The organism is Ruegeria meonggei (assembly GCF_042768335.1).
Lineage (GTDB): Bacteria > Pseudomonadota > Alphaproteobacteria > Rhodobacterales > Rhodobacteraceae > Ruegeria > Ruegeria meonggei.
Map to the genome: position 1 here is coordinate 1 of NZ_JAXHBT010000003.1, position 57,671 is coordinate 57,671.

Here is a 57,671-nt window from a genome sequence, read left to right on the forward strand (position 1 = left end):
CAAAAGACACATCCGGCGAGGAAGCAGCCCAGGTAAAGACGAGGCTCTGGCTCAAAGAGTTAGGGCTTACGCTGCTGAAGAGTGTTTTCAGCGTTGTCGTTACGCCGCCCACGATGGGTGTCGAAGCCAGAATGGTGGCGGGGTTATTCGTATCGACCCATTTTACGGTCAGACCCATCGGGAAAGCTGCATTCAGCAGGCGAATGCCTATTGTCGCCTGTGCCGATGCGCCCAGCGGATCGACGGGCGAGGTGAAGTTGACCGTGTAGGATCCTCCGCCACCAACCCCCGAATTAACGGCGCCATAAAAGAGATTATCGGACGTGATGTCATAGGTGCCGCCAGCGGAAACATGTGTCAACGCGCTGGCCGAACCGGTCATAAAAACCGCAGTAACAAGCCCCGCGAACATCACTTTCAAAGTTCTGAACATTAAAGAATCCACCCTAAACATTTTCACACATGTAACGCACGCACACCCCGGGCGTGTCACCTACTTGAATCTTTAATACCTTCTTTCCAATTGATTTCTACAGTTTATTTTTGAGATTGGGGCATTTTTGTGGCCACGCAGCGCGAGCAGCAACACAATACATGTCATGTTCGATAGTTTGTTTCTTAAGTGTGGACACAACAGGCCAGAACGGCGGTCAGAATCAGATTCTGGCGGGTCGCGGCATCGACAGGGCACCCTGAGATTTGAGTACTTGCCGCCCCGGGCAGGTTAAAGAGCTGGCACCGGATGGTCCCTGGCGCGACAAACATATCGTTGCATCCAATAAGCGGGAAACAATCAGGCACAACAGGCCCCACTATTCGTATTCGAAATTTTTCAAACGGCCAGCAGGCCGCGTTTTGCCCAAAATGTGGAGGGAAACCCGAAGCCCACTGTATTTCTTCTTAGACGAACCGGAAGTTTCGTGTAGCGTTAAGCTGTTGTTGTACTAAGTACAGGCACTTATTTTCGATCGGAATTTACATTTTGACCGTATATTTGAAGTGCCTGCCTATGAGCAGGGGGATGATGCGAATGGGTGTTGTGTCAGAAATGGTGAAAGTTGCCGAGACCGCCGATGAACGCATCTGATTTTGATCCCAATGACATGAATCTCAACGCCAAGCGTATCTTGGTTACAGGGGGCGCCGGCTTTCTGGGTTCGCATCTCTGCGCGGCTCTGCTCGAGCAAGGGCACGAAGTTCTGTGCATCGACAATTTCTTTACCGGGCGGCGCGGCAATCTGCGTCACTTTCTGAACAATCCGCGGTTCGAGGTCATGCGCCATGACGTGACCTTCCCGCTCTATGTCGAGGTGGACGAGATTTACAATCTGGCCTGCCCGGCCTCGCCCTTTCATTACCAACACGATCCGGTACAGACGACCAAGACGGCGGTGCATGGCGCGATCAACATGCTGGGTTTGGCCAAACGGGTCGGCGCGCGGATTTTGCAGGCCTCGACCTCCGAAATATATGGCGACCCGCAAATCCATCCGCAGACCGAGGATTATGTCGGCCACGTCAATCCGATCGGGCCGCGCTCGTGCTATGACGAGGGCAAGCGCTGTGCCGAGACGTTGTTTTTTGACTACTATCGTCAGCATAGCCTGCCAATCAAAGTGGCGCGAATTTTCAACACGTATGGTCCGCACATGCATCCCGATGACGGGCGTGTGGTGTCCAACTTCATCATGCAGGCCCTGAACGGAGAACCCATCACCATCTATGGCGATGGCAGTCAGACCCGGTCCTTCTGTTTCGTGTCCGATCTGATCGGTGGGCTGATCAGACTGATGGAGTCGCCCGAGGACGTGACTGGCCCAATCAATCTAGGCAACCCGGTTGAACTGAGTATCCGTGAACTGGCTGAATCCGTCATCCGCCTGACGGGCTCGAAATCCGAACTGGTGCAGCGCCCGCTGCCGCAGGACGATCCAATCCAGCGTCAGCCGGACATCACCCGGGCCCGGGAACAGCTGGACTGGGCACCCAGCGTGCCACTGGAAGAAGGGTTGGAAGCAACAATCGCCTATTTCCGGCGCATAGCTGTGGCGGCGGAGAACGCTGTAGAGCGGATATGAACGTATCGGTTCCCTCTGATAAATCGTCTTGGAGGGTTGGAGTATTCCTGCTGCTTGCCGTGGCCGTTCTTGCCTGTTTATCAGTGCTGCTGATCAATGGCGGACCTCTCTACTACTATGACACCGGCAGTTATATCCGACAGGGCAACGTGGCGCTGAACACCTTTCTGCCGACGGTCAACGAAGTCGGCGGCGGGGGAGGTTACACCGCTGATCAGGACGGTACGGCAACCGGCTCCCGGTCGCTGATCTATGGCCTGGTCATGGCCATCTTCTTTCGCGCCAATGCCCTTACGGCCATTCCGTTCTTCCATTTGGCAGGGGTTGTGCTGACAGTATGGCTGCTGGCGCGGGCCGCCAATCGGGCGCTGGAGGGGACCTGCAACACGACCCTAATGATCACAGTGCCACTGTTGGGGGCGGCCGTCACCTCATTGCCCTTTTACATCGCCTATATGATGCCCGACATATTCGCGCCAATTCTGCTGATCGCGATTGCAGCGCTGACAGCGTTCGGCCGGTCGATGCGGGTTTGGGAACTGCTGCTGATGTCCGGCCTTGCCGCGTTTTCCGTCATTTCGCACCCGTCCCATCTAGCCATCGATGGGCTTATGGTGCCTTTTGTCATTCTGGCCGCCCTGAGTGTGAGGGCACCGGGGCGCTGGCGGGCCGTGACACTGGTTGTGTTGGTCCTTGCGATTGCCGTCGCCGAACGCAAGGCATTTCAGATCACCGTGGAAACCAGAACCGATAAAGAGGTCGTCTACACCCCTCATATCACCGCGCGGCTGATTGTTGACGGGCCGGGCATGGACTATCTGAACGACGTCTGCCCGGATGAAAATGTACCGACCTGCGCCCTGCACGAGGCGCTTTCCTGGTCTGATGATCCTTACAGGATGACGGCATCGCATATCATTTTTGAACGCTCTCCCAGGCTTGGTTCATTCCGGCTCATGTCAGCGGAAGACCAGAAGCACGTTGCGCTTTCTCAACGCGAATTCGCCAAGGCGGTATTTCTCTCTCGCCCTGTCGCTACGTCTCTCGCACTGGCTGAGAATGGCTATCGTCAAATTTTGCGCGACAGCGTCAGAATGACAATCCCGTCGGAACAGGCGCTGGATAATGCCCGTCATCTTGCCAGACTGGACGATTCCCAGCAGGATCTGATTCAGGGCGGCCTGTTGTCGAAGGATCGCGGGTGGATTGCGGCGGCCGACATTCTGCACCGCACCATCTACGCCGGCTCATTTGTAGTCATTGTGGTTCTGCTGCTGATACCGCGCAGCGTATCGCGGGACATCAAGTTGTTTGCCCTGTTCATCCTGATCGGAATTGCGGTCAACGCGCTGGTTTGCGGTGGCGTATCACAGCCGGCAGACCGCTATGGCGCGCGTGTGATGTGGTTATTGCCGTTCACTGCGGCCTTTCTTCTTATCGTAAGGCAGCATGCCGCCAAAAGGGATTTGTGATGTCGGATCATTCTCTGTCCATCAGTGTCGTCATGCCCGCTTACAATGCCGAGCATCTTTTGCCCCGCGTCCTGACGCCCCTGATTGAAATGCTAAACGCTGGTCAGGTACAGCAGGTCCTGGTGGTGGATGACCAGTCCCCCGACGGCACCGCCGCACTTGCGCACGAGATGGGGGCGACAGTTCTAACCACGCCCATCAATGGCGGGCCTGGGGCGGCGCGCAATCTCGCGGCGGAACACGCCACAGGAGATGTCCTGTGGTTTGTCGATTCCGATGTGATTGCCTGGCCCGATGGGCCGGAACATATCCGCCGCGCCATGTCCGAGGACAATGTCGGGGCGGTGTTTGGTTCTTACGATGATGCGCCGGACGGGCAGGCCTGGTTTTCGCGCTACAAGAACCTTCTGCACCGCTATCATCATCAGCGTGCCCGGCGCGAGGCGTGTACCTTCTGGGCCGGTTGCGGTGCCATCCGGCGAGATGTCTTTCGCGAAGTAGGCGGGTTTGACGTGAAAACCTATGAGATCCCATCGATCGAGGATATAGAGCTGGGATACCGTATCGCCGAAACCGGCCGCCGTATCCTGGTCGAGCCGCAATTGCAGGGCAAGCACCTCAAGGTTTGGACTATCCGCAACAGCCTGAGCACGGATATCTATTGCCGCGCCCTGCCCTGGGCCCGGTTGATGATTTCACGCGAAGGGCTGACGGACGACCTCAATACCTCGACAGCCGAACGCGCGCGGGCCGGGATCGCGGGTCTGCTGCTGCTGTCGATTCTGGCTCTGCCGTTCTGGCCCGGAGCATGGCCCCTACCCTTGCTGCTGCTTGCGGCGGCTCTGGTCGCCAATTTCGACCTGGTGCGCACGATGGCGGGGCATGGAGGGCCGTGGTTCGCCTTCAAATGCCTGCTCTATCACCAAGTCTACTATGTCTACTCGGCCACCATCTATGTCTGGTGTCTGTTCGAATATCACGTGTTGGGACAAAAGCAGAAACTCCATGTCACCCGAAACTGAAGCTGCGGATCACGCGGCACGGATGCCGGATTTCCTGATCCTCGGTGCCGCACGGGCCGGTACGACCGCGCTGTACAGCTATCTTCGGCAAAACCCGAGTATCTTCATGCCCTCAGCCAAAGAGCCGAACTTTTTCTCCTTCGAGGGTGAGGCGCTGAACTTTTCCGGCCCGGGCGCGGATTATGTCAACAACTCGGTCACGCAGATCGAGGATTATAACGCCCTGTTTGCCGATGCGCCGGCGGGCACGGTCTGCGGCGAGGCGTCCCCACTTTATCTTTACGCCCACAAAGCGCCGGAGCGCATTTACCGCCGCATCCCACAGGTGCGCATGGTGGTCATTTTGCGCAATCCGATAGATCAGGCCCTGTCCCATTACCTGTATGCGGTGAAGCAACGGATCGAACCGCTGGAAGATTTCTCTGCGGCACTAGATGCCGAAGACGAGCGGCTTGCCGCAGGCTGGCAGCCCCTGTTCGGTTATTCTCGCTTTCCGCTCTATGCGCAGCAATTGTCACGTTATTTCAAACTTTTCGACCGCAACCAGTTCCTGATCCGCACCTACGAAGAGTTTCAGAACCATCCGGAAGATGTCATCAATAGCATCACCGCATTCATCGGGGCCGATACAGATTTCCAGCCCGATCTGTCATCTCGGGTAAATGCAGGCGGCGTGCCGCGCAGCCGTCTGTTTCAGGATTTTTTGATGAAACCCAACCCGATCACCGGCATGATCGCCCGCGTCATGTCACAGGAGCTGCGCTGGAAAATCAGGGACCGCCTGTCCCAGTTCAACCTCAAACGCGAGGTTGAGATGCCGGACCGTGCACGCACGATCCTGCGCGAAAGACTGCTGCCTGAAATCGAGGATCTGGAACATCTTCTGGATCGCGATCTGAGCATCTGGCGGGCCTGATCGCGTGCATGGCAACAATTTCCCGAAAACGCACAGAATGTGCATCCAGGGCTCGGCGCTTTTCATTTCTGCGTCCGCGCAATCGACAATACTTTGATTTTGAGCCGCATGCTTTAGGATAGGCCGTGTGTTTTTAGGCCCGTTACACGGTTTATCGTAATTTACACCGGACGAGGGCGGTTTAATGGTGACGGTAATTCATGGACGAAATTGACAGAGCAAAAGCCTCGTCGCGAATGACACCGGACAGCAAACCGCGACGATCGTTCATGAGCCCCGTTCTTGCACGGCGCGTCACCCTTTGTCTTTCGCTCCTCATGTTCGCTCTGGCACTGGCTTATCTGCTGCTGAAGATCACGCAATTGTCCGCCCTGCCCGCAGGGTATGATTTCCGGTTCATCTGGGTGGCCGGCGATATGTGGCATGAGGGAATAAACCCCTATGGGCCAACCTATCTGGCACACGGTGAGGCCAATATAGACGTGGGACATGTCCCGGTTCTGTGGCCTTATCCACCGACATGGTGGGTGTTTGCCGCGCCATTGGGTGCACTGGATCTGAACGCGGCAAATGTGGTCTGGAATGTCTTCGGCCTTGGCATTGTCATCGCAATCTGCGGATTGCTGACCAGCGCCTTCAAAACCACCTTTCCGGGGCGCAGCCAGATGCTTGCCGAGTTCACCGGGGGGCAGATTTATTTCCCCCTCTTCAGCGTGTTGTTCTTTCTTCTGGCGATCCTCGAAGCAACGGCGATCCTGTTTTCCGTTGGCCAGACAACGCTGATCGCAGGCCTTGGCATTACCCTGATGCTTTGGAGCCGCGTCAGTGGGCGCATCTTCTTCGATGCCGTGGGGTTGACGCTGGTCTTGCTGAAACCGCAGATCGGTGCGCCCTTTGTGGTTCTGTACCTGTTGTTCGATACGCAGTCCCGGAAAGTGGTTTTGATGGCCATTCTTCTTTCGGCCATACTGACGCTGCCGTCGCTTTTCACCGCCCCAAGCACCATTCTGGATTTCTTCCGCAATCTGGCCGCCTATGACGGTTTTACAATCGCCAACCTTCCGCAATCCATGACGGGCCTGCGGCTGATCATGTGGGAGTTTACGGGCCTTGATATCGGCAGCACTGCAGCAACGATCATCACACTCGTGATCATTCTGGCGCTGTGCCATGGCCCCACTCGGCTGACGCGAGCCAGCGACACCAACGAACACACCTGGCAGGTTTTCGGATTGGCGAGCGCAGCTATCGTCGCGCTGGCCCCGCTGCATATTTACGACTTTGTGCTACTGGCCGCCCCGCTTGCCCTGCTGTTCAGAGGGAGGGTGGTCAGCACTCTGTTTGCAGGGCTTGGTGCCTTGCTGATCTGGCGGTCAGAGAACCTTGTCGATGTCTGGGCTTTTCACGTGGATGGGGTCGAAATCTTCCCAAGCTCGCGGTTGGCAACCATCGGTGCCCTGCTGTTTCTGGTGGCGGTCATTGACACTGTTCTGCGCCTGAACAGCCAAAACGCCAGCACATCCAACCAGCCTTCACGCGCATGACCATCTTCATGAACTCATCACCCGCGCCGTCACGACGGTTGAGATTTGTGCTGGCCGCTTTTGCCGGGCTGGCCGCGGTGCTGATATTGGCCGGTTCTGCGCAGGGTGCCCTGTCCGGTGTCCGCGATCTGGCGCATTGGTGGGTACTGATGGTGGCGCTGTCGCTGGCCGTCTTCTCCTTTTTTGCGCTGAGGGATTTGACGCTGCCGGGCCTGATGCTGCTGGTTCTGTTTGTTGGCGGGGCATCGCAGCTTTATGTGACACAACCGCTTTGGTACCCGGCCCTGCGCCTGCCGCCCAGATCGGCAATCGAAATGGCGATGTATGCCATAATTGCCGGGCAGGCCGTCCTTTCGGCCTTTGTGCTGGTCAGACATTCAGGCAGCACCAAAATCTCGCAGGTTATCGGTGCTTTGGAACCGAAACGCACCGCTGCATTCCTCTTGCTCAGCGGCGCGTTCACAGTGCCGATCCTCAACCATCTGCGCCTGAACGAAATCGACGTCTACTTCCTTCAGCTTGCGGCGGGGTTGATCCTTGTGCTCATCAATCTGGTGACGGTGATAGCACTTGCCGCAACCTTGCCCAGAGGGGTGAAACTGCCCACAGGCTGGCAGTGGGCAGGCTGCATGGCGGCCGTCTTTCTAAGCGCGACGCTGGTGTTGGAATGGTTCTCCTTTGAACGGGTTCCTCACGTTCAGGATGAGCTTGCCTATATGTTTCAGGCCCAGACCTATGCAGGCGGTGCCCTGCATGTACCGGCCCTGCCGGAAGGCCCCCGGGCGGCTTTTGAACACTACCTGCTCGATCACCATAACGGGCGTTGGATATCGGTCTTCACGCCCGGCTGGCCTGCGATCTTGGCACTGGGGGTCCTTTTGGGCGTACCGTGGCTGGTGAACCCGATCCTGGGCACGGCATCCATCTTTCTGGCGCAGGGCGTGGTGCAACGGTTAACGAATGCCCGCACGGCCAACATCAGCACCCTGATTTTGGCGACATCTCCCTGGTTCATTGCAATGTCGGCCTCTCTGATGGCCCATACCTTCGCGCTGTTTCTGCTTTTGCTGGCGTGGTTTCTGATCCTGCGCGCCGAAGAAGGTGAATTGAAACGGGCTGTTTTACCCGTCTTCGCTGCCGGGCTGGCACTGGGGTGGCTGTTTCTGACCCGTAATTTGGATGGTCTGCTGCTTGGCATTCTGACTGGTCTGTTTCTGCTGTGGCGCGGCGGTATATTGCGCCACCCATTGACCGTGTTCAGCTACAGCGCGGGATGTATAGCAACAGGAAGCCTGATCTTTTTCTACAATTACTACTTCACCGGCGACCCGCTGCTGACAACATTGTCGGACTATTATCACCGGGTCTGGATCGATGGCTCCAACGCCTTTGGTTTCGGCCAGAACATAGGCGCGCCGGAAGGCTGGGGCCATATGGAGCTACGCCCGCATGAGCATTCCCTGTTTGAAGGTGTGATCAACACGCTGACGAATATCAGCGCGCTGCATACCGATTTTATGGGCTGGGGGATCGGATCACTGGTCTTTGTCTGGGTCCTGCTGATCTATGGCCGCATCGATGCAACAGACCGGATGATGCTTGCGATCATTATCGTCATTGCCGGTGCGCACGCCCTGTATTGGTTCGTCGCCAGCTTCTACGTAGGCCCCCGATACTGGTTCATGATAATCGCGCCTTTAGTGCTGCTAAGCGCCAAAGGGGTTCTGGAAACCGGCACCCGACTGGAAGCTGTCGGTCTTACGTCAGCACCCGACAAACTGAACGCCGTGCTGCTTATTCTGTGTCTGTTTTCCGTGACGGTCTTTTTGTCTTATCGGGGCGTCACAAGATATCACGACCATCGCACCTATGACGATCACTACCGCTCTGTCGTGCTGCCCGAAACGGAAGGCACAGCCCAGCCGCTTGTTCTTGTCACACTCCGAAGCCAGCTTGCCTCGGCGCTGTTCTTCAATGATCCGTGGTTTCCGTTAGACAAACCGGCTTATGCCAAGGATCTGGGGGGTAATGCGAATGAGGCCGTGATCAAAGCCTTTCCGGGCCGTCCCGTCCTGTATTACGACGAGCGCGAAGAAACATTTCGCCGGAAATAGGCACCTTGCCTTGCCCGGCCCGGTTATCTGAGCCCCAACAGCTTTGCGATATCCCAGACCTGACGCGGGCCGCTTTGGGCGCCGCGCCCAAAAATCGTTTCCAGCGGCACCTGATACGCAGGCGCAATGCTGACCGGGGCATCCGCATTGCGAAAATCCGCTTCATAGGCGGGCAAATGGTTTGTCACCAGAACTCTGCCGTCCAGAGCGTCACCCAGTACTGTTTCCCCGGCCACCAGAGGCGCGGATTCCATGCGGACAAAATAGTTGGGCGTAACGCCAGCTGGAACCGGCTCCCGCGCATACATATAGACCGAGACGCTTCCCGCCACGTACTGATCTTGCAATTCGGCATCGGACCAGACCGGAGGAAAGGCATTCCTGATCAAGGTCGGCGTGACCCGGATTTCATCAAGGTCAAAAAACGGATCGGCTTCGATTTCAATCGCAATGCGCTGCCCCAGATCCCGGGTCACGGTAAACGGGCGTAGTGTCTCGGGCCAGCTGAGCCAGGCGCCAAGCGCAAGACCCACCAGCGCTAAGGCAAATGCCGGGGCCGGGGCAGCTTGCACCGGGCGCAATCGCCAGAACACGATCAGCGGCAACAAAATCACCGGGGCAAAATGATGCGGCAGAATACGATAGGCCTGCACGTAAAAGAACAGAACATAGGCCACGGTCATCAGCGTCAACGTTCTGGATAGCGTGTCCTGCCAGCGCCACGCCAACAGCGCCAGACCGGGTAAAATCCCGCAGGGCAACAGCCAGAATAAAAACCGGTGTGTATCGAATATCGTCACATAGCGCAGGCGCCGCAGAATGGCCCCTGTGCTGAATTCGCCGGAAACACCTGTCAGGCCCGTTTTTTCCAGCACGGTCATGGCCAAAGAGCTCAGCATCAAAACCGCCAGGGCAATCAGCCCGCCCATGATCACCTGCTTAATGGGTTGGAACCGGCCCAAAAGCAGATGCGCCATAAGGAAGAACCCTATCAGCAGAATACCGTTCGGTGCCGTGCAAAGGGCCAGTGTTGAAACACCCGCCATCCAGCCGAATTTCTTGTCACGGAAGAACAGGATGTACCCCAGAACCCCAAGCAAGATAAGCGGTTCGCGCGTCATCGGCATGGCGATGTCGGCAAAATACGGGTTGTAGGATGGATTAAACGCCATCGCGAAAGAAAACATAAGCAAGGCTGCACCCAGCCCGCAAGCGGACCACACAGTCGTGCGATTTTCCGGTGAACGGATAAATGCCAGCGTCATGCCGAACAAAACCGACACACCGGGCAGATACGCGAACCGAAGGGCCGCTTCGGACGAACCAAACACCCGAATAAAGCTGGTTTGCAGGAAAACTTCGGTCATCATTTTTGGATTTGGATAGCTGGTCAGCGGACCAGAATCCGGAGGCCAGAACGGTAGACCACGGGTGATGAACAGGGTCGCGCTCAGTAAGCTATGCGCCCCGTCATCGTTGAGCGCTTCCCAATAAAATTTGGGCGTCATCAACAGCAAAACCACCAGAGGCAGCAGCATCATGCCTGCCACATCCCACCCCCGGCCCCGGAAGATTCCCTGTGCAGGTTTTCCCAGGGTTAAACCAATCCCGGGCAGACAAAGCAGACCGATCAGCAGTATGAAAGCTGTTCCCGTCATCGGGATGCCACTGATTGCCTGCACGACGGCCGCAAGCGTGGGCACTCCGAACAGGGAAAGCGTAAATCCTTTTAGCAGGACATGTTCGAAACGGTCATCGAACCGGGCAATCCCCAGCGCCAACAGCAGACCGGGGGCGAGAATAAGCGCCGAGGCCGACAGGGCCACCAGAGGCACCCAAACATACAAAAACAGCGCATCGCTAGCGATGAAATAGGGCGACGGCCCGTCTGCAAACGCGACCTTTGCCGCAATCGGGCCTGCGATATCCTGCCCAATCAAAGCAATACCAACCAGAAGTGCCAGCAAGGCAAGATATCGAAATTGCTTCACAGTTCCGGTCAATCCGTCGTTTCGAAACTCAGGAGGCTGCCCACCCAAAAATGCCTGCACAGACAGATGAGCCCGAAGCTCACCCGCTCATTCGAGCACGGCTTCCTTTCTCAAAGGCTGTCTCAGAGGTTTTCTCTTTTGGCTTTGCCTCGAATTCCTCGTGGTAGGACCTTTCGACATTGACATCCCAGATGTCGTTTTCCTCGCCCATGATGTTGCGCGCCGCATACATGGCGGACAGCATCGAATGGTCCTGATTATTATAACGGTGCAAGCCGTTGCGGCCGACGGTCTGGAAATTCTCAAGCGTCTTGAGCCAGTCGCTGACAGTGTCCAGCGCTTCCTTGTATTCGCCATCATAGACCGGATAGGCCTTGGGCTGCCGGATCACGCTAAAGTCTATGACATCGGTGGCCTTGGCCAAGCCCAGCTGTTCCAATTCGTTGCCAGCCAGTTCCTTGAGGTCCGCATCCGAAGACGACCACAGGCCATCGCCCTTCTGGCAAAAATACTCCATTCCGATGGACGAGGTGTCCTGGTCAGGCAGCATTTCCTTGGACCAGGCGCGGAAATTCTGGATGCGCCCAACCTTTACCTTGGGGCTATGGATGTAAATCCAATTGTCCGGGAACGGGTCCGCGTGGTCGAGCATCAGAGTCACGATCAGAAAATCGCGGTATTTCAGGCGATCAGCCGCCTCGACCACCTCGGGTGGTGGCGGGGGATCAAAGGCATGGATCAGATCGCGCACGGCCATCGAATTGATGAATTCCTCACCCTCGACCCGTTCAGTTGTTTTGTCACCACTTTCGTCCCAATGGCGAACATCGATCGAGGTGACGCGGTTACCGTCGCGGTTTACCTGCACCACTTCGGAACGCATCTCAACGCTACCGCCGTTTTCCCGGATCAGATCTCGGGTTTTTTCCCACATCATGCCAGGGCCCAGGCGGGGATATTGAAATTCCTCGATCAGGCTAGCCGTGTCATTGGCGCCAGAAATCGCGTTCCAGACCGCCTTGGGCAGGGACAGGTTTTTGATCCGCTGCGCGGCCCAGTCGGCCTGGATTTCAGACGGCGGAATGCCCCAGACTTTTTTGGTGTAGCTGTGAAAGAAATGCATATAGAGCCGCCCGCCAAAGCGGTTGATCACCCATTCCTCAAAGGTGTCTTCCTGCGGCTTGGGGCGGAGTTTCCATTTCACGAAACTGCCGATGATCTTATAGGTCTCATAAGGGCCTATGTTGCCAAGTGCGTTGAAGATGCGCAGCGGATAATCGTAGAATTTGTTGCGGTAGAAGATGCGGCTCTGGCGCTGCACGGTGATGAAATCGTCACCCATCACCTCATGCCACATGTCTTCGACTTCGCGCACTTTCGTGAAAAACCGATGGCCACCTATATCAAAGCGGTAGCCTTTATGGGTTTCGGTGCGGGAAATGCCGCCAACCATATCCGAGGCCTCGTAGACCTGAGGAACATGCGTCTCACTAAGTTTCTGAAGCTCGTGGGCTGCAGTCAACCCGGCAGGACCGCCACCGATAATTACGACAGGAACGGTATCTTTTTGCAAATGACTAACACCCATGTACTCAAAAAAACTGATATCAAACTAAAACTGATATCAAGCTAAAACTGATATCAAGCTATAAGAGGTTACCATCGATTCACAACAAAATCCTAATGAGCCGCCAAAATAAAGGGCACCGGGTTTTCGTGCCGTCCGCGCGTGCAGAAGAAATGCCACATGCACCAGCGCAATTTCTGGCCGGTGGCCCCATAAAAAGACGCGGCGCAGAGCGGCCTTTATTCCCACCAAACCGGATGCCCGCCGGCCGCCCGATCCATCAGCGGGTTCAGCGGAGCAACTTCCACGCACACCTTCCAACGGATTGAGTTGTAAGAACTATTTTTTCACACCGGGATTGACGTGAAATAGCTTTCTAGCGGCTCGGCGAAAGTATAGGGAATAATCCAGAAAGACCGGCCCGCCCGGCGTTGCCAAAGTTTCTGCCCAAACGACGACGGGTGCAAAAACCGACCCCGTCACCGTTCGGATTCCGTCCAGAATACAACATCAACAATGCGACCAAATTCCCCACATTGTGCGTCCATTAGGATCAGTGCGAGTGCAATTCCCAAACGCCCAACTTCGCTGCCCGGTGAATCTTGACATGGGCATGGTGCTTCCGCCTACTGCGCTTGGATGTTTGTTGGGAACAAGGTCATGGCTGGCCGAGGTTCGTCGTTTACGATTGATGACTGACCCCTTATCGCAAAGGGAATAATTTTATGAAGTGCGTTATTCTGGCTGGTGGTTTCGGAACCAGGCTCAGCGAAGAAACCGTCCGGATACCAAAACCCATGGTCGAGATCGGCGAGCGGCCCATCCTCTGGCACATCATGAAAACATATGCGGCCCATGGGGTAACCGATTTCATCGTCTGTTTGGGTTACAAAGGTTATGTAATCAAAGAATATTTCGCGAATTTTTTTCTACACAATTCGGATGTGACGGTCGATCTGGCCAATGGCAAGCTTGAGATTGCAAACAGCAAATCGGAACCGTGGCGCGTGACGCTGGTCGATACGGGCGCGGGCAGCCAGACCGGGGGTCGGCTTCGCCGCGTCATGCATCTGCTCAAGGATGAAGAGGCGTTCTGCATGACCTACGGCGACGGGGTCGGCAACATCGATATCCAGGCCGGGATCGATTTTCACCTCGCCCATGGCAAGCTTGCGACCGTCACGGCAGTTCCGCCGCCCCGCCGCTTTGGTCAGCTTGAGATGCAGGATAATCAGGTCCAGAACTTTTCCGAAAAACCGGTCGGCGATGGCGGCCTGATCAATGGCGGGTTTTTTGTGCTGTCGCCCGAGGTGGACAGATACCTTAACGATGACAGTACTGTCTGGGAACGCAGCCCGCTGATGAACCTGACGCGCGATGGCGAGCTGATGGCCTTCGAACACAAGGGATTTTGGCAACCCATGGACACCATCCGCGAGCGTCAGGAACTAGAAGAACACTGGGGCACAGGCGATGCGCCGTGGAAAATCTGGGAATGACCGCACAAGCATTTGCAGGCCGGCGGGTATTGGTGACCGGGCATACAGGCTTTAAAGGGGCATGGCTGGCGGCGTGGCTGGCAGAGAACGGTGCTCAGGTCACTGGCTATGCGCATATGCCTGAAACAGATCCAAACCTCTGGTCTTTGCTGGGCCAAGGCAAAGTCCGTTCAATCATCGGGGATCTGAACGATCGTGACACGCTGGATCAAACCATCGCCGAGACGTCCCCCGAGTTCGTCTTTCACTTGGCAGCGCAATCACTGGTGCGGCGATCTTACCGCACACCGGTCGAAACCTTTGCCACCAATGTCCTTGGGACGGTTCAGCTTTTGGATTCGTTGCGCATCGCACCCGATCTGCGGGCGGTGGTGGTCGCCACCTCTGACAAAGCGTATGAGAATGACGAACAAGTCTGGGGCTATCGCGAAACCGACCCGATGGGCGGGCATGATCCCTATTCCGCATCGAAGGGCGCGACCGAAATTGCGGTCGCAGCAATGCGGCGCAGCTATTATTCACCTGATGCCTCCGCTCCGCATCCGGCCGGGATCGCCAGTGCGCGGGCCGGTAACGTCATCGGCGGCGGCGACTGGGCCGAAGATCGGCTGATCCCCGACATTGTGCGGGGCTGCCTAAGTGACGAGGGACGCGTTGTGCTGCGCCACCCCAGCGCAATTCGCCCCTGGCAGCATGTGCTCGAACCGCTGAGGGGCTACATGATGCTGGCCCAGAAGCTTGAAGAGGGCGACGCCTTTGCAAAGGGCTGGAATTTTGGCCCTGAACGCGACGATGAACGCCCGGTTCTGGATGTGGCTCAGGCTGTCATCAAGGCGCTTGGGCAGGGCCGGATCGAAATCGATACCCCGACAGACACCCCGCACGAGGCAAATATGCTCCGGCTGGATGTATCGCAGGCGCGTGCAGCGCTTGGCTGGCGCCCAGTCCTGAGCTTTGAGGATACCGTCAGACTGACGGCGGATTGGTATGCGGGCTGGGCTCGTGGCACCCCGGCAGCCGAGCTGTGCCATACCCAGATTGCTGAATTCGAAACACTGAGTATGAGGCAGGCATGACCGGCACGACCCATCCCACCTGCCGCCATTGTGGTACCTCTCTTGAGATGACGCTTGTCGATCTCGGACTGTCTCCCCTGGCCAATTCCTATGTCGACCCCGCCCGCGCGGACAAGCCGGACCCGGTCTATCCGCTGCACGCCCGCGTCTGCACCAGTTGCTGGCTGGTACAGGTGGATGACGTCGTACCCGCAGAAGAGATATTTTCCACCGACTACGCCTATTTCTCCAGCTTCTCTGATAGCTGGCTGGCCCACTGCCGGTCTTACGTGGAAAAGATGGCCAAACGGTTCGACCTCGGGTCAGACGATTTGGTGATCGAGATCGCCTCGAATGATGGGTATCTGCTGCAGTACTTCGTCGAAAAGGGCATTCCGGTACTGGGGATCGAGCCATCGGGCAATGTTGCTGCGGCCGCGGAAAAGAAAGGCGTGCGCACATTGGTCGATTACTTTGGCGAGGCGCTGGCCCGAAAGGTTGCTGACACCGAGAAACCCCCGGCACTGATCGCCTCGGCCAATGTTCTGGCGCATGTGCCCGATATCAACGATTTCGTTGCCGGAATCGCCACCCTGCTGTCGGGCGATGCGGTCTATACGGTTGAATTTCCGCATCTTCTCAACCTGATCAAAAGCGTGCAGTTCGACACGATCTATCATGAACACTATTCCTATCTGTCGCTGCTGGCCGTCGAGAAGATCTTTGCCAAGGCGGGCCTGCGCGTCTTCGATGTCGAGGAACTGCCCACCCATGGCGGGTCGCTCCGTGTCTATGCCTGTCTTGAGGGAGCCAGCCACCCCGAAGGTTCTAATGTCGCCAAGGTCCGCACTGACGAAGCGGCCGCACAATTCGACCGGCCTGAAGGCTACATGGGTTTCACCGGGCAGGTCGATGCGCTGCGCGACGGGCTGATCGCCTTCCTGCGTGAGGTCAAAGCCCGTGGCGACACCATTGCCGCCTATGGCGCGGCGGCCAAGGGCAACACGCTACTGAACTATGCCGGGATCGGCCCCGATCTGATCTCTTACTGTGTTGACCTCAACCCGGCCAAGCAAAACACGCTGCTGCCCGGCAACCATATCCCTGTGCATGGGGTCGAAGCCCTGCGCGAGATGCCGCCCGATTACGTACTGATCCTGCCCTGGAACATCCGGGACGAGGTCACGGATCAGCTGGCTGACCTCAAGGCTCATGGCACCCGGTTCGTAACCGCTGTGCCAGAAGTCAGGATCAGCTGATGGCACGAGTTCTGCTGACCGGGGCGACTGGATTGATCGGACGCGGGACAGCCACAGCTCTGACAGACGCGGGCCATGAGGTGGTGACACTGGGCCGGAATCCGGCAAGCGATATCGCCTGCGATCTGCTGGACCCCAACGCCACCACAACAGCCCTTGAATCTGCCCGCGCCGGCCACCTGGTTCATATGGCTTGGCATGATGGGCCACGTGACCGCTGGACCTCTGGGGCCAATCTAGACTGGATGGCCGCCACGCTGCATCTGGTTCGGGAATTTGCACGCACAGGCGGCCAGCGCGCGGTCTGCGCTGGCAGCTGCGCCGAATATGACTGGTCGGTTCCGGAACTGACCGAGACCAGCCCCCTGCGCCCCCGCACCCTTTATGGGGCGGCCAAGGCTGGAACCGGTCTGGCCCTTTGCGCGGGACAAGACGCGCTTGGCCTATCCCTGACCTGGGCTCGCATCTTTTTTGTCTACGGACCGGGTGAGCCGCCGGGGCGGTTGCTTGGCGATCTGATCTCAAACCTTCGGGCGGGTCAGCCGGTGGACTGTACCGACGGGCTGCAGGAGCGTGATTTCCTGCATGTGGACGATCTGGCCCGCGCGCTGTTACGACTGCTGGAAACCGATGTGACTGGCGCAGTCAATGTGGCCAGCGGCACCACAATCCCGGTGCGGGACCTGATTGAAGAGGTCGCGAACCAGATGCACTGCCCCAATCTGATCCGGCTGGGGGCAATTGCGCGCGCACCGGACGACCCGGACCGGCTGGCCGCAGACGTCTCCCGTTTGCGGGACGAGGCCGGGTTTACGCCACAACACGATATCGTCTCGGGGGTGGCCCGGGTTCTAGGGGCCAAAAAGAAACTAGCATGAAACGCGCATCTGTTCTTCGCAAGCAGTCTTTCATGCTTTTCGCACTGGTCGGAGTGATGAATACCGCCTTTGGCTTTGCACTTTTCAGCGTTCTGAATCTTGCAGGGTTGCCGCCGCAGGCCTCCCTTATCCTCGCATTCGTTGTCGGAATGATGTGGAATTTCATGACCCACGCCCGACTTGTATTCGACACGAAAGGGTTTGGAAAACTGCCGCTTTATCTGCTGTCTTATATGATGGTCTATATATTCAATGCCCTTTCGCTGGAGGGGCTGCTGATCGCAGACCTGCAACCGATCGTTGCTCAGGGGTTGCTGGTCCTGCCGGCGGCTGTTCTGGCCTTTATCCTCATCTCGCGAGCCCTGACCGACCGCTTTCCCTGGCAGTCCGAAACCTGACAGACCCTCACCTAATCGGCATCCCCCAGATAGATAACCTCGCGTCCGGGGAAGGCGGCGATCACGGCTGCGTTCTGATCGGCCCCCACATCACGCAGGAAAATCGGCTTGTCCGGCGGCAGGAACGGATCGTTGAGATAAAGCGCAGACCCGATGTTGTGTTGCGAGGACACAAACACCAGCGCGTTTCCAACCTCTTCAGCTTGGGCCATGCGCCTTATGTCGCCGGAATAATTGCCGTAGTCCTGGTATTTCGAAACACCGCGCCATGTGGTGAAGCTGACGACGGAGACTGCGCATAACAGCAGAGTAATGTTGCCCAAACGGCCGCGATATCTTTCCGGCAGGCGGCGGCGGACCTCTTCAATCCCCGCTGCAGCCAAAACCAACGCCGGCAGCGCCGCCGTATACCAGTACCGTGGGCCGATATAGAACCCGCCGATAAACCAGTAAAAGAACAGTGCGCCGATAATAATCACGAAAACCAGTAACATCACCCAGTCAAACTTCGTCAGGCTGTTGCGCCAGAGCAAGGCAACCCAGATCGGTATGAGCGATCCGAAAACCCAGCCCAGAAGTTCGAGGTTGAGCGACGCAAACCCGTGCAGCATGTTCACCAGTCCCTCCAGCGGGCTGTGACCGGGCCACATGTCGAGCGCGCCAAAGTCTTTTGCTGGCGGCCCGACGGTTGGGCCGAACCCAAAGGCGTTGCCGGTTTCCCCCCAGATGCGGACAAAGTAATCCGCCTGCGGTGTCAACAGAAACTGCTCGGTGAACGCATAGTTGAACAGCAGGAACACCGATCCGGACAGCACCCCGCCCACCATATAGGTTGCGACCTGTCCAACCCCGGCAGGCAGGCGGCGGAGCAGCCACAAACCCGCCAAGCCGCCCACGATCACCCCGTCGAGCGGCCGGATCACAAAAACCCAGCCCAGGGCCAGACCCGCGACAAACGTCAATGCAACGTTGCGCAGCGTCGACCCCGGGCCAGCCCGAAGCAGGCACCACAGGCCGACAAGAATCATGAAGACTGTCGCCGAATGCGCCATCAAAGACGCGCCCACTGCCAGAACCCATGGTGACGTTGCCATCAGCAGGGCCACCAGGTCAGCGCGCTCCTGGCTAACGGTGCGCCGCAGGATGTCATGGGTCAGCCAGACCGAGGCTCCGGTCAGCAGTGGGTTGATCAGCCAGGGCGCACCTATGAGTACACCGATGGACAAGATCGCAGACCAGCCCGGCGCAAAGACCGAAAGCCACCGGTCATCCCGAATATCGAGCAGGAAATACTCCAGCGCGGGTTGGGCGGCCTCGGGCGGTGCCGGGCTCCACAATGCGCCGCCGGCGAAGATGCGGGCCTGGAAAAGGTAACACAGCTCATCTTCCACATGCGGCACACGATCAAAGGCCGTCCAGGCGAGTACAGCACTAGCTAGAGTTGCAAAGAGGGCCAGACCGGATACCGGAAGGCGTGGGGCCTGATCGAGGCCGGAGACGGTGAAAACCGCAATCAGCGTGGCGATCTGCACAAGGGACAGAACGCCCCCGACACCGATCTGCAACCCAAAAGCGGTGTAGTAGCCATAGTTGATGTAAGGCGTGGCCGAAACGCTGAAAGCTGCGATCAGCACCACAAGCAGGGCCAGTCGCACACCCCCTGCCTGCGCAAAAAGGCCACGTATCGCCGCCCGCCCGACAGGCCGCATCAGGACGAAAAAAGTCAGCACCGCCTGTGCGGCCAGCACCACCAGCATGATCAGGTTTTCAGGCGGGTCTGCTGAAATTTCGAGCCTCGGGAACCAAAGCGGTTGCGTCAGCCACAATCTGGCCGCACTGCCCAAAAGCACCACCGCCCCCAAAAGACCAAAAAGCAATTGTCCGCGAGACCAGAATACAGCCAGCAAAAGCACCGATGCCGCGGCCATTGCTGCAAACCAGATACGCATCTCGGCCAGTGTGGCGTTTGTAACCGCAGCGTCTGCGGCCCAGGCAGGCCCGCCACATGCCCAAAGGGCCAACACCACACCACACCACCGCAGTGGAACCAGACATGTTCTCATGCCAGATGCTCGTCTTTGATCAGTGCCGGATCCCGGGCCGGGCCTTCGATGTTGATACGTTCCTGTTCGGTGACAATCGGGCCCCCTCGGACCTGATTGTGGATCGAAGTGATATATTCTCCCAGCATGCCTATAAACAGCATCTGAATCCCCGAGAGGAAAAACAGCGCCACGATGATGGTCGTGGTCCCGCGCGGTGCCTGATCCGGATTGAGGAAATAAAGTAACGCAGAAATGAGCGAAAACAGGATACAACCGATCGCGATCACCAGCCCGCTGAGCGTGCAGAACCGCATCGGTGCCCGTGTGAATGAGAAAATTGCATTCAACGCCTGATCGGTCAACGCCATCAGGTTGTGTTTGGACAGCCCCTTCTTTCGCGCCCGCCAGACATAAGGAACAATGATCCTGCGGAACCCGCAGCTTGCGATGATGCCACGGATATACGGGTAGTGATCGTTATGGGACAGCATCGCATTCAGAACCTTGCGATCGATCAGCTGGAACTCTCCGACCGAAGGCTCCAGCCATACGTCCGATAAGCCATTGACAATATAGTAGAAAATGCCACGCGCCCTGCGCATCAGGAACCCTTCCTCACGGGTACTGCGCGCACCGGCCACCACGTCATACCCGCTTTCCCAAAGCTTGGCGAATTCGGGGATCATTTCGGGCGGGTCCTGCAGATCGACAGGCAACATAACAACGACACCGTCGCCGGTCGCATAGCGCAATCCGTTGAAAGTCGACCGGAATACCCCGAAATTACGGGCATTCACCACGATCTTCACATCCTGATCTTTTTCGGCAATTTCCCGCAGAATTTCCACGGTTCCGTCGCTCGAGGCATTGTCGATGAAAATGTGTTCCCGCCTGTAGCCAGGCAAATCCTTGTCAAAAATCGCTTTAACGGTTTCGTAGCAATCCGCCACATTGTTTTCTTCGTTAAAGCACGGCGAGACAACAGAAATGGTTTTCATATCATATCTTTGCTTAACAACTACAAACACCGGTTACGCACCGCCGGTTCGGTCACGCTTATACCATCCTGTACCATTGCAGATTCGCGCAACAGGCAATCGGCGGGAATGTTTTAGAATACAGTGTGCTTGCCGCCACAGATCCGGTCCCAATGCCCCGGGCATGACACCGGATGCAGTCCAAGTTCTTGCATCCTTCTTTTCGACCCAATTAATTGCATTACTATCATCCGAATCCATTGGTCGATTGTGTTCACATGACTCGTAAATTTCGTAACCAGTTATTCCGACTTCACACTTGGATTGGGTTATACCTTTCTGTCTTTTTCACTTTCATGTTTCTGACAGGCACATTGCTTGTGGCCGGGTTCGAGCTTGAATCCCTCGGCCGGCCCGCGATCTGGACCTCTGCCGCGGAGGAGGAGCGTACAGCAAGCTTTGGCGACATCTACGAGGGGATCAAATCCGCCCACCCTGAAGGCGATGCTTTTGTGATCCTCAAACGCCCCGCTCCCTGGTTTGTGGACCGTACGTTCGGGCGCTCGGGATGGGGCGAACGCGTAAGCTACTGGACGGACCCCACCACAGGTGCCGTCGTTTATGAGACAGGCGATCCGGGGTTCGCCAGCATTCTTGCGGGCCTTCACGATACGTTTCTGACCGACAGTAGAATCGTGTTCATTCTTTTTAGCGCAACGTCGATCCTGCTGCTGTTTCAGATGGTCAGCGGGCTGATCACCTACCGGCGTTTCTGGAAAGGGTTTTTCAGATGGCCCAACAGCTCGGGCGGGCTCCGGTCATGGGCCGGGGGAGCCCATCGGCTGACGGCCTTGTGGGCACTGCCGCTGGTTCTTGTGATTGTCATCACCAGTTTTTACTTCCTGCTGGGCGGTTTGGGGATTGAAGGGGAAAGGCTGAAATTCCCCCCCCCCGCCCCACGCGAAACCGCCCTGCCCGACGGGTTCGACGGAGCTCTTATCGACCGAGCCGAAGCCAATGCGCGCGACGCCCTGCCCGGCCTTGAGTCGAACATCCTGGTCATTCCGGGCGGCAAGGGCGGTGCTTTGAAATTCGGCGGCCCGCATCCGGATTTTTCCGAACTGCGCGGAGGCAGCACCGTCGCCATAGATCCGCTGACGCTTGAGGTTCTGGGCGTCCACACGCCGGATGACCTAAAGGGGCTGAGCACATTAGAACTATTGATGGAACTGCTGCATTACGGGCTATGGGGCGGTGCGTTTTCAATGGCGCTCTGGATTGTGCTGGGGCTTGTGGCCACAAGTCTGGCCTTTACCGGCTCGCTGATCTACGCGGCCCGTCTGGCCCCTGCGACCTCGGCGGAGGGTTCTTTCAGGCGCATCTGGCGGGGGATGGGAGTTCTGCGCTGGATTTATCCGCTGCTCCTGCTGGGCATGCTGTCCGTCATATATTGGCGCGTGAACCCGGACGCCTATATACCGTCCCGCGTGAACCCGGTTGATGCTGACATCAGGGCGGCGCATCTGGTTCTGTATGAACCGCTGAGGCGGGATACCCCAATCGAGATCGAGCTGCGGATCGGCGTAGCCAATGTCGATACGGCCCTGGTCGAGGTCAACGGCACCGCTGCACAGCCGGTTGATCTGACTCAGGACGGCGACAAAGCTATAGGCCATTTCAGGTTCGATCCCCTGGAAACCGGAAACGAGGTTATCACCTATCTGAAAAAACCCGATGGCGATGAACAGAAAGTCACGTTCCGAATGGGCAGCCCCATCTGGTAATATCACACCCGGGCAGCCAGAGCCTTGAGCACAGCGAACCTGTCTCGCATCATCACAAAGGCGAGGCAAGTGTAAACCACCACACCCGCCGCGATACCCACGCCTAGACGCGCGATGTTAGCCTGGTCGCCTAAAACCGCTAAACATCCCACAACGCCCGCCGCCATGATCCCTGCCGAGATCAGAGGCGGGGCATGCAACAACGCCAGCCTGACAGCGGGCTGCCCCGAGATCGCTGCCAGATTGGCGAATTTGAAGGGCCACATGATCAGGAAGACGGCGATAAAGGCCGCCGTTACAACCGGCACCCCGTAGGGGACGGCAATCGTAATCGCAATGGCGGCAAGCACCACCTCAATCCACGACAGCACCGCCAGCCTGCCCGGCTGGCCTGACGCCAGGCAGAATGTCTGCTGCACTCTCTCGGTGCAGAGATACATTCCGAAAACAGACATCAGGCTCAGAACCGGTGCGGCCGGAATCCACTTCTGACCAAACAGCAGGACCAGCACCGGTTCTGACAGAACCGCCAGTCCGGCAAAGGCCGGAAAGGTTACGAATCCGGTCAGGCGCATGACATCCAAAAGCATCTCGGACGCCTTGCCGCCCCCACGCGTGACCGCCGTAAAAGCGGGCTGTGAGACCATGCGCAGTGGTGTGATGGTCAGGAACGAGGCCGTTTCCACAACCCGCCAGGCAATCGCATAATACCCAGCTGAGACCGGGCCCAGCATCGCGCCGATCAGAACCGCAGGGGACTGCACCGCCACCAGTTCAGCCGCGCGCAGCCCGATGATCCGGTGGCTGAAATGCAGAACCTGCCGGATCTGATGTCCCGATACGTGGAAACTAGGCCGCCACGATACGGCCCCCCAGGCCATCACGATATTGGTGGCGGTCATCACCACCCGTTGGCCGACCAGGCTCCAGACCCCATAGTCCGCAAGGGCCATACCGATCCCGACAATCCCGCCAATGATTGCCCCAAGCACTGCGCGTAGGGCGAGAACACGAAACCGCATCTCGCGCCGCAACAGCGCCACCGGCACCGCCGTAAGCGAGATCATCAGCACCGTCGGCGACAACCCGATCAGCAATTGCCCGGCAATCGGCTCGTCATAAAACCCCGAGACCGGCCCTGAACCCAGAATAATCAGCGCGGTCAGGCCAGCTCCCAGAAGCGCCAGCAGCCAAAAGACCGAGTTCATCCGCTCGGGCGTCAGCGTGTCATGGGTCAGCAAAATCTCAGATATGGTTTCGCGGACGAGAAATTCGGAAAACAGGACAAAGGCGGCGGCCATTGCCACCAGGCCAAAGGCCTCGGCTCCAAGCAAGCGCGCAAGGATGGCAATGATTATGAAATTGAATGCCTGCTCGGCCCAGACGCCAACGGACATCCAAGCAACGCCGCTGGTGAAACGCCGCCCCCGTGACATCAAAATCCTTCCCACTGCCCTACTGCCACACGAAACCGCCGGCATTCTGAGTGGTAGCGTATCGGTTTAGAGACAACACTGTCGAGACACCTGCCAACGTCCCGGTCGCACACCTGCGCCGCAAATCAGAGCAGCCCATTGAATTCGGGATCAAACCGGCGCTTAAGCTCTGATAAGGGCCGGTTTGGAAACATTCGCTCAACAGCGTACAGGGTCTCAGGCGCCCAAATATCTTAGCAAACTTGTTGTTAGGCCACCGCACAAGCGCAGAGACGGTTGAAAGCATTGAAATACAAGGCAGGATGACAGTTTGTGGGCGACGTGTACAACATGACGCCCGAAAGATCGAATTTGGTCAAAATTATTGTCTATATTCAGCCTGTCTGTGTTTGAATACTATGGGCGGCAGAAGGAATTAAGCCCGTCGCGCCCGGAACGACCACACATGCCACACGGGCGAGGCCGGGTAGAATACATATTAAGTACGTAAAGGGTTTTCATTCTCATGAACAAGGTTGCCGAGCAGATCACCCCGGCCAACACCACAACCGATGCGTCGGACACGTCAGGCATGAGCCTGAGCGTGGTCATCCCCGCTTATAACGAGGAAAACGCCGTCCGCCACACGGTCGAGGATGTGCGCGTCCATCTCGAACCGCTGGGCATTCCCTATGAGATCATCGTGGTCGACGATGCTAGCCAGGACAACACTCGCGCCGAGGCCGAGGCCAGCGGCGCCACCGTCACCTTCAACGATGTCAATTCCGGCTATGGGGCCAGCCTCAAGCGCGGGGTGCGGATGGCGCAGCATGAATATGTGGCTATCCTTGATGCCGACAGCACCTATCCCGCGCGCTATCTGCCGGGCATGCTGGCCATGTGCCGGGATCAGGACATGGTCGTGGGTGACCGCGGCGCGGCGATGAAGAACGTGCCGCTGTTGCGGCGACCAGCCAAGAAACTCCTGTTCGCCTTTGCGTCGTTCCTGGCCGAGCGCAAGATCAACGACTTGAACTCGGGCCTGCGCGTGTTCCGCAAATCCGAGCTGATCCCGTTTCTGCCGTTGCTGCCGCAGAATTTCTCGTTCACCACCACGATCACGCTGTGCATGACATCAAACAGCAAGCGGATGATCTATACGCCGATCGAATACGGCAAGCGGGTGGGCAAGTCGAAAATCCGGCCGATCGATTTTCTAAACTTCATCATCCTGATCCTGCGCATCAGCACGCTGTTCAACCCGCTGCGGGTGTTCATCCCGCTGGGGCTGGCCTTTTTCACTTTGGGCACGGTGAAGTTCATTATCGACATGTTCTATTGGAACCTCAGTGAAACGGCGGTGTTCTCGTTCCTGGCGGCGATCATGATCTGGTCGCTGGGGCTGATTGCCGACATGATTTCGCGGCTGCATCTCAGACCGTGATGTGAGCGACAGAATGCTCTCTGATCCCAATCAACGACGCTGGCTGATCCGGGTGGCCGGATCGGTTCTGGTGCTGGCGATCCTGTTCTGGATCCTGCCGGCAGATGCGATTGTGGCGGCGCTGAAGGCGATCCCAATCTGGGTCTTTGCCTGCGTGCTGGTCCTGTTCCTGCTGGCCCATGTGGCGGCAGCGCTGAAATGGTGGCTGCTGCTGGGGCGCGGGATTCCAGCCCCGCTGGCGATCCGGGCGCATTTTGCGGGGCTCGCCGCCAATCTGTGCCTGCCCGGCGCAATCGGCGGCGACACGGTGCGGGCCGGTCTGGCGCAGGCCGCCATGAAAGACGGGGCGCAGGTCGTTGCGGGTGCGACCGTCGACCGGCTGATCGACATGATCGCCCTGCTGACCCTGTCCTGTCTGGGTCTGGTGCTGACATGGGAAAGCGCGGCTGGTGGGCATACGATCTGGCCGGTGGCGCTGATCCTGCTGGGGGGGCTGGCGGGGATGGTTGCATTGCCGCGCCTGCTGCCGCTGCCCTGGCGCCTTGTCCCGTCCCTGCCCGGCAAGGGCTTTGCCCATCGCCTGGCTGACGCGCTGGCCGATCTGGGGCGCAGGCCCGGCACGCTGGGTATCGCCTTCATCGCGTCGGTACTGATCCAGTTGCTGCTGGTCCTGCTGGCCTGGTGGTTGGCCGTGGCCGCGGGTGTCGATGTGGCGGCGGGGCCGTGGATATTCGCCTGGCCGCTGGCCAAGATCATCGCGGTTCTGCCGGTTTCCCTGAACGGGCTGGGTCTGCGCGAGGCGACGCTGGCGGGCTTTCTGGCCCCCTTCGGTGCCAGCGTCCCTGCGGTGGTTGCCGCAGGGCTGGTCTGGCAGGTTGTGTTGTTTACAGCGGGCGGGTTTGGCGCGCTGGTTCTGACCATGTCCGGGATGCGGTTCAGCGCCCCGGAAAATTCCCAAAAGGAAGAGTGCAAGTGACGGATGTTTCCCAGCCCGTAGGCGACAAGCCTGAAATCATTATCTTGGGCGCGGGCCCCGCCGGTCTGGCCGCGGCCCATGCCCTGACCGGACAGGCCCGCGTGACCGTGATTGAACGCGCTGCTGTTGCGGGGGGCAATTCGGCCTCGTTCCCGGTTGAGGGCGTGATCTGCGACTATGGCTCGCACCGGTTTCACCCGGCGGCAGAGCCTGAGGTGCTGCAGGATGTAAAAAACCTGCTGGGCGACGATCTGCTGCTGCGCCCGCGCCATGGCCGCATCCGGCTGGGCGGCAAATGGATTCACTTCCCGTTGAAGCTGACCGATGCGCTGATGCGCCTGCCCAAACCCTTTGCCCTGTCGCTGATCGGCGACATGGTGTTGAAACCGTTCCGCAAGAAAAACACGGGGCCCGAGACATTCTCGACCGTGCTTTATGATGGGCTGGGGCCGACGATTTCGAACAATTTCTACTTCCCTTACGTGCGCAAGCTTTGGGGGCTGGACCCGGACAAGCTGGCGGTGAAACTGGCCGAGCGTCGGGTCGGCAGCGGCTCGGTCGGCAAAATCCTGATGAAGATGCTGCGCCTGTTGCCCGGCCTGCGCAGTGAAACGGCGGGCCGGTTCTTTTATCCGCGCAAGGGGTTTGGGCAAATCTCGGACGCGATGCGCAACAGTGCGGAAACCAACGGTGCCACCTTCCTGTTTAACACCGAAATCACCGCCATCGATCGAGATGGCGATCGCATCACCGGCCTGACGATCCGCGACGGTGACACCGAGCGAAAACTGAGCGGCGATCTGATCCTGTCGACCATTCCGCTGACCGGGTTGACGCGCCTGATCGGCGACCCTCCGGCCGAGGTGGTTGAAGCCGCCCGCGCGATCCGGTTCCGCGGCATGATCCTGCTGTATCTGGTGCTTGAGACCGACCAGTTCACCGAGTTTGATGCTCATTACTTCCCGGAACTGTCGATCCCGATCAGCCGCATGTCGGAACCCAAGAACTATAACGCTAGCGGCGCGCCAGAGGGCGTGACCGTGCTGTGCGCCGAATTGCCCTGCGACCCGGATGAGAAATGGTGGTCCATGTCCGACGAGGAGCTGGGGCAGGAATTCACCAAATGGCTGGGCCAGCTGGGCCTGCCGGTTACCGTTCCGGTGCGCCGCTGTGAAACCCGACGGCTGGGCCATGCCTATCCGGTCTATGATGTGGGCTATGAAGCAAGGTTCGATACGGTCGATCAGTGGCTTTCGGGTTTTGAAGGGTTGCTGGTCTTTGGCCGGCAAGGGCTGTTTGCCCATGACAATACGCACCACGCTTTTGCCATGGCCTATGGCGCGGCGGATTGCATCGATGCCAAAGGCGGCGTCGACCGCGCGAAATGGAATACGTATCGCGAGGTCTTTGCCACCCATGTGGTGGAAGACTGACCCATGTCCGCCTGGCAGGCCGATATCCTGATGTACCATTCGATCTCGGATGCGCCGGGGCCGACCTCAATCGCGCCGGATATCTTTGCCGCACAGATGCAGGCGCTGGCGGCATTCGGCCTGCCGGTGGTAACCCCGGATGCGCTGGCCAACCCACCTGCCCCCCGCATGGTGATCATCAGTTTCGACGACGGGTTCCAGGACTTCGCCGACACCGCCTGGCCCATCCTGCGCGATCATGGCTTCTGCCCGATTGTCTATCTGCCCTCGGGGCTGATGGGTGGCACCGACAGCTGGGCCGGGGGCAACATCCCGCCCCGTCCCCTGATGAACTGGGACAGAGTCGAGGCCTTGGCTGCCGAAGGGGTCTGTTTTGGCGCGCATAGTGTCAACCACCCTGATCTCACCACGTTGGATGCGCTCATGCTGGAAGAAGAAGTCAGCGGGTCCGGTCAGGACATTGCCGCACGGCTCGGCCAGCCCATCCGACATTTCGCACCGCCTTATGGGGCGTCGAACCCCGATGTGCGCGCCCGGATCGCGCAGCATTACGACACCTCGGTCGGCACCAGGCTGGGCGTGGCCGGACCGAAAGATGACATCCTCGACCTGCCCCGGCTCGAGATGTTCTATTTCAACAACATCGCCCGCTGGCAGGCGCATCTGGCCGGACGCGGTGGCCCCTATCTTGCAGCACGCAAGATGATGCGCGGCGTCCGTTCGATGATGCGGGGAAAATCGTGGTAAAATTGGTTCTTACACAGTGACTGGTACAAACACATGCATATTCTGATTACCGGCGGCGCCGGGTTCATAGGGTCCCATCTGACGGAACGGCTGATCGCAGAAGGGCATCGGGTCACGATCCTTGATGACCTGTCGACCGGGCTGCTGTCCAACCTTGCCACCGTGGCCGACCACCCGGATTGCACCTTTGTCAAAGGCAGCATCCTTGATCGCCAGCTGGTCGCCGATCTGGTTGGCCCAGCGGATGTGGTGTTTCATCTGGCCGCCGCCGTCGGCGTCAAGCTGATCATGGACAAACCCAGCCGGTCGATCCTGACCAATGTGGCCGGGACCGAGAATGTGCTGGACGCCGCGCTGGTGAACAAGACGCATACCTTCATCGCCTCCAGTTCCGAGGTTTACGGCAAAAGCACAAATTTCCCGTTTCAGGAAGAGGGCGACCTGACCATCGGCGCCACCCGCAACCTGCGCTGGTCCTATGCCTGCGCCAAGACGTTGGACGAGTTTCTGGCGCTGGCCCATGCCCGGGAATCCAACCTGCCGGTCACGGTTCTGCGCTTCTTCAACACCACTGGCCCGCGGCAGACAGGGCGCTATGGCATGGTGCTGCCGAACTTCGTGAAATCCGCGCTGGAGGGCGCGCCTCTGATGGTGCATGGCACCGGCGAGCAATCGCGCTGTTTCGGCCATGTGGCCGATGTGGTCGAGGCCATGTGCCGGCTGATGACCCTTCCCGAGGCACGCGGCGATGTCTTCAATGTCGGCACCGATCAAGAGGTCACGATCCGCGCCCTGGCCGAACAGGTCATTCGCACCACCGGGTCCAGTTCGGAAATCGAGTGCGTGCCTTATGACACCGTCTATCCCGAAGGGTTCGAGGATATGCAGCGCCGCCTGCCCGATGTTTCAAAACTGCAGCGCGTGACCGGGTTCCGCCCCATGCGGTCGCTGCAGCAGATCATCGACGACATTGTCGCCGAGATGAAACGCCCGGTTTCCGCATGACCGATCCGGTTCTGACCCGTGACTGATCTGGTCATCGGATCGGGGCCCGCGGGCGTCTCCGTGGCCACCGCCCTTCTGGCCCGGGGCCGACAGGTTCTGATGCTGGATGGGGGCGGCAAGCTGGACGCCCCGGCGCAGGACCGCCGCAACAGGTTGGCCGCCTCGGGTCCCGACAATTGGACTGCCGCGGATGTGCAGAGCTGGCAGGCGCCGCAATTCGACACGCCGCCCGGGCAGGTGCGCCGGTTCGGGTCGGATTTCGCCATGGTGCCGGGGGCCGAAACGCTGGTGTCACCCGAACAGATCGGGTTGCGGGCCTCACATGCGGTGGGCGGATTGTCCAATCTCTGGGGCTCGGCGGTTTTGCCCAACCGCGCCGAAGACATCGCCGACTGGCCGATCAGCATGAAGGATCTGACACCGCATTACCGTGCGGTCGCCGAATTTCTGCCCATAAGCGGTCGGCCGGATGCGTTGCAGACCCTGTTCCCTGCCCTTTCGATGCAGGACCGGGTGCCGCTGACCCCATCCCCGCAGGCGCAGCAGATGCTGCAGCGTTGGGACAGCCAAAAACCCAACCTGTCGGAATTGGGCGCCCATGTCGGACTGGCGCGTCTGGCCGTTGACCCCGGATGCCAATATTGCGGCCAATGCCTGCATGGGTGCCCTTGGGGCTACATCTATTCAGCCCAGAAAACGCTGGCTGAATTGCGCCATAACCCGGCCTTTCAATACCGCACCGGCCTGGCCCGCCGGTTCGAGGAACACCCCGACCACGTCACCGTGACACTGGAGGATGGCGAGAGCTTGCAGGCAACCCGTATCTTTGTTGCCGCCGGAGTGCTGGAAACGGCGCGGCTGTTTTTGACGTCGTCCCCGAACCCCGCAGCCCGCTTGCAACTACAGGACAGCCAGCATTTCTTTCTGCCCAGCCTGCACCGCTGGCGCGCACCGCGCCGCCCGGACCGGCGGCCCTATCACACCCTGCCGCAGATGTTCATCGAACTGGATGACCCAGGAATCTCACCCCATCTGGTCCATGCGCAGGTCTATACCTGGAACGAGTTCTACTCCCATGACCTGATCAACAGTTACGGCTCCAAACTGCCGGGATCGGCCCCCCTGTGGCGGATGCTGGCGCGGCGGCTAATCGTGGCGCAGGCGTTTCTGCATTCGGCCCATTCCGCCCGGATCAATCTGTTGCTGGCCACTGATGGACGGCTTGTCCCAACTGTGCAAACCAATGACGCAACCGAAAACGTCTTGGGGCAGGCAACGTCCCAATTGGCGCAGGTCCTGAAACGTGCCGGGCTCATACCGCTGGCTTTTGCCCGCCGCCCCGGCGAGGTGGGATCCAGCTTTCACGTCGGCGGCTCAGTTCCGATGGCCAACGCGCCCAGTTCGGGACAGTCCGACATCCTGGGACGACCCAAAGGGCTGTCACGGGTGCATCTTGTCGATGCCTCAAGCCTGCCCAGCATTCCGGCCACCACCATCACCTTTTCGGTCATGGCCAATGCCCATCGGATTGGAACGCTGGCCCCTTAGCCCATCTCGCGAACAAGACGAAAGGCATGTCCATAGCCACGATTGTAGTGATGTGGCCCGACGCGAAACCCGGATCGGCTCTGCCAATCCTGTGAGTACGCCCCTCCACCCCGCATGGCCCGGAATTCACACTCGTCCTGCACATAGGCAGAGCCGTCGGCCTTCACGGGATCATGATAGGATTCATAGCAATCCTCGACCCATTCAAAGCCGTTGCCATGCATGTCATAAAGCCCAAAATCATTGGGCGGATGCAAGCCCACCGGCGCCATCGTGCGCTCGGGCCATATGGAAGAGCAATTGATGCAGACAGCATTGTCTTTCCCAACCTCATTGCCCCATGGAAACCGCGTCACGGATCCGGCCCGGGCGGCGTATTCCCATTCCGCGTCCGTTGGCAAACGGTAGGTCTGCCCCGTCTTGGCGCTCAGATAGGCGGCATAGGCTTTTGCATCGCTCCATTCTGTCGGCGTCATGGGCTGGTCGTCGCGATAGCCCGCCTCTAGCTCAGGAAAATACGGCTCACGCCCGGTGATCGCGAGCCAGTCTGGATCTTCCTGCGCCTGTTTCCATTGCCCATACGTGATCTCATAGCGGGAAAAGGCCAACGGGCGCGGGATGCGAACCAGACGCCTCGGTCCTTCCCGATTGGCATGTTTCAGCTGTGTCCGAAGGGGTCTGTAGATAAACAGATGCGCATAGCGCCCTTTTTCAAAGATCGGAGAGCCGAGCAGGAAATAGCCTGCCGGAACCTCGACCAGTTCCGGGCATTCGGCGCAATCCCGGAAAACACGGCCGGGTGTGACCAAATGATATCCGGGCTGACGCAATGGCAGCACCTGCGCCGTTACAAAAAGCGCGGCCTGCTGAAGACGTGATAGATCAGGTTCAGGCAGGCGTTCATGCTCTTCCGTCGCGCGCATGGTGAACTCAAGATCGCGCAGCGCCGTGTTCGCGGCCACGGCCAGCAGGAAGAGCCCGATCAGCATCACAAAGACCACCAGCACCCCGGACAGCATGATCCGGAACAGTCCAAACATCCATCGGGCAACGCGTCCCGGAAACGAGTTTGTCGGCCTTTTGTCAGAGCTCATTGGAAAGCCCGTTCTGATCTGACAGGGGCGGCCCCACGCTCAAACGCTCCGGCCTCGAGCGCCCGAGCCAGCGCGCGGTCGCCTTTGTCATATGCCGCACGGGTCAGCGCGGCCCCATAGGCCTCAAGCACCGAAGTCTCGTGCCAGATATCCAGAAACGCGTTACGCGCGGCAGTCCCCTGCCCTTCGCGTCGGTCGGGCTGATGTTGCAGATCGCGCATTGCAGCAATCAAATCGTCCTCGGTTTCAAACAGTGACCCGCCGCCTGCGCGCTCGACGATCTCGGGGAACGGGCCCAGCCGCCGGGCAATCACTGGTGTACCCAGCCGGAAACTTTCGATCAGGATGATGCCGAATGTCTCATAACAGACCGACGGCACGATCAATCCAATGGCACCACTGTAATAAGCATTGAGTTCCTCAAGGGTTTTGCGTCCCAGGAATTTGATCCGATCATTGCCCGCAGCTTGTTTCTTCAATTCATCCGCATAGTCGCCATCGCCCAGGATCAGCAGATCGGCATCCGGATAGCGGTCAAAGGCCGGAAACACATCCTGCAACCCTTTGATCTGCTCCAGGCGCCCGACAAACAGGAAATAGGGGCGTTCATGCGCTGCCGGTTCCGGCAAGGCCGTCTGGTCGAGATCGGGCAGGAAATAGGGCAGCACCTGCATGTCCTGACGCAGGCCGAATTCGCGATGCTTGGCGCGGCTGAATTCGCTTTTGGCGATGATCAGATCCATATGATCCAGCGCCCGGTCCAGCGCCCCGGTATAGCGCCAGAGCTGCGGCGGACGCCTGTAATTCAGCACACAGCGCAGGCATTGACGGTCATCACACAGTTCGCGCCCGTGCCGCCACAGAACATGGGTCGGACAGACCAGCCAGTGTTCGTGCGCCTCATAGACTTTCAGCCCTTCACCCATCGGCAACAGGCCGGGCCCACCGATCAGAGAAGTGTTGTTGTGCCAGATGATATCCGGCTGCCGTTCGCCCAGAATCTGACGGATGCGGGCGGCATGTACCACCGGGCGGCCCAACTGCTGGGTCAGCAGGTTCGACATCATGCCATTGCGGCTGCGCAACCCGATCCGCCGGACCCCATCAGGCGGACCTTCGAGCTGAGGTTTACCGCCAAGGATCAGATAGCTATCCTCGTCATGTACCACTGTCACATCGTGACCGCGCGCAACAAGCGCCCGGGCCATGCGCTGAATCCCTATGGCGTCGCCTCCGAAGGAATACGGCGGGTAAAATGTGGTGAACATCAAAATGCGCAATGACTGCATGCGAAAAATACCAGGTTACCAATGACTTCTCGGTATGAAACACGATCCCTGCGACAATCGAAAGGCACAAGCCATGCGGGCACCCGGTTCACCACTGGTGTTGCGGACATGCTGCAAATACATGCGGGCTGCTACAGGCAGTGACCACAGCATGTGCAAATGTCGCGCGCATGCTATGATCGGGAAATAGTTCAGAAAATTGGCCCGAACCCGCTTCAGATGCAGAGCTCTCCCCCTTCAAACCCCCTTCATGTCGTCGAAATGGGCACCCAGTTCGGCATGGGCGGCATCACCCGGCATATCCTTGGGCTGAGTGATTGGCTACAGGCACATGATCATCGCGTCACGCTGGCAGGAACGGCCGATATCTGGGCGGGACCTAACCAGCAGCCGGATTTCCTTGACCTGCCCACCCGCTATGTCGCGGGTGACGGCGGCGGCATTGCCAACCGGCTGCGTCATACGGCACTCGCGGCCTGGCGGCTGCGACGTTGGTTGGCGGGAAATCGGGTGGATCTAATTCATTGCCATGAATCCGCTCCTGCGTTGGTTGCCAATCTGGCCCGGACCGGGCGGCGTATCCCCGTCGCAGTCACCTATCACGGATCCGAGCCAGAGCGGATCGCCGCATTCGGCCGGATTGCCGCAAAATGCGATTTGGTTATCACACCCAGCCACCGCTCGGCTGAAGATCTGGCCACCATAGGGAATGTGCCGCAGGACAAGCTCAAGGTCCTCGGGTTGGGCGTCACCCCCCCACCCGAGGACAGTGCAGAAGACATTGCCAGCCTGCGGACCGAACTGCTCGGGGATGGCGATAGGCTGATTGTCACGCTGGCCCGCCTGTTGCCACAGAAAGGGATCGACATCCTGATCGACTGCGTCGCGCGGATGAAAGAGACACATCCCGGATTTCGCTTCATTGTTGCCGGTGACGGGCCGGACGAGGCGCAGCTGCACGCTTTGGCACAGGAAAAAGGGCTTGGGAAGCACCTGCGATTCATTGGCCGCACCGATCAGCCAATCCGACTGTTGCGCGCGACGGACCTGTTCCTGCTGACCTCGCGGTGGGAGGCCCTGCCCTTCACCATCGCCGAAGCGTTCCAGGCCGGTACCCCAGCTGTGGCCACCGCCTGTTCCGGCGTGGTTGAGTTGATCGACGACAGTGTCGGCGCAGTCGTGCCCATCGGCGATATCGACGCGATTTGCACAGCGGTTGCGGATGTCCTGTCAGATGAAGACCGTCGCCAAACCTTGGCTGAGAACGCCCTGCAGCGCAGCCGCGAGGACCGGTTCGATCCCGATTGGGTGCACCGCCAGTTCGAAAAAACCTATTACGATCTGGCGGGCTGCCAGAGGTGACAGCAGATCAGGGGCGTTTGGTGATGTAGCCCCAAACCTCGCCCAGGGTCCACGCCGTTGACAACAGCATGACATAAGGCAACGCCTTGAGATAACGCACCCCCCGCCCCTTGCTGGCCTGCAGCTTATAATGACGCACCCAGAGCAGCGGCGGGATCAGTGGCCCCGCCAAGATCAGCATCAGCCGCTTTGCGTTACTTTGATTGCGCACACGGATTTCACCGAACAGGCGGCCCCAGTCAAAGCGTTCGGGCAGCAATTCCCGGAAGGTTGCCTTGGGCCGGTGGTGATGCACGACCACCTCGTTTGACAGCCACAACTCCTCGCCCTGTTCGATCAGGTGCCAATGCACGATCGGCTCATGATAGCGGTCTTTCCACAGGTGCTGCGTCTCATCCAATGCCTTACGGCTATAGGTCAGGTTCACGTCCGACACCCAATCCGCCGGACCGGTCTCGAACGGTCGCCCGTAGCGGCCGAAATCGGTGACGTAAAAGGCCCAGTTCAGAGGGCTGACTGGCTCCATGCATTCAATCGCACCGCCGATCACGTTTTTGCCGGTTTCCGCATAAAGACGCACAATAGTGCGCGCCCAGTCGGATTGCGGCAGGCCCCGGTCTTCGAGAATACCGATGATGTCACCGGTCGCAGCAGCCAGCCCGGCCGAGCGGCGGCGGTCATAAAGCTCGTGCTTGCCTGCTTCGGACGTGATCGGACGGATAGGGTCGATCACGCCAAGGTCCAGAAACCGTACCTCGGGATAGTCATCAGCATATTGCGCCACATCCGCAACGCTGGCGTCATAGGGGATGATCACATCCAGAGGCGGCGGATCGTCGAAACTGCGCACCGCTTCGAGGAAATCACGCACATAGCTGCCGCCTTGTACGATGGTCAGAACAATGGAAAGGGTCGGATCGCTGCTCATTGGATTGTCATGTCTCCAAGATTTTCCAGTTCGACCGGCTGGCCGCTGCGCGTGCTTTCCGGCACGGCGGCGGCAATCTCAACCGCGCGCAGGCCGGCATGGCCATCAGCACAGTTCAAACCGGTTTCCCCACGGGTCAGCCGGATGAAATCAGCCAGTTCGTTGCCAAAAGACAGGATGGCGGTTGATTGCCAGGATTTCAGTTTCTCGCGCACCATGATCTCGGGGTAGAACTTGCGCACCTTTTTGGGTGCCCCGCCCGGCTTGTCCATGGTGATCACAAGGTTCTGCATCGGCGCATAGGCCCCGCGCACCATGCCGCGCGACCCATAGACCTCAATCACGCTCTGATAACCTTTCCAGTCGTTCCAGCAGGCTTGATAGATCGCCGGAATGCCGTCGGGGTTCTTGAAGATCGCCACCGCGTTGTCCTCGGACCCCGGGACGTTCCAGACCGTGTTGGTGGCCACGCCGTAAACACTGGTAATCTCGCCCAGAATGAACCGCGCCAGGTCGGTCATGTGGATGCCCACATCCCACAGAGCACCGCCGCCGGAAAACTCGGCCTGGTATTCCCAGTCATGGGTGAAATGGCCCAGCCCGTCATGGCCGCCATAGACACGGACATGGTCGATCTCTCCGATCTCGCCCGATGCCGCGACCTCTTTGACATGTGCGAATGAGGGGTAGTAGCGCATGTTGAACCCGGCCCCCAAAGCCTTGCCCGCCTTTTTCGCCGCATCAACGATCCGCCTTGCGCCCTCGACTGTTGGGGCCAGCGGCTTTTCGGTCAGCACATGCAGCCCTTCGTCAAAGGCGCGCAGGCACAACGGTTCGCGCACATGCGCCGGGGTCGAGATCACCACCGCATCCATCGGTGTGGCAAAGAACCGGTCGAGATCGGTGAAAGCCGGCGCGCCGTCCGCAACAGCCACAGCCCGGTGAAATTCCAGATCCAGAACCGCTGCCAATTCAGCGTCAGGAGACTCGTGAATGTTCTGAACCCGCATCTGGCCGATCTTTCCGGCCGCTCCGATCACACCGATCTTCATAAAATTCCTCTTTAACAATCACGGGTGCACAACTGGGCTACATCCGGCTTCTCTAACAACAATTTACCTTCAAGCGGAGTAGCATAGGCTCGACCTCCACGCTAGGTTTCTGAAAGGTAGCACGCGCCGGAGCATCATAATCGAAAAGGGGCATGACGCCTTGAAAGCCACTGGACCGGAACAACTCAACGGCAAGTCCGTCTTCGTGACCGGGGCAACCGGCTTTATAGGCAAACGGCTTGTCCCGGCCCTGCTGGACGCTGGCGCCAAAGTCACCGCCCTGCTGCGCAGCCGCCACGGCGCGCGCACGCTCGAGGCCATGGGAGCGCATGTCGCGACGGGCGCGCTTGGCGACCCGGGCGCGATGGAAACTGCGCTGCGCGGTCAGGACGTGCTGTTTCACCTTGCCTATGACATGCGCGCGCCCGCAGCCGACAACCTTGATACTTTCGACGCTCTCAGACAGGCCACTGAGGCCGCAGGGGTCGGGCGGATCATTCATATCAGCTCCATCGTTGTTTATGACGGCTGGCCACAGGAAGATCTGACCGAGGACAGCCCGCTGTTCCAGACCGGGGGCACACCGTATCAGCAGGCCAAATTGACAATGGAACAGGCTCTGATACAGGGGAATTGCCCAGTGGCGCTCCTGCAGCCAACACTGGTTTATGGCCCGGGTAGCATGCTGTGGACTGATCGGCTGGCTGACTGGATGGCCGCTGGCCGTGTGGTGCTGCCGGAACCCGAAGGACTGTGCAATGCCGTGTTCGTCGACGATCTGGTTCAGGCTATGCTGCGCGCCGCCGTGCTGGAGGGGTTGGGGCAAGAGCGGTTCATCATCTCGGGCGCGGCCCCTTTTGCCTGGTCGGATTTGCTGACCGGCTATGCCAATATCATCGGCCGGGGCACGGTTCGCCATGTCCCAATCTCGCACCTCACGGCCCGGTTGCCGCAGGAAGAACCGGGCAAGATACCCGATACACCGCCGCTGGCCGCCCGGATCAGCGCCGCTGCGCGGGGCTGGATTGGCCGAGAGAGGTTCGAGACACTGGTGCAAATGGTAAAACGACGGTTGCCGCAGCAGGATGAGGTTTACCCGGATCGCTATATGCTGGACCTGTTCTCAACCACCGGTCAGTGTCGGATCGACCGTGCCCGTGCCAGGCTGGGCTATGCACCGGAATATGATCTTGAGGCCGGACTCGCCGCCACCCACAGCTATCTGCGCTCCAGATACGGAAAATAGTTTTTGTAATCAGTTACAACACGTTATCAGGGATAAAGACATTTGACCCATATCGCCATTGACGCCACCCCCTGGGACAACGAACGCGGTTTTGGCCGGTTCACCCGCAATCTGGTCGCCGCTCTGGCCGCCCGCGATACAGGCTTTCGCTATACGCTTCTGTTCGATCAGGAACCGACACGGCCCGTTCCCGATGGGGTCGAAACCTGCATAGCAGGGTCTGAATTGTCGATGTCCGAGGCCTCATCGGGCGCCAAAGCCCGGGGCGGGGCCGATCTGCTGACAATGGCCAGGGCAGCCCGGCGCATCGACTGCGATGTCTTCTTTTACCCGGCGGTTTACTCTTATTTTCCCCTGCCCGCCCGACGCCCAACGGTGGTGTGCTATCACGACACCATTCCCGAACGCTTTCCCGACCTCATCTTTCCCAAAAAACTGAACTTCCGGCTGTGGCAGGCGAAATGCTGGCTAGCCAAGAAACAGGCCACACGGATCATGACGATTTCGCAGGCGTCCGCCGATGATCTGGCACGCATCCTGCACATCCCCGCAGATCGCACCGACATCATCACCGAAGGGGCCGAGCCGATCTTTCGGCAAATCCAGGACATGCAGCTTCTGGCGCAGGCACGCCAGACATACGGTATTCCTGCAGATGCCCCGTTGCTGGTCTATGTGGGCGGGTTCAATCGGCACAAGAACGTGTTGCGTCTGATCGAGGCGATGCCAGCCATCCTGGCGCACGTGCCAAATGCACGTCTGGCCATCGTTGGGCGCACAACCGGCGCGCGGTTCTGGGACAATGTCGAAGACCTCAGGGCCAGCGCCGCCGCCGACGCAGCCCGATCTGAAAGCATCGTATTCACCGGCGAGATCGATGACCCGGAACTGGCCGCCCTGCTCAATGCCGCCGATGCGCTGGTCTTCCCTTCGCTCTGGGAAGGTTTCGGCCTGCCCGCACTTGAAGCGATGTCTTGCGGCACGCCCGTTTTGTCCTCGGATCGGGGCAGCCTTCCGGAAGTGGTGGGTGATGGCGGGCTGTATTTCGACCCCTTATCCAGCCAGGCCCTGGCCGATCAGGCCATCCGCCTGCTAAGCGAGCCCGGCCTGCAAAACGATCTGTCGCAAAAGGCGCTGACACAGGCCTCGCGGTTCAGCTGGGACAAGGGCGCAGAACTGGCCGAAGCGTCGTTTCGGCAGGCATTACACCCGAAGTGACAAAAATTCCTTGGGTCTGGCTTTGTCAAAGTCACCTCAACAATGCCGTTAAAGGCAGGGAATTGAGCCCTACTGGGAAACACGGTACTGCGGTCTCGAACCGGGCAGACAAATTTGTTGGATTCGCACCCGTTCCGCCCTATCCGTGGAAAGGGTCGGACATTTTGGCGGCCATACCGCGAATTGATTTTAGTCTGACTTTGTAAGATCAGGGTACATTATGAACTACGAAACCTCGCACCATCAGTCCCTCAAACAGCTTATCACAGCCCGTGACGCACGGGTTGCTGTGGTGGGGTTGGGCTATGTCGGCCTGCCGCTGGCGCTGACCGCCTATGATGAAGGGTTCGACACAACCGGTGTTGATCTCAACCCCGACCGTGTCGCGCGGATCAATCAAGGCGATCAGGTCATTTCCTATCTGGCGTCGGACCGGATTGCCGGAGCCGTCAGCAGCGGCAAGTTCCGCGCCACACAGGACGCTGCCGCACTGGCCGAGGCCGATGTCATCCTGATCTGCGTCCCGACCCCGCTGACCGACGCACAAGACCCGGACATGCGTTTTGTCGCCTCTGCCGCCCAGACCATTGCGCAGCATCTGCGCCCCGGTCAGTTAGTGGTGCTGGAAAGCAGCGTCTGGCCCGGTGCCACAACGACCCTGGTTCAGCCAATTCTCGAAGCGGGTGGCCTGCGCGCGGGCAGTGATTTCTTTCTGGCCTTCTCGCCCGAACGCGAAGATCCGGGCAATGACAAATTCGACACGCACAGCATCCCCAAAGTGGTTGGGGCCGACGACCCGCTGTCGCGGCAACTGGTCGAAGAATTCTACCGCGCCATCGTCACCAGCGCCGTGCCGGTCAGCTCGGCCGCCACGGCCGAAGCAGTGAAACTGGTCGAGAACAGCTTTCGCACCGTTAACATCGCCTTGGTCAACGAGTTGAAAACAGCGCTCGAAGCGATGGAGGTCGACGTCTGGGAAGTGATCGAGGCCGCCGCCACCAAACCCTTTGGCTTTATGCCCTTTTATCCCGGTCCAGGCATTGGTGGGGCCTGCATTCCGGTGTCGCCCGCCTATCTGGCCTGGCGCGCGGCGGATGCGGGATCAGACACGCCGATCATCAATCTAGCGCGCTCCAGCAACGATGCCGTGCCATCACTGCTGGCCGCACGGATGGCTGCAGAACTGGCCGCGCGCAATGGCTCGGCCCTGTCGGAAACCGGACAGCCTCTGACCGGACAACGCATCCTGCTGATGGGCATCGCCTATAAGCGTGATGTAGAGGACACCCGGCGCAGCCCCGCGCTGGTGCTGCTGGATGAGTTGGAGAAACTGGGGGCCAAGGTGGATTATCATGACCCGTACTTTCCCAGTCTGCCCGAAGGGGGGGAATTCCCGCAACTTGCAGGCCAGACCTCCGAGCCGCTGACGGCGGACAATCTGAAACGCTATGCGGCTGTGGCCGTGATCACCGATCACAGCGCCCCCGATTACGATCTGGTCGCGCGCGAGGCGACGTTGGTCTTCGACACACGCAATGTCTTTGAAAAAACAGGGATTACCGTGACCGGGGGCAGGCTCGTCAAGCTCTGAACACATAAACCCTGCGCAACACATTCGGCATTTTCAGAACAGAAAAAAGGTTAATAAAATTACTTACTTTCAATGATGTAACCGTCAGAAGTAGAATTCCAGTAATGAGTGACAAGCCCGAGAAAATTTTTGTTGATCTGGACGGGACGCTGATCAGAACTGATCTTTTTGTCGAGGCGATCCTCCAGTTCCTGAAAAATAACCCGCTGAATATCTTCTCCGTCATCCTGTGGCTGTTCAAAGGTATTCCCTACGCCAAAGAACGCATCGCCCAGGAGGTCAACCTGAAAGCCGAGGCGCTTCCGTTCGAAACTTCGCTTCTTGAATACCTGAAACAGCAGAAAGCGGATGGCAGGCAACTGGTGCTCGCCACGGCCTCGCACCGCATTTACGCCGATAAGGTTGCTGAACACTTGGGGATATTCGACTCCGTACTGGCAACGGATGCCGATCACAATCTGAAAGGGCCCAACAAACTGGCCGCCATACGCAATGCAGCCGGTGATGAGACCTTTGCATATGCCGGAGACAGCACAGCCGACAGTCCGATCTGGGCCGCCTCTGCCTCGGGCATATTCGTCAATGCTCCGAAATCCGACGTGGCAACCGCGCAAGCTTCGGGCACAGCCGAGAAAGTCGTTACATCGCGCCCGCCGCTATGGCGGGCCTTTGTCAAATCCATGCGGCCGCATCAATACGCAAAGAACGCCCTGATCTTTGCGCCAATCTTCACCTCTCAGCAGTATCTGCCCTTTTCGTCGGTTCTTGCGTCCCTTCTGGCCTTTATCTGTTTCAGCCTTTGTGCGTCGGGGGTGTATTTCCTGAACGATCTGGTCGATCTGGCTGCTGATCGTCTGCACACAAGCAAGCGGTACCGCCCGCTGCCATCAGGAGACCTGTCCCTACATGCAGGCGTTGTCGGCGCCATCGCCCTGCCCGTTACCGGCTTTGCCCTGACGCTGGCCTTTCTGCCGCCTGTCTTTGCAGTTGTGCTGATCGCCTACCTGATCATCACCATGGCCTATTCCTTCTGGCTCAAGCAGATCGCAACTGCGGACGTCATGGTGCTGGCATCGCTTTATACGCTGCGCGTCATTGCAGGGTCTGCAGCCACCGGCATCGTCCTGTCGTCCTGGTTTTTGGCGTTCTCGATGTTCGTCTTTGTCAGCCTCGGTTATCTGAAGCGATACATCGAGGTGGCGGCGGCACCGGAAGAGGACGGTAATGTTCACGGCCGGGATTATTCCCATGCCGACAGCGAAACCATGTTCAGCCTGGGCGTGGCCAATATCACCGCGGCCGTTGTCATTCTGGCGCTTTACATCAACAGCCCCGAGGTGCAGGAAATTTACCGGACACCCGAAATCCTGTGGCTGTTGTGCCTGCTGCTTCTGTACTGGGGGAACCGCATCTGGGTCGGTGCCCGGCGTGGGCGGGTCGCGGACGACCCGGTTCTGTACGCCCTGCGCGACAGGATCAGCCTCATGGTCGGTGCGGCCTTTGTGCTGGTCACTCTGGCTGCCAAATATCTGGTCTTTTGATCAAGGATCCGGTCTGCAGATCTGAACACGAAGGAGAACACCTATGTCGCTATACTGGTCTGCCTTGCTCGTTGCGGTCTGCGCGAACATTTGCACCAACGTTTCGTTCAAGCTGGCCGTACAGCAGCTTTCAGGGCCTTTCGACATTCGCACCCTTGTGGCCTCGCCCTGGGCATGGACCGGTCTGGTCAGCGGTTTGCTGCTGCTGAGCAGCTTCATCGTCGCCATCCGCGGCCTTGAGCTGAGCATCGCCTACCCCGCCGTCACGGGTCTTGCGATGGTGGGTATTCTGATCGTTGGTTACTTTCTGTTTTCCGAGACCTTGAACCTGCAGAAAATCGCGGGCATCGGACTTGTCATCGCCGGTGTCTTCGTCCTGTCTCAGGTCAAACAGGTCTGACCGACAAAGTTTACCCCACGTCATCGCACACAGGCGGAGACTTGCACGTTTTAACGGCCTTTTCGATCCCGCATTGCCCGTGTAAAGATTTTACGAAACAATTCGTGCAGGCATCCTGATGCCTCAATAATACGTAGTTTCGAGCGAGTAATGGGGCAGTGCCCCATCGGGTATCCAATAACCAAATTTTAACCCCAGGTGGTTCAAAGTTTTGCCATGATTCCGTGCCGGAATTGTAAATGGGTATTTGCCCATGGCATGGCTGCCGCCCACTTGGGATCGCGCTAAGGCCAAGGCTATAACCTGGAGGGCTTGGAAGAATGCTGGGAATTATTGGATTAGCTGTCCTTGTCGGCCTTGGCGCTGGTGGGATGGCTTTGCTCTCCGGTTATTCCATCCTGATAGCATTGGGGGTCTACGCGCTGTCCGGCTGGCTGATTATCGCAGCGGCCGTCCTCGTGGCCTGCACCGCCCGGTCGATGAAAGCGCGCGCGCAGAAACAAGGCCACGCCTATTCAGGCTGACCCATCAGTCCCGCCCCGCGACCCTCTTGGCCACATATCCCAGAAAGGCCCGTTGCGGATTTCTGATCTGTGGGCGACCCGACGCGGCCCAATAGGCCAGCCAGTCCGCCTCCAGCGCATAAACATCCCGACCCGGCGCCATCGCGCGGGCCTCCTCCAAAGCACCTGACGGCAGCACCGGCTTGTCCAGCCCTTCGACCACCTGACCCCGGCGCGAGAACCGGATCAAGTCGCCCGGCTCTTCGGTCATCTCATAATCGGGCAAATGATCGGCGGCGATCATGTCGCGGATCATTTTGCGAAACACCCGCCGGGGTGAGGCCGAACCCGATTTCTTCAGCAGCACCTCGACCGAGATCCGCCATTCGCGCTGACGCCCGCAATGTTTGCGTGCCAACTCATAGACCCGCCGTTCCAGCGGTTTGCGCAGGCGGAAATAATCCCGGCTGAGGGTCAGTACGGATTTCGCCAGCACGGCACGGAACAGCCAGTCCGACAGTTTCACACTGACGCTGACCATCCGACCCGCGCGGGTGCGGCGGACAATCTCCCAGCTTTCGATCAGACCAAAGCCGGTGGTGGTCTCGGTCTCGCCGGTGACGATGTTGGTGGTGATCCTTGTGCCGGCCAGCCGCTCGAACGCCTCACGCAGGCGCTTGTAGCCGTCACCGCTGGTCTCGCGATTGGTGGCCACCATCAGATCATGCGCCGTAAGATGCAGCACCTGGCTGACAGTGCGACCCGCATTGATCGCCGCCATCAGCTGGCTGATGCAAAAGATCAGGATGTCCTTGTCATAAATCGTCGCCAGGCCGCGCACCGAAGGTGTCACCGTGATCTCGACCCCGTTATGTTGGTAATTCAGGATCCGCCGATCCGGCCGGGTCGAGAGCGAAAACATTGGATGCTCCATCGACCCAAGATCACTCTTGGGTAACGCATCAAAAATATCGCAGACAAAAAAATCGCCCGTTGGATGCCGGTCAGGCAACAACGCCCCTGCCCCGCTCATACTGCCCTGCCCATGTATCCTGCCCGAATCTTCGTTCGTGGTTTTATTGACGCCCACCGTAAAGTTATCCACAGGAAGCGTAAAGCCGCCGGATCGTGGGTTCAGAGTCAGTCCAACGTGGGTTCAGAGTCACTCTTTCGTGGGATCAGATTCACCTAGCTCATCAGAAAACATAAAAATCTGTTTTTTTTCTTATGGTTAGAAGATCTAATAAAATGCTGTAACTACAAGATAACAAGATTCTAACTAAACAAATTTTTGCAACGCGCTATAAATCCACCACACAAACAGCTTTTACCCCTTATTTTTGCTTAGAAAACTCGGTTTTGTGCTCACAATGCTTCCATATGCTTCCTTTTGTGGTATATTGAAAAAAACGCAGCACACAGGCACATTTCAATGCGAGCAAACACATCAGAGGGACTCCCTCCGTATTTCAATATCGATCCGGATTTGGCGCATCAGGAACTTGGTGGCCCCACTGGTACACATGATTTCGCGGACATTTCTGATGCGTGCACTCGGGGCCGAGCCGACCTCGCAAGCCGAGGGTTAGAAGATGACGGTCAGAAAAAGCTGCGCCTGTTTTCAACCTGGGAAATCACCAAGTATTTGATCCCTGTCGCACCCGCTCATTTCCGTCGGGTGCTGAAGGGCAACCCCGATTTGCCGCAGGGCCAGTCGGAAACCGAAGGCGGGGCCAAGTGGTTTACGCTGGATGAAGTCCTGCGCCTGCGCCTGCATTTTGCCTCGGAAGGATCCAAAGCCAAAGAGTACCGCCCCTACCGCCCCAAGGGGCTGCCGGCCAAGATCGTCTCGGTTGCGAATTTCAAAGGTGGTGTTGGCAAGACCTCAACCTGCGCCCATCTGGCCATGTCTGCGGCTTTGGATGGCTACAAGGTGCTGGTTATCGATCTGGACAGCCAGGGGTCGATGACATCGATCTTTGGCGGCAAGGTGACGGATGAATGGCAGACCGTGTTTCCTTTGCTGGCGCGCCACTATGCCACCCATCTGCGCCGTGACAATCAAGGGCGGCTTGACCGGGGTGAAGCCCCGCACCCGATCGACGATACGCTGTCAGACGCGCTGAAAGTCCGCAGCGACAGTCTGATTCAGTCGACCCATTGGCCGAATATCGACCTGATCGGCGCTCAGCTGAACCTCTATTGGGCCGAGTTCCAGATCCCTGTCTGGCGCATGCAGGGCCGCAGCTGGAAGCTGTGGGATGCGTTGACTGACACGTTGGAAGAGGATGGCGTGTTGGACGACTATGACATCGTTTTCATCGATACACCGCCCGCGCTGGGGTATTTGACGATCAACGGACTGGCGGCCTCAGACATCCTGCTGGTGCCCATGGGGGCCTCTTTTCTGGAGTTTGATTCAACCGGCCGCTTCTTCGACATGCTGCACTCCACCTTTCAGTCCATCGAAGACGGTGAGAACATGGCCGCCCGCGCGCTGGGACGGCCCGAGATGGCGTTTCAATGGGATGCGGTGCGCACAGTTATCACCCGCTATGACGGCAGCCAGCAAGCGGAACTGGCGGGGCTGATGCAAGCCTATCTGGGCCGCACCCTGTCGCCTCATTGGCAGGGGTATACAGCGTTGATCGGGCAGGCCGGGGAACAGGTCAATGGTATCTACGAGGCCGATTACCGCGATTTCAACCGCGAGACTTATGTGCGCGGGCGGGAAACTTTTGACGCTACCTATGCCTCGTTTAAACGCCTGCTGATCGGGGTATGGCGGCGCGAGGAACTGGCACAACAAAACGAAGAGGCAGGAACGCCGGAATTGACGTTCTGACCAACATGTTTCGCGCGCGAAACACATCTGTTGTGCTCCAGGACAGAGTCTGATTGGCGCAGGAAAAGGAAAAAGTGATGGCAAAACGCAAACGACTGACCCCTGCCCGTCCGGATTACCTGGATGACACCCGCCCTGCCCCGGGGATGAATTCCATGTTTCCTGCCGACATGCCCCGATCCGCGCCTCCGGTTGCGCAGGTGGCCGGTGCCACAGCCGCCCAGGCCGCACTGGAAGAACTGTCCGAAGAGTTGCGTGCTGCTCGGGCCGAGGGCCGACTGGTGCAGGATCTGCCGCTGGAGGCTATCGAAGAAACCCATCTTGTACGTGACCGTATGGCCGCCGATGACGCCGAGATGGCGGCGCTGAAGGAAAGCCTGAAGACGCGCGGGCAACAAACCCCGATCGAGGTCGTGGAACTGGAAGGCGGGCAATACGGCCTGATCTCGGGCTGGCGGCGCATGACGGCCTTGCGGGCGCTGGCGAAGGAAATAGGTGAGGCACGTTTTGCCACCGTGCGGGCGTTCCTCAGACAGCCACAGAGCGCCTCGGACGCCTATGTGGCCATGGTCGAGGAAAATGAGATCCGTGTCGGGCTGAGCTATTACGAACGCGCTCGGATCGTGGCCCGTGCAGCTGAGCAGGGGGTCTACCCGGACGAGGCCGCCGCCCTGCGCGGGCTGTTCGCATCGGCCAGCCGGGCCAAACGGTCCAAGATCGGGTCGTTTGTCGCGATCTATCACGCGCTGGATGAGCATCTGCGCTTTGCCTCGGCTATTCCTGAACGGCTGGGGTTGTCGATTGCGAAGGTGGTGAAAGAGGATCCGAAACGGACGGGGCGCATTATCAAAGCGCTGGACGCTGCTCCATCCCCGACCCCGGACGCTGAAATTTCGGCTCTAACGCGTGCAATCAGCGCGTCACAACCAAAGCCTGCCTGCCCGGAAACCAACGGGCCAGTGTCAGAGGAAATCGGGGATATCCGTCTGCAGCTTAGCCGCGATGCTGCGAAGCTCACGTTGTCGGGCCGAGGTGTATCAGATGAGCTTTATGCGGAACTGCGCGAATGGCTGCAGGCCTGGACGGCATAGATCTGGGATAGCTAAACCACAGAAACGTGAGGCCTGGTCAATCGCCGACCGCGCCTGAGGCTTGCAACAGCGCATCTGCGTGGACCTGCAAATCTGATGTGACACGCAGAAACTCGGAGATGTTGTTATATGCCAGGAATGGGACGGCAATGACCGCCGTGGTCAGAAAGAACAGGCGGCCTTTTCCAAGCACGGAAAACCCGGCCAGCAGGAACATCGCCGGGACGTAGCTCATGGAATACAGAAACGTCTCATCGCCGTAGAAGAAATGCAGCACCCCTTCGAATAGCAGGTATAAAAGCAAAGCCTGCGCGACCGGCGCATTTCGCCCCGGGGTCAAGATGGCCCGGGTCACACCCGTGATGAACACGATGGCCCATAGCACGAGTCCCGCAAGACCAATCCACGCCAGTGTGTGAATGGGGGAAAACTGTACGGACAGGCGCATCCATTCCGGGAAGACTGGATTGTCTAGAAACGGCACGTCGGGAATGGCGATGGAATAGGCAAAGAAAGCCCGGATTTTATCCAGTGGGCCACCGGCCAGATCGTGCAGGACATAGGCGAATTCCGATTTGAGGCGTGGAATGAAGAAATCCGAGCGCGGAAAGGCGACCCTTTGAAGGGTGAAGACGATCGTTGCGATTGCAAACCCATCGACCAGAATGCGGAAGGCACGTTTGTATGAATTGGAGGCAAGTACGGTCAGAATGCCGGCCATCCAGTTGGTGATCGTCATCGAAAATGCAATCACGCTGGAAATCGACTGCAATATCAGCGGTACCGTTCCGCGCTGCATCAATGTCCCGAAAGCCAGGGCAACCGTCACTGTCAAACCGGCAAAGGCATGCACCTCTGGTATGGGCATCCAGAAGATAGCTGCGCTGGATACCGCGCCCAGAGCCGTGAAAACAATGGCGTCAAAGCGGGGCAGGCCAAGTCCTCGGAACCCACCGAACAGGGACGCACTCCAAAGGCCTGCCGTTGCTGAGAGTACGCCGAGAACGGCCAGCCGTTCAGAGAGACCCGCCACGATCAGCGCCTTGGTTGGCGTGTACATGATTATAGCCTGCAACGGGTGGACATTGGTTCGATAATTGTTGGCATAGCGATCCAGCATCACCGGATGCACCCGGATCAGATCGGCCTCGAACCAGACCCATGCATCGCGGTTCGGGTCGATCAAGGCCAGAGGAATCTGGCTGGCCAGAAACCAGTACCCCATTCCAACCAAAAGGCTGATCACAAAAGCAAGGCCCAGATCGGCCCGGCTGGCGACAAGCCAGGCTTTGAAACGTCCGAGGTTTTGGGAAAGCTTTAGGCGCGTATCAGGAATGTCGTTGACAATTTCGCTTAGAATTCGTCGCAGCATTCGTAACCTCAAACCCCAAAATAACGCAAAACAGTTTTAGTTAGACACCAATCACCTGAAATCCTACCCCTTAAGTTATCATCGGAGAGAGGCACTTGCCTGTGTTTCGCGCGCGAAACACTGTCTGATGTCATGGGCAGTTCCAAGCGGCCACATCTTCTGCTGTTATTGGGTATCTGGTTGCTTCCATCACCTCGGGCACATGATTTGCGTCATACCGGTCCATGACCCATTCCCAGACGGGTTCGCCCGCGCTGGTCACCTCCAGCGCCCTACCTGCGCGGGATTCGGTCAGCAGCAGATTGCCGTTGGGCAGCTTTTGCCATTTTCCCGACCATTTGGTGTAGAATGGCTGGTCGGGCAGTGTGGGAAAGAGGATGGCGCGTTCTTGCGTGTGGGGTTGTATTGCGACCACGCGCGATCCACCCTGAAGATCACCACCTTCGGTTCGGTCAAAATTGTTGTCGAAGATGCCGATCCATCCATCACCGATGAAATCGGGATCGTGCTGAAACAGCGTGTCTGAATAGGTGTGCCATTTCACCTTCAGCGTCTCTGGATCAAGAACCATGACCATGTGAAGATCGCGCAGGGACACGACGATGTCGCCCGCATCGAACAACGGATATTCATCGGCCATGCCCGGTGACAGCTCTTCTATGTCGTTGAGGTGAAAGATGTCGCCATTATAACGCCTGCCCGTTCTCAGATACACGTCGCTTAGACCGTTTTTCTCAAACACTTCGATCGAGCTGATGGATTTGAGAACCTCTCCATCGGCGTTTACTTTCATGAAGTAATCTTCGTAGACGGGGAAGGACAGGATTTCCAAAAGCTCTTCCTCCCGCCCGGCGCGGGAACGTAGTTCCTGATTGCCGGACACCCAGAACGAGCCGTCATCATTCGCTGAGATGGAGTGATGCGCCCGTGGCTCTGACAGGGCCCACAACACGTCGCCGCAGGCCGACATCCGAGCGATCCCGATGAATTCGAAGTTGAACAGGATGTCGCCATTGGGAAAAAGATACGAGCCGTGAATGTATGGGTAGTTATGCCGTCCGCCAAAAATCTCGCCCGGATCGGGCGCCCAAGAATGCAGGACGGTGCCGGAATCATCAATCAGCCGGACACCTGCATGCCAGTCGAATTCCGGAAAATACGATGTGATCAGCGTTGAGCCGGGGGCAACAGCGGTGGCATCGTGAACGCGGACACCTTCAAAATCATACCGCACCGGCATCAGCCGATCAGGCTCCTTCATGAAGGCTTTGACTTCTTCCCATGCCTGAACGGCGATCCTGTAAGGGGCCAGATACAGATAGGCAGATACAAGTCCCGCCAGGAACGTGATTGCCAACAGACAAGCCAGCGACAGCAATGCAAGTAGGCGATCAGACATAATCACAGAACCCCAATCTACAGATCTATGGGGCAACGTTGGATTTTTGGTTGGCGGCGATCAAGCTTAAATCCACGCGAAGCGCTTGTTTGGGGGCGCGCCGGTTATGATGTGGGGCTTTTTGCCGAGTATTTGACAGGCGGTTCCCGCTTTGGGCGCTGCAACTTCAAAAGTGCCTGATCAAGCAACAATCCAGCGGATTTCGCGACATAGTCACGAAAGTCTTGCAATATGGGCGCCGGATGTTCCTAATTTTTGGCCAAGAGGTTTAGTCTTAAACCGCAAGGCGGATGCGTTACCGGGTATTAAGTTCAGTGTTAGAGGGTTTGAGGCGCACATAATGAAGCACTTCGTTGAAAGACTGCCTGAACGGTTGTTCTGGACTTGCCTGTTGCTCGCCATCGTTTGCGCATCCATCCTGTATGGGATCGTTGCGCAAATGAAGCAATGGCCGCCGGCTCCTCAGATTCGGCTCGTGTACAGGACGGTGTTTGTCGAACAGTCCCTAACAGGAGCGGCTTTTCATAAACATCTTCAACCCTCTCGCGGGCAGGGCGATGGCGTCATGGTCAACAACGCAGCGGATCGAAAGGACGCCATCTTGCTGATGGGGTTCTTTGACGGCGAGAACCAGGCACGGCTTGTGAGCCGCGATGGCAGTGTGATCCGCAAATGGTCCTTGAATTACTTCGAACATTACCCCGATGCCCGAACTCGCCCCTGTGACGGTCTTGGCACCCCTTTAGAAACAGATGTGCACGGGGCACTGCTGACGCCGAAGGGCGACCTTGTGTTCAGCTACGAATATTGCGGAACCGCCAAGCTGGATCAGTGTTCCAATCTGCTCTGGGCGCTCAACGAGCAATCTCATCATTCGCTGGTGACGTCTGAACAGGGCGGATATCTGACGATTGGCCGCGACGACTGGACCGCCGCCGAGGTTGCCGATCGGTTTCCGCCTTTTTTCACTGCGGAAACGGATGCGCCGATCTGGGAAGATGTGGTGCTGAGGCTTGACGAACAGGGGCAGGTTCTGGAACGGATGTCGATCCCCGACATAATCATGGACAGTGGCCTGACCGCGTTGCTGACGGCCAACAATCAGGACTTCAAAACGAGGGGGGTGACCCGGAGCGAGTTGCTTCACGCCAACAAGATTGATGAACTGCCGTCGGACCTGGCTGACAGGTTCCCGCTGTTTAATGCCGGGGACTGGGTTGTTTCGATGCGGGGGCTGAACCTTGTCATAGTTCTGGACCCGGCCACGCGAACAGTGAAGTGGCATCAGACCGGCCCCTGGATCCGGCAGCACGATCCCGAGTTTCTCCCGGATGGAAAAATCTCGATCTTCAACAACAACGCATACCTGACGTCTTACACGCGGAGTGACAAAACACGGCTGGATGCGCCTCGGGATACCAACATCATGACCATCGACCCGGTCAGCCGGAAGGTCGAGGTTGTTTTCGGCAGCAAGCCCGGTCAGGAGATGCTGTCGGTCATCCGGGGACAGCATGAGATTCTGGACGATGGTGGAATTCTGATCACCGAATTCGACGCGGGGCGTGTGTTGGAAGTGGATGGTGCTGGCACTGTGGTCTGGGAATATGTCAATAAATACGACGACGAATTTGTGGGTGAGATCACCAATGCAAAACTCTACCCATTGAGTTATTTTGAAACTGATTGGAAGGAATGCACGCAATGAAATGGTTTACGAAAACCTGGGCGGGGGGACGTCTGATCGCGCTGTGGCTGTTCGCAGGGGTGCCGTTTCTGATGCTGGCAAGTCCGGCGCACGCCTATATCGGCCCCGGTGCCGGGCTGGGGGCTATTGCGGTCACGATCGCCGTGGTGCTGGGTGGTATCTTTCTTATGGTAGGACTGGTCTGGTTTCCGCTCAAGCGACTGCTTCGCGGCAAGAAAGGCCCGGCTGACGCAGGCAACGAGACCGACCCGGCGCAATGATACAGGCCATAGCCGTTTCGCTGCTGGCCGTTGCGGGGTTCATTATAGCCTTGTGGTGGACGAACATCGCGGAAATTGCCCACAAGATCGTTGGCGCAAGCATGGCAGGCGTGGCTGCGTTGTTTGACAACCAGTTGTCTGACGATGCCAAGGAAGCTGCGGCACGGCGGGCAGGGGTGCAGCTGATCCTGGGCGGCCTGAACCTGACATGGCGTATTGCTCTGGCGCTGGCTGCGGCGGGACTGCCTATCCTGCTGGCCGATTTCGCTGGCCTCGTGCCCGGCAGCGCGGTTCTGGATGTCATGCTGCGACTGGATTACATCGTCATCGTGTCGGTCCTGGCGTTCGCAGCGGTCAAAATCGTCAGCCGCCTGCGTCGCAGCGAAACGCCGCACGAGAATGGCGGGTCCCAATATTCGCCGGTGGATCAATTCGTTCACAACCTAGCCTTTTCGGGCCCGACCGTTCAGAAAGCAGCCGCACGGATCGAGGCGCGCCTGATACCACGCCCAGCGAAGCCGGAAGCAGCGAAACCCATTTTCGTGACATCCCTTGCGCGAGGCGGCACCACAGCGGTTCTCAACGCGCTGCATGATGCGCCCGAAGTGGCGACGCACACTTACCGGGATATGCCTTTTGTGACGGCCCCTGTGCTGTGGAATAAGCTGGCCGGTGGCCAGAGGCGGGGCGTGCGGCGGCAGCAGCGGGCCCACGGGGACGGAATGGAGATCGACCTTGAGAGCGCAGAGGCCTTTGAGGAGGTCATCTGGAAAATGTTCTGGCCGGAAAGGTACAAAAGGTCGTCGATCGCGTTGTGGAAGGTCGCGGACACAGATGACCAGGCCGACCGGTTTCTGCGTCACCACATGAGCAGCATTATCCGGGCGCGCAATGTGCAGGCCGGGTCACAGAGTGTTCAGAAAACGCGCTATTGCTCGAAGAACAATGCCAACATTGCCCGGATTCCTTATCTGCTAAAATCCTTCCCTGATTGCAGGATTGTTGTTCCGGTGCGGCGTCCTGAAAGCCACGCAGAGTCCCTGCTGCGGCAACACGACAACTTCAGCAAATTGCAGTCCCTGGACAGTTTTGTGACCCGCTACATGGCCGATATCGGCCATTTCGAGTTCGGAAATCTGCATAAACCCTTCCTGTTTCCCGGCTTCGAACCGAAACAAAAGGACACCCACACGCCGGATTACTGGCTGCAATACTGGACCTGCGCCTTTCGCGACCTGCTTGCATATAAGGACAAATGCATCTTTCTCCTGCAGGACGATCTGCGCGCTTCTCCTCAGGCGGCGATGGAGGGGTTGTATGACGCCCTTGACCTTTCGCCTGATGGCCAGGATTTCGAACAGTATTTTCATTCGAATCCTGACGTGGCTGCCGCGAAACATTTCGATCCCGCCCACCTGCAGGAAGCGCATGATATCTATGGGGCATTGGAAGAAAGCGCCCATCGGGACTTGCTGCGAAACGTGATTTGAGACTGGTACGAGATCCAGGGCGGATAGAACCAAAAATCTTGGGAAGTAGGTTCCTGCTGACCTGCTTCGATCAGAAGAAGTCATACATTTAATCGCCGAACCTACCTACCACAATGCGGCAGCAGTCAGCCCTGCCACACCCGCCGCGTAAGCGGCGGGAAATCGAGCGCTCTGAGGCCCGCAGGGAATGCCATAATGAACTTGATCGTGCCGGAAAGTGACGGGCCTTTTTGGGCAACCCATGCGATGCATGGCTGTCCTGCGCCGGTCCATCGACACCCACGCCTGCTGGCAGAAAAAGGGGCGGGCCCCCTTTCCCCGGCGTGGAGATTGCCTCCAAGAGAAAAACTGTTCCGCGGGTAATTTGAGAAAATTAGGATTTCTAAAATCACCCCCGGTTTCCTCTTGGAGAGTATGACTGGATGGATGATGATCGACGCGATGAGACCGAGGACGTCGACACATGACAACGGCGGCTGACCTGTTTGAGCTTGCCTTCCGGGAAGCGCAGAAAGGGATCGACCAATCCTGGGCGGGTCTGGTGACTGGCTGGAATGTAGTCCAGGCTCTTATCAGTGTGATTGATTTTTCCGGTGAAAGCCGGAACTTCGCTAAGGCAGTTCTCATCAAAATGGAAAGACGCTGCGCACTGTTGTCAAAGCCGGTGCTTAGTCACGGATTATTTCGGTTCGTGGGGGGCAGGAAAATCTCTTCCAGTGTGCGGGCGTCCTTAGCTTTATGTTTGACAGCCCAGTGCGCCCCAGGTTCCGCGCCCGTGCTCTCAATGCTTAATGCCGAAAATGGTTCGCCTGCCGTTTCTATAAACCGATGGCAAAGACCGTTCATCTCAGTGGCCAGGGCCTGCGAATAAAAGCGATGTTGCCTGAACTGCGCCCCGGCCTCATCCATCTGAGTGACAACGATCTGACCGTTGCCGGGATCTATGTCGGCGCAGGTTTGACCAATCAGAACCGCTATAGTGCCCGAATAGCACAACGCACCGTTCCTGCCTGCGCCCAACGGAAAGCAAGTGGATTTTGCCGAAAGGGGAGCGGACGCTTCGAGACAGACGAAAAGCGTGCCTTCGGCCATGAAAACAGAGCTTCCTTCCGGGAAGGCCCTACAGGGTTTTGGGGGGGCCAGCACCGATCCGGCATAATCCGTCGCGCCATAGAGGATCTGGAAAATGGAATTCATGTCGATGTCGCGGCCAAACGTGCTTGGGGTCTGAAAGCTGCCGAATCTTTGGTTCTGATCGGCGGGGCCGCCAACAGAGCGGATCGGGGTCGATTTGATATCAAACCCGTCAATAGACCGGGCTTGTTTCACAATCGCCTCGGCAAGATCAACATCCTGTTCTGCAACACGCTGAAACAAAGGCCAGATATGCGATGAGGCCACCGCCTGACCAAGGCCAAAGACCAGCACCAGGGTCAACCCCCCTGCCGGGATCAGCCGGGCTGCGGGGCGCCCCGCCAGCCCATTTGCAAAGACCGTGGTGCAGGCCAGAACGACGCCGGCAAAGACAAAGCCCATGAACCCGATGGTTCGCCCGATCAGGTAGGGTTCCGGATAGAGGAACCAGATCAGAACCGGCAGGATGAAAAGCGCGCCGTACCCGCCCAGCAGCACCCGGACCGCCCCGAACCATCCCCCGCCTGAAAAGGCGCGTGGCGCAACAAGCGCACAAGCGGCCGCCATCAGCACTGCTCCGCAGGCCGCTGCAGCCGTGAGCAGGAAAATACCGCGATACGGGTGGGGCATACCCACAAGCCCGCCGCTGTGAATCCGCCTTTCAATCCGGGGCAAGGCGGACAGTTTCTCAAGGATCACAGTTTGATCTACGCCACCCGAGAAGCGAAAATTGGGGATGAGATCAAGAACCGAAATGGTGGCCCGCAACTGGAGTTGATACAGCACCAGAGCAACCACCGAGGCGGCAAGGACACGACAGAGGCAGAGCAGGCTGTCCCAGTGGCCGTACCGGTCAACGCGGATCAGCACAATGACCGGGACCAGAAAACCCAACAGCGCATAGCTCTGATAGAAGCCGATCGCGATGGCCAGAAGCTCGGCTGCCACAATGACCCGCAAGACCAGACCCCAGGGTGAAGTTACGTGCGCGGGCGCAATCAGCGTCATGGCCCCCACAGACGCCAAAAGACCCAGGCAAAACCAAGGAGCCTGCGTTTGAAAATGTAAAACGGCGGTCAAATAGACATGTGAAAACCCTGCCAGAAAAACTAGCAGAACAGACGCTATCGCCATCGCCGGTCCGGTCGGCGCAACAGCCATGTGCGCGATCAGAACCGAGATGGCGAACAAGGCTGCAAAAAGAATAAAGATCAGAATGGCAATTGGCGTGTCCCAGCCAAAGAGGACCTCATGCGCCCAATGCGTTGCCCAGCGGCCATGCACTTCGGCAAATCCGGTTTCGAGACCGGCGGCAAACCTCCATTCGTCGGGGTTGAAGCCTGATTGCGCGATACCAATCCCAGCTGTTGGCAGGAACATGAGGGCTGCAACAACCGCCGCCGCAAGATACAAAGCCCAGAATGGGGCTTTGGCACCGTTCATCTTTCAACCGTATAAATCGACACCATCAAGCAATATCTTCCTGCAAAGCCGACCCCAATTTTAGCGAAATTCAGAGGCATTTCAAACCTGTCAAAGCTTAGTTGAAGGACCGCAATGTGCTGTGTCGGGGGATCAATTCGGGGCAATCACGTCGACAATTGCATCAGCAAGCTTTTGATGGCCCGCTTCCGACAAATGCCCATCCGGGAAAAGATAATCGCCCGCATCGAGTATGTCCGGCGTATGGAGAATCTGTAAGTCAGATACCTTTGATCGCAAAAGGCCAAGATTTGGGGCGGTCGAGAGGACCTCTGTGAAATGTCCGCCCCGGCCACCTGTGTTTACATCGAAAACAATCAGTTGTGGCGGGGTGGTTCCCCAATCCCAGTTAGTCAGAACTTCGATCAGAACATCGGGATCTTTCAGCTCAGCCATGGGCAGTTCGCTGTCTTCGTCTTCGCCCTCGCCGCCGCCGAACCGCCCGCGCACCTCCTGAAAGAGGGCGGGCAGATAGTGCCCGAAGCCTCCGCCTGCCTCTTCGTTTCCGGCGACAAGTTGCGCATAGGTTTCTTCCGGCATGGCCGACAGCGTACCTTCAGAAAGATAGCGGCGGTTTTCGTAGCCGTCATTGTCGCTGTACTGGATAATCACCGTCTTAAGGTTGCTGCGGTCGAGACGGTTCAGCGTCATAAGCTCTCGGGCGGTGCCATAAGACGACACACCGGTATTCAACGTCTTGCGCCCGGTTTCCGCCTCGATAACGTCAGCAAAGGTCTTCCCTTGCCTGACACCCCAACCCATCGCCTGGCTATCGCCCAGAACCACGATCTCGGGCGCATCAAGGGAGGCTTCGCTGTCGCGATAGCCTGCCGAATTCACGTCGAGCTCAGTTGAGAAGCTGGTATTTTCAAAAACGCAGCTTCCGGGCCGCAACGTGTAGCTCAGATCAGAGTCGTAACGCGCACAATCCGGCAGGTATTGCACATACGAGACATTCGCCCAGTAGATTTTCCGGACCAACCGATCAACGGAACGGATACCGGTCGGAGAGTCCCGTGCAACAAGCCATGCAAGCGCGGCTTCTAGGCCAACCAGAAGCACCGCAAGGATCAGGATGTTGATACCAATGACGCGCCACATCCGGTTTCAGTCCAACCCGCAGCCGGTTTTGTTGTCTATAGCCTTCGACTGGTCCTGAACCTCAATTCGCAACACCGCAAACCCCTTAACAAAGTAGCATCATGCCCATAACACAGAACGCCGATTCAAGGGAATGGCGTTGTCTATGATGCAGTAGGCCAGCCGCTTTTGTCTGGCCTCTTCACGGCTCTCCTGCGGTCCGGGCGGGCGCTGGGTCGCGCTGCATGATACTCGTCCCGGAGTGTCTCTCATCTCTTTTCCAGAGAAAGTGACAATGAAGTCTGCGCGGAAATAACACAAGGATTCCAATTGACTTGTTCAAAAATGCGAAGAAACTAGCAAGCAATGTGCATGTTAGTGGTCCGGTTTTTTACCTAAAATATGCTGTTTTAAGGTCT

45 protein-coding genes are annotated in these 57,671 nt (G+C 58.2%); 30 read left to right on the top strand and 15 right to left on the bottom strand.

The features are described 5' to 3' along the window. Window positions 1–433 (bottom strand): hypothetical protein (locus SJY13_RS22720; protein ID WP_377194645.1); only part of this gene is annotated, 433 nt, incomplete at its 3' end. A gap of 640 nt (window positions 434–1,073) precedes the next feature. Between SJY13_RS22720 and SJY13_RS22725 the strand changes: the two genes are divergently transcribed. The 6 genes from SJY13_RS22725 (at window position 1,074) to SJY13_RS22750 (ending at window position 9,146) form a co-directional block, all read left to right on the top strand. Further along, the gene (locus SJY13_RS22725; protein ID WP_377194647.1) at window positions 1,074–2,078 is read left to right on the top strand and encodes a UDP-glucuronic acid decarboxylase family protein; all 1,005 of its coding nucleotides are present in this window, start codon (window positions 1,074–1,076) and stop codon (window positions 2,076–2,078) included. After that, window positions 2,075–3,550, top strand: a complete 1,476-nt coding sequence (locus tag SJY13_RS22730) for a hypothetical protein (RefSeq protein WP_377194649.1) — start codon at window positions 2,075–2,077, stop codon at window positions 3,548–3,550. The genes SJY13_RS22725 and SJY13_RS22730 overlap by 4 nt, the downstream gene beginning before the upstream one ends. Next, window positions 3,550–4,572, top strand: coding sequence for a glycosyltransferase family 2 protein (locus SJY13_RS22735; protein WP_377194651.1), 1,023 nt, complete (start codon window positions 3,550–3,552; stop codon window positions 4,570–4,572). The genes SJY13_RS22730 and SJY13_RS22735 overlap by 1 nt, the downstream gene beginning before the upstream one ends. Continuing rightward, a complete protein-coding gene (locus tag SJY13_RS22740) occupies window positions 4,556–5,488 on the top strand; it encodes a sulfotransferase family protein (RefSeq protein WP_377194653.1) in 933 nt (310 codons plus the stop codon). Before SJY13_RS22735 ends, SJY13_RS22740 begins: the two co-directional genes overlap by 17 nt. A gap of 269 nt (window positions 5,489–5,757) precedes the next feature. Continuing rightward, on the top strand, window positions 5,758–7,032 hold the full coding sequence (locus SJY13_RS22745; RefSeq protein WP_377194655.1) for a glycosyltransferase 87 family protein: 1,275 nt from the start codon (window positions 5,758–5,760) through the stop codon (window positions 7,030–7,032). Window positions 7,033–7,040: 8 nt separating this feature from the next. Next, window positions 7,041–9,146 (top strand): glycosyltransferase family 39 protein, encoded by a 2,106-nt coding sequence (locus tag SJY13_RS22750; RefSeq protein WP_377194657.1) that lies wholly within the window; start codon window positions 7,041–7,043, stop codon window positions 9,144–9,146. Window positions 9,147–9,169: 23 nt separating this feature from the next. Here SJY13_RS22750 and SJY13_RS22755 read toward each other — a convergent pair whose 3' ends face one another. Then, complete coding sequence (locus SJY13_RS22755; protein ID WP_377194659.1) at window positions 9,170–11,137, bottom strand: hypothetical protein; 1,968 nt, start codon at window positions 11,135–11,137, stop codon at window positions 9,170–9,172. Between the two features lie 79 nt (window positions 11,138–11,216). After that, on the bottom strand, window positions 11,217–12,710 hold the full coding sequence (locus tag SJY13_RS22760) for an NAD(P)/FAD-dependent oxidoreductase (RefSeq protein WP_377194661.1): 1,494 nt from the start codon (window positions 12,708–12,710) through the stop codon (window positions 11,217–11,219). Window positions 12,711–13,429: 719 nt separating this feature from the next. Between SJY13_RS22760 and rfbF the strand changes: the two genes are divergently transcribed. From rfbF to SJY13_RS22785, 5 genes are read left to right on the top strand one after another with little or no spacing between them, the layout of a single operon-like run. Beyond that, window positions 13,430–14,203: a glucose-1-phosphate cytidylyltransferase gene (gene rfbF / locus SJY13_RS22765; RefSeq protein ID WP_377194663.1), complete on the top strand. Its 774-nt coding sequence runs from the start codon at window positions 13,430–13,432 to the stop codon at window positions 14,201–14,203. Continuing rightward, the gene (rfbG, locus tag SJY13_RS22770; protein WP_377194665.1) at window positions 14,200–15,279 is read left to right on the top strand and encodes a CDP-glucose 4,6-dehydratase; all 1,080 of its coding nucleotides are present in this window, start codon (window positions 14,200–14,202) and stop codon (window positions 15,277–15,279) included. The genes rfbF and rfbG overlap by 4 nt, the downstream gene beginning before the upstream one ends. After that, complete coding sequence (locus SJY13_RS22775) at window positions 15,276–16,517, top strand: methyltransferase domain-containing protein (RefSeq protein WP_377194667.1); 1,242 nt, start codon at window positions 15,276–15,278, stop codon at window positions 16,515–16,517. Before rfbG ends, SJY13_RS22775 begins: the two co-directional genes overlap by 4 nt. After that, window positions 16,517–17,395 carry an NAD-dependent epimerase/dehydratase family protein gene (locus tag SJY13_RS22780; protein WP_377194669.1) on the top strand — a complete coding sequence of 293 codons (879 nt, stop codon included), beginning with the start codon at window positions 16,517–16,519 and terminating at the stop codon, window positions 17,393–17,395. Before SJY13_RS22775 ends, SJY13_RS22780 begins: the two co-directional genes overlap by 1 nt. Then, window positions 17,392–17,793 carry a GtrA family protein gene (locus SJY13_RS22785; RefSeq protein WP_377194671.1) on the top strand — a complete coding sequence of 134 codons (402 nt, stop codon included), beginning with the start codon at window positions 17,392–17,394 and terminating at the stop codon, window positions 17,791–17,793. The genes SJY13_RS22780 and SJY13_RS22785 overlap by 4 nt, the downstream gene beginning before the upstream one ends. A gap of 11 nt (window positions 17,794–17,804) precedes the next feature. On the opposite strand, the gene SJY13_RS22790 is transcribed toward SJY13_RS22785, so the two are convergent. Together SJY13_RS22790 and SJY13_RS22795 are read right to left on the bottom strand one after the other, a co-directional pair. Next, complete coding sequence (locus SJY13_RS22790) at window positions 17,805–19,856, bottom strand: hypothetical protein (RefSeq protein WP_377194673.1); 2,052 nt, start codon at window positions 19,854–19,856, stop codon at window positions 17,805–17,807. Then, on the bottom strand, window positions 19,853–20,836 hold the full coding sequence (locus tag SJY13_RS22795) for a glycosyltransferase family 2 protein (protein ID WP_377194675.1): 984 nt from the start codon (window positions 20,834–20,836) through the stop codon (window positions 19,853–19,855). Before SJY13_RS22795 ends, SJY13_RS22790 begins: the two co-directional genes overlap by 4 nt. 257 nt (window positions 20,837–21,093) lie before the next feature. Here SJY13_RS22795 and SJY13_RS22800 point away from each other — a divergent pair, with 257 nt between their 5' ends. Further along, complete coding sequence (locus tag SJY13_RS22800) at window positions 21,094–22,599, top strand: PepSY-associated TM helix domain-containing protein (protein WP_377194677.1); 1,506 nt, start codon at window positions 21,094–21,096, stop codon at window positions 22,597–22,599. A gap of 2 nt (window positions 22,600–22,601) precedes the next feature. Here the strand turns inward: SJY13_RS22800 and SJY13_RS22805 are convergent, their stop codons facing one another. Further along, entirely contained in the window at window positions 22,602–24,080 is a 1,479-nt protein-coding gene (locus tag SJY13_RS22805) for an oligosaccharide flippase family protein (RefSeq protein ID WP_377194679.1), read from the bottom strand. A gap of 460 nt (window positions 24,081–24,540) precedes the next feature. Between SJY13_RS22805 and SJY13_RS22810 the strand changes: the two genes are divergently transcribed. Genes SJY13_RS22810 through SJY13_RS22835 form a run of 6 tightly spaced genes read left to right on the top strand, consistent with a single transcriptional unit; the run spans window position 24,541 to window position 31,167 of the window. Beyond that, complete coding sequence (locus tag SJY13_RS22810) at window positions 24,541–25,458, top strand: glycosyltransferase family 2 protein (protein ID WP_377194681.1); 918 nt, start codon at window positions 24,541–24,543, stop codon at window positions 25,456–25,458. A gap of 13 nt (window positions 25,459–25,471) precedes the next feature. Then, window positions 25,472–26,434, top strand: coding sequence for a lysylphosphatidylglycerol synthase transmembrane domain-containing protein (locus SJY13_RS22815; RefSeq protein WP_377194683.1), 963 nt, complete (start codon window positions 25,472–25,474; stop codon window positions 26,432–26,434). Continuing rightward, window positions 26,431–27,867, top strand: coding sequence for a protoporphyrinogen/coproporphyrinogen oxidase (locus SJY13_RS22820; RefSeq protein ID WP_377194685.1), 1,437 nt, complete (start codon window positions 26,431–26,433; stop codon window positions 27,865–27,867). Before SJY13_RS22815 ends, SJY13_RS22820 begins: the two co-directional genes overlap by 4 nt. 3 nt (window positions 27,868–27,870) lie before the next feature. Further along, on the top strand, window positions 27,871–28,614 hold the full coding sequence (locus SJY13_RS22825) for a polysaccharide deacetylase family protein (RefSeq protein ID WP_377194687.1): 744 nt from the start codon (window positions 27,871–27,873) through the stop codon (window positions 28,612–28,614). 33 nt (window positions 28,615–28,647) lie between these two features. Beyond that, the gene (locus tag SJY13_RS22830; protein ID WP_377194689.1) at window positions 28,648–29,619 is read left to right on the top strand and encodes an NAD-dependent epimerase/dehydratase family protein; all 972 of its coding nucleotides are present in this window, start codon (window positions 28,648–28,650) and stop codon (window positions 29,617–29,619) included. 18 nt (window positions 29,620–29,637) lie between these two features. After that, window positions 29,638–31,167, top strand: a complete 1,530-nt coding sequence (locus tag SJY13_RS22835; protein ID WP_377194691.1) for a GMC oxidoreductase — start codon at window positions 29,638–29,640, stop codon at window positions 31,165–31,167. Here SJY13_RS22835 and SJY13_RS22840 read toward each other — a convergent pair. Further along, window positions 31,164–32,261 carry a formylglycine-generating enzyme family protein gene (locus tag SJY13_RS22840; RefSeq protein WP_377194693.1) on the bottom strand — a complete coding sequence of 366 codons (1,098 nt, stop codon included), beginning with the start codon at window positions 32,259–32,261 and terminating at the stop codon, window positions 31,164–31,166. The genes SJY13_RS22835 and SJY13_RS22840 overlap by 4 nt on opposite strands. Continuing rightward, window positions 32,258–33,550 (bottom strand): glycosyltransferase, encoded by a 1,293-nt coding sequence (locus SJY13_RS22845; protein ID WP_377194695.1) that lies wholly within the window; start codon window positions 33,548–33,550, stop codon window positions 32,258–32,260. Before SJY13_RS22845 ends, SJY13_RS22840 begins: the two co-directional genes overlap by 4 nt. A gap of 261 nt (window positions 33,551–33,811) precedes the next feature. On the opposite strand from SJY13_RS22845, the gene SJY13_RS22850 reads away from it, so the two are divergent. Continuing rightward, window positions 33,812–34,912 carry a glycosyltransferase family 4 protein gene (locus SJY13_RS22850; protein ID WP_377194697.1) on the top strand — a complete coding sequence of 367 codons (1,101 nt, stop codon included), beginning with the start codon at window positions 33,812–33,814 and terminating at the stop codon, window positions 34,910–34,912. Between the two features lie 7 nt (window positions 34,913–34,919). On the opposite strand, the gene SJY13_RS22855 is transcribed toward SJY13_RS22850, so the two are convergent. Next, window positions 34,920–35,840, bottom strand: a complete 921-nt coding sequence (locus SJY13_RS22855) for a glycosyltransferase (RefSeq protein WP_377194699.1) — start codon at window positions 35,838–35,840, stop codon at window positions 34,920–34,922. Further along, entirely contained in the window at window positions 35,837–36,892 is a 1,056-nt protein-coding gene (locus tag SJY13_RS22860) for a Gfo/Idh/MocA family protein (RefSeq protein ID WP_377194701.1), read from the bottom strand. The genes SJY13_RS22855 and SJY13_RS22860 overlap by 4 nt, the downstream gene beginning before the upstream one ends. 160 nt (window positions 36,893–37,052) lie before the next feature. On the opposite strand from SJY13_RS22860, the gene SJY13_RS22865 reads away from it, so the two are divergent. The 6 genes from SJY13_RS22865 to SJY13_RS22890 all read left to right on the top strand — a co-directional run bounded on the left by SJY13_RS22865 (window position 37,053) and on the right by SJY13_RS22890 (window position 43,412). Then, on the top strand, window positions 37,053–38,138 hold the full coding sequence (locus SJY13_RS22865; protein ID WP_377194703.1) for an NAD-dependent epimerase/dehydratase family protein: 1,086 nt from the start codon (window positions 37,053–37,055) through the stop codon (window positions 38,136–38,138). Window positions 38,139–38,180: 42 nt separating this feature from the next. After that, window positions 38,181–39,356, top strand: coding sequence for a glycosyltransferase family 4 protein (locus SJY13_RS22870; RefSeq protein ID WP_377194705.1), 1,176 nt, complete (start codon window positions 38,181–38,183; stop codon window positions 39,354–39,356). A 220-nt stretch (window positions 39,357–39,576) separates the two neighbouring features. Continuing rightward, window positions 39,577–40,947, top strand: a complete 1,371-nt coding sequence (locus SJY13_RS22875; RefSeq protein ID WP_377194707.1) for a nucleotide sugar dehydrogenase — start codon at window positions 39,577–39,579, stop codon at window positions 40,945–40,947. Between the two features lie 104 nt (window positions 40,948–41,051). Beyond that, a complete protein-coding gene (locus SJY13_RS22880) occupies window positions 41,052–42,488 on the top strand; it encodes a UbiA family prenyltransferase (protein ID WP_377194709.1) in 1,437 nt (478 codons plus the stop codon). Between the two features lie 43 nt (window positions 42,489–42,531). Next, window positions 42,532–42,888, top strand: a complete 357-nt coding sequence (locus SJY13_RS22885) for a DMT family transporter (RefSeq protein ID WP_377194711.1) — start codon at window positions 42,532–42,534, stop codon at window positions 42,886–42,888. A 320-nt stretch (window positions 42,889–43,208) separates the two neighbouring features. Continuing rightward, entirely contained in the window at window positions 43,209–43,412 is a 204-nt protein-coding gene (locus SJY13_RS22890; protein WP_377194713.1) for a hypothetical protein, read from the top strand. Window positions 43,413–43,416: 4 nt separating this feature from the next. On the opposite strand, the gene SJY13_RS22895 is transcribed toward SJY13_RS22890, so the two are convergent. Then, on the bottom strand, window positions 43,417–44,424 hold the full coding sequence (locus tag SJY13_RS22895) for a replication initiator protein A (protein ID WP_377194715.1): 1,008 nt from the start codon (window positions 44,422–44,424) through the stop codon (window positions 43,417–43,419). Between the two features lie 399 nt (window positions 44,425–44,823). Here SJY13_RS22895 and SJY13_RS22900 point away from each other — a divergent pair, with 399 nt between their 5' ends. Beyond that, window positions 44,824–46,236, top strand: a complete 1,413-nt coding sequence (locus tag SJY13_RS22900) for an AAA family ATPase (protein WP_377194717.1) — start codon at window positions 44,824–44,826, stop codon at window positions 46,234–46,236. A 77-nt stretch (window positions 46,237–46,313) separates the two neighbouring features. Further along, complete coding sequence (locus tag SJY13_RS22905; protein WP_377194719.1) at window positions 46,314–47,327, top strand: ParB/RepB/Spo0J family partition protein; 1,014 nt, start codon at window positions 46,314–46,316, stop codon at window positions 47,325–47,327. Between the two features lie 37 nt (window positions 47,328–47,364). Here the strand turns inward: SJY13_RS22905 and SJY13_RS22910 are convergent, their stop codons facing one another. Both SJY13_RS22910 and SJY13_RS22915 read right to left on the bottom strand, forming a co-directional pair. After that, the gene (locus SJY13_RS22910; protein ID WP_377194721.1) at window positions 47,365–48,699 is read right to left on the bottom strand and encodes a hypothetical protein; all 1,335 of its coding nucleotides are present in this window, start codon (window positions 48,697–48,699) and stop codon (window positions 47,365–47,367) included. 130 nt (window positions 48,700–48,829) lie between these two features. Beyond that, window positions 48,830–50,098, bottom strand: coding sequence for an arylsulfotransferase family protein (locus tag SJY13_RS22915; protein WP_377194723.1), 1,269 nt, complete (start codon window positions 50,096–50,098; stop codon window positions 48,830–48,832). Between the two features lie 565 nt (window positions 50,099–50,663). Between SJY13_RS22915 and SJY13_RS22920 the strand changes: the two genes are divergently transcribed. Genes SJY13_RS22920 through SJY13_RS22930 form a run of 3 tightly spaced genes read left to right on the top strand, consistent with a single transcriptional unit; the run spans window position 50,664 to window position 53,556 of the window. Then, window positions 50,664–51,806, top strand: a complete 1,143-nt coding sequence (locus tag SJY13_RS22920) for an arylsulfotransferase family protein (RefSeq protein WP_377194725.1) — start codon at window positions 50,664–50,666, stop codon at window positions 51,804–51,806. Next, window positions 51,803–52,066: a hypothetical protein gene (locus SJY13_RS22925; RefSeq protein ID WP_377194727.1), complete on the top strand. Its 264-nt coding sequence runs from the start codon at window positions 51,803–51,805 to the stop codon at window positions 52,064–52,066. Before SJY13_RS22920 ends, SJY13_RS22925 begins: the two co-directional genes overlap by 4 nt. Beyond that, the gene (locus tag SJY13_RS22930) at window positions 52,063–53,556 is read left to right on the top strand and encodes a sulfotransferase (RefSeq protein ID WP_377194729.1); all 1,494 of its coding nucleotides are present in this window, start codon (window positions 52,063–52,065) and stop codon (window positions 53,554–53,556) included. The genes SJY13_RS22925 and SJY13_RS22930 overlap by 4 nt, the downstream gene beginning before the upstream one ends. Window positions 53,557–54,228: 672 nt before the next feature. Here the strand turns inward: SJY13_RS22930 and SJY13_RS22935 are convergent. Continuing rightward, a complete protein-coding gene (locus SJY13_RS22935) occupies window positions 54,229–56,133 on the bottom strand; it encodes a hypothetical protein (protein WP_377194731.1) in 1,905 nt (634 codons plus the stop codon). A 132-nt stretch (window positions 56,134–56,265) separates the two neighbouring features. Further along, complete coding sequence (locus tag SJY13_RS22940; protein WP_377194733.1) at window positions 56,266–57,273, bottom strand: hypothetical protein; 1,008 nt, start codon at window positions 57,271–57,273, stop codon at window positions 56,266–56,268. Between the last annotated feature and the right edge of the window lie 398 nt (window positions 57,274–57,671).

Excerpts from the sequence above, each read along its gene's own strand:
- SJY13_RS22725 (WP_377194647.1), top strand. The coding sequence starts at position 1,074 with ATGAACGCATCTGATTTTGATCCCAATGACATGAATCTCAACGCCAAG.
- SJY13_RS22730 (WP_377194649.1), top strand. The coding sequence starts at position 2,075 with ATGAACGTATCGGTTCCCTCTGATAAATCGTCTTGGAGGGTTGGAGTA.
- SJY13_RS22735 (WP_377194651.1), top strand. The coding sequence starts at position 3,550 with ATGTCGGATCATTCTCTGTCCATCAGTGTCGTCATGCCCGCTTACAAT.
- SJY13_RS22740 (WP_377194653.1), top strand. The coding sequence starts at position 4,556 with ATGTCACCCGAAACTGAAGCTGCGGATCACGCGGCACGGATGCCGGAT.
- SJY13_RS22745 (WP_377194655.1), top strand. The coding sequence starts at position 5,758 with ATGAGCCCCGTTCTTGCACGGCGCGTCACCCTTTGTCTTTCGCTCCTC.
- SJY13_RS22750 (WP_377194657.1), top strand. The coding sequence starts at position 7,041 with ATGAACTCATCACCCGCGCCGTCACGACGGTTGAGATTTGTGCTGGCC.
- rfbF (WP_377194663.1), top strand. The coding sequence starts at position 13,430 with ATGAAGTGCGTTATTCTGGCTGGTGGTTTCGGAACCAGGCTCAGCGAA.
- rfbG (WP_377194665.1), top strand. The coding sequence starts at position 14,200 with ATGACCGCACAAGCATTTGCAGGCCGGCGGGTATTGGTGACCGGGCAT.
- SJY13_RS22775 (WP_377194667.1), top strand. The coding sequence starts at position 15,276 with ATGACCGGCACGACCCATCCCACCTGCCGCCATTGTGGTACCTCTCTT.
- SJY13_RS22780 (WP_377194669.1), top strand. The coding sequence starts at position 16,517 with ATGGCACGAGTTCTGCTGACCGGGGCGACTGGATTGATCGGACGCGGG.
- SJY13_RS22785 (WP_377194671.1), top strand. The coding sequence starts at position 17,392 with ATGAAACGCGCATCTGTTCTTCGCAAGCAGTCTTTCATGCTTTTCGCA.
- SJY13_RS22790 (WP_377194673.1), bottom strand. The coding sequence starts at position 19,856 with ATGAGAACATGTCTGGTTCCACTGCGGTGGTGTGGTGTGGTGTTGGCC.
- SJY13_RS22795 (WP_377194675.1), bottom strand. The coding sequence starts at position 20,836 with ATGAAAACCATTTCTGTTGTCTCGCCGTGCTTTAACGAAGAAAACAAT.
- SJY13_RS22800 (WP_377194677.1), top strand. The coding sequence starts at position 21,094 with ATGACTCGTAAATTTCGTAACCAGTTATTCCGACTTCACACTTGGATT.
- SJY13_RS22805 (WP_377194679.1), bottom strand. The coding sequence starts at position 24,080 with ATGCCGGCGGTTTCGTGTGGCAGTAGGGCAGTGGGAAGGATTTTGATG.
- SJY13_RS22810 (WP_377194681.1), top strand. The coding sequence starts at position 24,541 with ATGAACAAGGTTGCCGAGCAGATCACCCCGGCCAACACCACAACCGAT.
- SJY13_RS22815 (WP_377194683.1), top strand. The coding sequence starts at position 25,472 with ATGCTCTCTGATCCCAATCAACGACGCTGGCTGATCCGGGTGGCCGGA.
- SJY13_RS22825 (WP_377194687.1), top strand. The coding sequence starts at position 27,871 with ATGTCCGCCTGGCAGGCCGATATCCTGATGTACCATTCGATCTCGGAT.
- SJY13_RS22830 (WP_377194689.1), top strand. The coding sequence starts at position 28,648 with ATGCATATTCTGATTACCGGCGGCGCCGGGTTCATAGGGTCCCATCTG.
- SJY13_RS22840 (WP_377194693.1), bottom strand. The coding sequence starts at position 32,261 with ATGAGCTCTGACAAAAGGCCGACAAACTCGTTTCCGGGACGCGTTGCC.
- SJY13_RS22845 (WP_377194695.1), bottom strand. The coding sequence starts at position 33,550 with ATGCAGTCATTGCGCATTTTGATGTTCACCACATTTTACCCGCCGTAT.
- SJY13_RS22850 (WP_377194697.1), top strand. The coding sequence starts at position 33,812 with ATGGGCACCCAGTTCGGCATGGGCGGCATCACCCGGCATATCCTTGGG.
- SJY13_RS22855 (WP_377194699.1), bottom strand. The coding sequence starts at position 35,840 with ATGAGCAGCGATCCGACCCTTTCCATTGTTCTGACCATCGTACAAGGC.
- SJY13_RS22860 (WP_377194701.1), bottom strand. The coding sequence starts at position 36,892 with ATGAAGATCGGTGTGATCGGAGCGGCCGGAAAGATCGGCCAGATGCGG.
- SJY13_RS22875 (WP_377194707.1), top strand. The coding sequence starts at position 39,577 with ATGAACTACGAAACCTCGCACCATCAGTCCCTCAAACAGCTTATCACA.
- SJY13_RS22880 (WP_377194709.1), top strand. The coding sequence starts at position 41,052 with ATGAGTGACAAGCCCGAGAAAATTTTTGTTGATCTGGACGGGACGCTG.
- SJY13_RS22885 (WP_377194711.1), top strand. The coding sequence starts at position 42,532 with ATGTCGCTATACTGGTCTGCCTTGCTCGTTGCGGTCTGCGCGAACATT.
- SJY13_RS22890 (WP_377194713.1), top strand. The coding sequence starts at position 43,209 with ATGCTGGGAATTATTGGATTAGCTGTCCTTGTCGGCCTTGGCGCTGGT.
- SJY13_RS22895 (WP_377194715.1), bottom strand. The coding sequence starts at position 44,424 with ATGAGCGGGGCAGGGGCGTTGTTGCCTGACCGGCATCCAACGGGCGAT.
- SJY13_RS22900 (WP_377194717.1), top strand. The coding sequence starts at position 44,824 with ATGCGAGCAAACACATCAGAGGGACTCCCTCCGTATTTCAATATCGAT.
- SJY13_RS22905 (WP_377194719.1), top strand. The coding sequence starts at position 46,314 with ATGGCAAAACGCAAACGACTGACCCCTGCCCGTCCGGATTACCTGGAT.
- SJY13_RS22910 (WP_377194721.1), bottom strand. The coding sequence starts at position 48,699 with ATGCTGCGACGAATTCTAAGCGAAATTGTCAACGACATTCCTGATACG.
- SJY13_RS22915 (WP_377194723.1), bottom strand. The coding sequence starts at position 50,098 with ATGTCTGATCGCCTACTTGCATTGCTGTCGCTGGCTTGTCTGTTGGCA.
- SJY13_RS22920 (WP_377194725.1), top strand. The coding sequence starts at position 50,664 with ATGGTCAACAACGCAGCGGATCGAAAGGACGCCATCTTGCTGATGGGG.
- SJY13_RS22925 (WP_377194727.1), top strand. The coding sequence starts at position 51,803 with ATGAAATGGTTTACGAAAACCTGGGCGGGGGGACGTCTGATCGCGCTG.
- SJY13_RS22930 (WP_377194729.1), top strand. The coding sequence starts at position 52,063 with ATGATACAGGCCATAGCCGTTTCGCTGCTGGCCGTTGCGGGGTTCATT.
- SJY13_RS22935 (WP_377194731.1), bottom strand. The coding sequence starts at position 56,133 with ATGAACGGTGCCAAAGCCCCATTCTGGGCTTTGTATCTTGCGGCGGCG.
- SJY13_RS22940 (WP_377194733.1), bottom strand. The coding sequence starts at position 57,273 with ATGTGGCGCGTCATTGGTATCAACATCCTGATCCTTGCGGTGCTTCTG.